Here is a 48068-nt window from a genome sequence, read left to right on the forward strand (position 1 = left end):
AGGATAAGCTCTCTGCCCAATAAAGCTGTAGCCCTCTTCCGCACTGGATACGTCGAGTTGTTCCAGGATTTCGTCAAAAACGAAACAGGCGTGATCCTTCGGCAAAAGATCAAATACGGAACTTGGAAACAATTGCCGTTGGCGAAACTGAGTTGGGTCGTATTTGAAACGAGCCATGACAGATTCCCCCATGCGCGCATGCTAGATTAGGTGTATTCTTATCACAACGGCATGGATATGTCAAATGAATATAGACTTTATAGATCACATGCAAATACAGTTGACATGAATTCTCGGACAAGCTCCTAGCCCCTCCCACCCTGACGGTCCCGCATGATGGATCAGGGAGCACCGACCGCGCGGTCCAAGGCGCGACGGACCGTGCGGGCCATGGCGTGGAACGCCTCCCGGTCGCGGTAGGTGGGATCGCCGAATCCCTTATTTTCCAAGACTTGCACGAAGGTTGCCGGACGCCCAGCCATCACCAGAACCCTGCGGGCCAGGAAGACCGCTTCGTCCACGCTGTGTGTGACCAGGACGTACGGTACGCGGAAGCGGGTCCAGATATCCAACAGATGGTGCTGAAGGCGTTCCCGGGTGATGGCGTCCAGCGAAGAGAAGGGTTCGTCCAGCAACAGGAGCCCCGGTTTTCCCACCAGGGCCCGGGCGATGGCCACCCTCTGTTGCTCGCCGCCGCTCAACTGCGGCGGGTACCGGTCTTCCGTGCCGCCCAGGCCCAGGGCGACCAGGATCTCCCGTGCTCTCCGGGTGCGTTCCCTACGGGAAACCCCGCGGATCTTGAGGCCCAGGGCCACGTTGTCCAGGACCGTCTTCCAGGGAAGCAGTCCGTAGTCCTGGAGCACCACGGCGATCTCCGGATGGGGCCTTCGGACGGGGGTCCCCCGGTAGGTAACCCGGCCCGAATCCGGGCGCAGCAGGCCGCAGAGCAGGTAGAGGAGCGTGCTCTTACCGCAACCCGATGGGCCCACCACCGCGTAGGTGTCGTCACGGCCCACGGCCAGCGACATGCCCTGGAGAACGGGAGGGTCCTGGGGGCGGAAACGCTTCGACAGGTCGGAAGCGCGGAGAAGAGCCGGGGCGTCAGGAAGGCTTTGTGCCGGGGCCGGTTCGCTCATGGTCCCTTTCACCAAGGCTGGCTTGGCCGCTCCATGGGCGGCGGATTTTCAACGATGGCCTTTCGGCGTCCTTGTGGCTTTCCAATGTGGTGCTTGTTGTGTTCTCGGACCGCCTCGTCGGGGCGGGTTCCGCGCCCCACCTGCTGATGGGCCGCACAGGCCCGCCCAGGTGGCCCCAACCTTCCGTTGGCGTAAGAAGGGAGCACGCTGGGCTGTGTGGGGCAATCTCCTGGTCGCATCACCTCCAAACGAGCCGTTCGTAGGGAATCCGCTCCTGGATCAGGCCGTGGTGGAGCATCCAGGCCTGGACCCGTTCCACCCCGGCGGGATCGGGAAGACCGGGTTCCGGAAACGCGGGGACGGGATAGGACTTCTGCAGGGATCCGGGAATGCGGCACGTGCGGGCCATGAGTTCCCGGTACTTTTCGGGATGGTCACTGAGCGCGGAGACCGCCTTAGCATAGGCGGTCAGGAACCTTTCCGCCAGTCCCGGGTCCGCGTCCAGCAGGTCCTGGCGCAACCCGATCACGGTCAGCGGCAGATCCAGGTTTCCATCGGTCCAATAGACCTTGGATCCCTTGGATTCCGCAAGCGTCACCAGCGGTTCCGGAAGGACCGCCAGGTCCAGCTGACCGGTGAGGAGCATCTGGAGCCGCAGGGGGATCTTTTTCACTTCCAGGCGCTTCCATGTTTCGAGCGGGATCCCGGCTTCCTTCTGCAGGGTGTCCAGGAGAAATTCCATGATGGTGGCGTTGGAAAGCCCCACGGTGGCGCCGGTGGGGATTTCCGTGGCGGAGTGGGCCGGCAGGCCGGGGCGTCCCGCCAGGGCAAACATGCGCCGGCCCGGACGGCTGGCGTAGGATACGGTGAGAATCCGTATGGGCAGACCGTTTCGAACGAGCAGAAGTGTGTTGAGAAGGTCTCCGAAATAGCCTTGGAGCTGCCCACCCTGCATGGCCGCATCCCGCTCCAGGGCGCTGTTGAAGGAGACCAGTTCCACGGAAATCTTTGCTTCGTCAAAGAATCCCTCCTGGACGGCCACCTGCAGGGGCAACGTGTCCAGAACGGGCAGGATCCCGATCCTCACGGGCTCGCTGGCCAGGGCCGTGGAGATGAGGGGGGCGGACACAAGGGCCGTCGCCACCAGGAGGGCCCAAAGGGACTTGGTAGAACGGGGTCCAAGGCCGAGCGACTTCCTGCGAGATCGTCTCATTGGGTACTCCTTTTCTGGAAGCAGAGTCCGGGTATCCCGGGTCCGGCCGGGGCGCTTCAAGGGGCGAAGGGCCATTTTTCTTGCATTCCATCCAAAGGTCAAGGATCATTCCCAGGCGGAACGAGCGATGGCGCTTCGTGGCGGCCGCTTCTTGCCTTCTGGTTCCCGGGGAGCCGGTGCGATCATGACCTTTCGTCCTTTGGTGTCTTTCTGACCAGTTGAAATCCCACCGGCCCCGTGGTGCTTTTTGAGTGTCGTAGGGGCCGGTTCAGAACCCCCCTACGGCTGAAAGATCAGGCCGGCAGCGTGGGCGCGTGGTAGCCCCAACCTTCCGTCCACACAAGAAGGGAGGAACCTGGGCGTTCTCAGGCAGCCTCCTGGGAGCTAAAAGTCCCCCCTCTCCTCGTCGGGTTCGGAAGGAAGATGCGAGACGGTGCCGAAAGGGCGGCTCGCCTCATCAGCCCAAGGGGACAGGAAGACTCCATGCCGACAAGAAACGGATTTTGGCAGGAAAAGCTCAAGGCCTACATCCAAGACCGGACGCGGGAACTTGGAGACGGCCACCTGGCGCTCCGTCCCCCAACCCGGCAAGCCCTGGAAAGACTCCTTCAGGATCCCCTTTTCCAAGACCAGGAAGCCGTGCTGGAGGCCGCCTTGACGGATCCCTACTTCCCGCTGGGCCAGATCCCCAGGACGGTTCTGGCCGACGTGGTGGGCATGCGCTTTTTCGTCAGCAAGAGGCGGCCGGAGATCCAGGGATCGTTGACCCGCGCGGTGATCGCCATGGCGCGGCTTTTTCTGCGTGTTCGGGAGGATCTGAAACGGCATGGAAACCCGAACCGGGTCACTGGCATCCCGTTGGACGGTCGCCCCCATCCGCTCTCCCCTTCGGGTTGGTGCCGCCTGTGCGGCACCTGCTGCCAGATCGGCGGGGTTCGGGCCGTGGCCCCCCCGGGCATGACCTACCCTCCCGCATGGGTGCGGATGATCCAGGGAGAGGCCGACCCGGACCAATTCCTCTGCCCGTTTCTCTTCCAGTATTTCGGCCGTGAGATCTATTTTTGCGCCATCCACCGCATCAAGCCCCGGGCCTGCGCGGACTTCGGCCCGGAAGATTGCGCCCGATGCGCCCAGGACATCGCCCTGCACGGCCTGTGAACCCGGAAGGTCCCTTGGGTCCACACGCCCAGGGTCTGTGCGGAGTGCCCCGATGGAGTGCGAACGTCGGGGCAAGGCGATAGGGCAACCGCCCACCGTTCCTTTGGAACGCCCTTCGTTTTGTGTCGTGAGAGGCCTTCTTAACGTCCAGTTATGTGTTGACAATTCCGTCGGTTCTCCGTTAGGGGAAAGGGGTGCGGGCGGACGTTGAGACACGCCCTCGGTTGCCCCATTCTTCCCCAATTGCTTTCACCTCTTGAGATGCCAGGAGGCCCCTGTCCAATGAGGCGATTTCACTGACCCTCCATTCCGCCCCGGGAGTCGGTGGTCCTCACCGATTCCCCCCGTAAGTTTGGATCCCACTGGAGAAAGGAGATACCATGCCGAACGGGAATGAGAGCGGACCCCAGCGCGTGAAAACCGGCGTTGCCGGTCTGGATGAGCTGCTCCGAGGGGGGCTTCCTCCCCGAAAGGCCTATCTGGTGTGCGGAGGCCCAGGCAGCGGTAAGACCACCTTGGGTTTTCATTACGTGACCACCGAAGCCGACGGAAAAGAGCCGGCCCTTTGGATCACGTTGGGCGAGCCGCCGGAACAGCTCCGGGACAACGCCGCCCGGATGGGATTCGATCTTTCCGGCGTGCATTTTCTGGATTTGAGCCCGGGACCGGAATTCTTTGTGGAGTCGGAAAGCTACGACATCTTCTCTCCCGCCGAGGTGGAGCGTGATCCCACGACACGGCGGATCGTGGAGACCGTCGAGGCGGTCCAGCCCCAACGGGTCTTCATCGATTCCATGACCCAATTGCGATATCTCAGCACCGATCCCTTCCAGTTCCGCCGCCAGGCCCTGTCCCTTTTCCGGTACCTGACCAACCAGGGAGCCACGGTGGTCTTCACGTCCGAATCCAGCTCGGAGGCGCCCGATGCGGACCTCCAGTTTCTTTCCGACGGGATCATTGAATTTTCCTTCATGGAAGACACTCGAACCCTTCGGATAAGCAAACTGAGAGGATCCGATTTTTGGGGCGGACACCATGAGATGGCTATCACGGAACGGGGGATCGTGGTCTTCCCGCGCCTGGTGCCGGGCGAAAGGGCCCCTTCCATGTCCTTCGATCTTCTCTCCTCGGGGATTCCCGAGCTGGACGAGCTGCTCCACGGGGGCTTGGAACGAGGAACGACCACCGTCTTCTCCGGCCCCAGCGGTGTGGGAAAGACCACCCTGGGCCTGGTCTTTTTGAAGGAGGCCGCCGGGCGGGGAGAACGCTCTTTTCTTTACACCTTCGAAGAAGACCTGGCCCGGATCGTTACGCGGTCCCGCCATGTGAACATCCCCGTTGAAGACATGTTGCGGAGGAACACGCTGGGGCTGGAGCGTGTGGAGCCTCTGCGTTACAGCGCCGATGCCTTTGCCCGAAAGGTTTTGGAAGAGGTTCAGCAAAACGACACGAAGCTGGTCATGATCGACAGTACCTCCGGCTACGAACTCACGGTTCGGGGCTGCAACCTGGTGGAACGCCTCCACGCCCTGGGGGCGAGCCTGTGCGCTCTGGGGGTGACCGTTTTGCTGGTGGAAGAGGTGCAGGAGGTGACGGGCGAGTTCAAGCCGACCCAGCGCGGTCTCAGCTACCTGGCGGACAACATTGTCTTCATGCGCTACCTGGAACTGGCCGGCCATCTCCGACGAGCCATCGGGGTGCTCAAAAAGCGCCTGGGAAGCTTCGAAGAGACGCTGCGCGAATTCGCCATCACGCGCTACGGCGTCAAGATCGGTGAGCCGCTCACGCAACTGCGGGGCATCCTGCGGGGGATGCCCGAGCTGGAGGAAAAGGCCTCTCGCTGAGACCACCAACAGCCTGCAGAACCCAGGGGGTCGCCATGATCCTGATTGTCATGACCAATGCCGCCAACCGCCGGGTTCTCCGCCAGGTGTTGGAAAAGGAGGGGCTGAACGTGGTGGAGGCCGGCGGCATCGAGGCCCTGGCCGAGGTGATCCGGAACAACGGGAGCCTGCAGGCCGCCTTGATCGACATCACCGGGCTGGAGGCCAGGATTTGGGACCAATGCGGGGAGCTTCACAAGCGCCAGGTGCCCTTCCTGATGCTTTCTTCCAGGCAAAGCCGTGCGTTGGAGGCGGCGTCCGTGGCCCATGGAGCTCGAGGCGTCCTGGTCAAGCCCTTGACGATTCAACACCTGGTGCAGTTGCTGCGCTCGTTATTGGAGAACCCATGAAGGGCGACGCCCTGCAAACCCTTTTGATGGTCATGGGGCACAAGGAGAACCGGAGGCTCCTTGAACAGGAGCTGCGATCCTTTCGGCGCTGCTTTAAGAAGCCTCCGGAGGAGCTGATCGACTTCGGCCGGGAGGATCCCTCGCTGCTCATACTGGAAGGCCTGGAAAACCTGGAGGCGCCGCTGGATCTGATCATGGCGGACGGACCGGGCTTGAAGCGGGGAGCCGAAGAAATCGCCCGGCGGAAGGCCGCCGAAAAGCCCCGGTTTCTTCCCGTCTTGCTCCTCACGTCCAGACAGGATTTGGGGCTTGCCTCTTCCCAGCTGTGGCGGACGGTGGACGAATTGGTGCTCATGCCCGTCCAGAGGACGGAGCTTCGGGCGCGTCTGGCCGTGCTGCTCCGGGCCCGCATTCTTTCCCTGGTCATGGAGCGGAAAAACGAGGACTTCAAGGCCATGGTCTATCTCATGGCCCACGACCTGGCGGCTCCGGTCCGGGCCATCGAGGGCCTGTCGGAGGCCGCCTTGGAGGATTTCGGAGACCGCCTCGCCGGGGGCCCGGACGAATACCTGCAGCGGATCCTCCGAGCGGCCGGATCCATGCGGGATCTCATGGACGCGGTGATGGACTTCGCCCGGTTGGAGGGGCAGGCCTTCGCGCTGGCGCCCGTGGAGCTGAAGGCCGTGGTGGAGGAGGTGATGGAGCGGATGCAGCCGGAGATGGAAGCCGCCACGGCCCAGGTCACCGTTCAGGAAGGACCCTGGCCGCGGGTGCTGGGGGTGCACCCGTGGCTCGTGTCGGTCCTGAAGAACCTTCTGTCCAACGCCCTCAAATTTGTGCCCGCCGGCCGGCCGCCCCGGGTGAGCCTGTCCTGGGAGTCCTCCTCCCTGTGGTGCCGCGTGCGGGTGCGGGACCAGGGGATCGGCATCCCTGCGAAAGATCAGCAACGCATCTTTTCTGCTTTCCATCGGCTCCATGGTGAGGAAGAATACCCGGGCATTGGCCTGGGGCTCACCGCCACCAAGCGCATGATGGAGCTCATGCGCGGGCACATCTCGGTCACGTCCGCGCCGGGGGATGGCTCCGAATTTGTCCTGGAATTCATGAGGTGTGAGGATGTTCCAAGTCCTAGTGGTGGATGACAATCCCAACGACCGCTTTCTGATCCGCCGGCTCATTGTCAAAGAATGGCCCGATGCCCGCATCCGGGAAGTGGGGGGGCGTGCGGATTTTGAAGAAGCCCTGGCGGACTTTTCCTATACCGTGGTGATCACCGACTATCACCTGCACTGGTCGGACGGTCTGCAGGTCCTGAAAGAAGTGCGGCGCCGCGACCGCTGTGTTCCGGTGATCATGCTGACGGGAACGGGAACGGAAGAGGTGGCCGTGCAGGCCTTAAAAAGCGGCTTGAGCGACTACCTGCTCAAAAAACACATGAAGCGCCTGCCGGCCGCCATTCGGGAGAGTCTGGAAAAGAGCCGGCTGACCCGGGAGGTGGCCAGAGCTCGTCGAGAGCTGGAGGCTTCGGAAAAGCGCTACCGCTCCATGGTGGAATCCGCCAGCGACTGGATCTTCACCCTGGATCCGGAGGGACGCTACCTGTCGGTAAACCGAAAGGCCCTGGAGGTGCTGGGGCTCGCTGCCGAAGAGGTGGTGGGAAGGCGGGTGATCGACATCCACGGATCCGAGGAGGCCCAGACCTATCTGGACCGGGTGCGGTACGTGGTGGAAACGGGGCAGTCCATCAGCTTCGAGCACGAGTTCCACTGGAAGGGTCAAAGGCAGTGGCACCGGGACGTCTTGTATCCCATCCTGGGGCCGGACGGTCGCGTGGAGGCGGTGGGCGGCATCTGCGTGGACATCACCGAGACCAAGCGCATGGAGCAGCAGCTCCAGGAGTCCATGGAGCGATACCGCATCCTGGCGGAACACAGCCCCGTGGGGGTGGTCATCACGCAGGACATGCAATTTGTTTATGTCAACCCGGCTGCGGCCCGGCTTTTGGGGAAGACCCCCGATGAAGTGGTGGGAGAGAACATACTTTCCTTCGTACGCGAGGAATATCGTGATCTTCTGCGCCAGGCCCACCTGGACCGGGTGGCGGGAAAAACCGTGCCCATCGCCTACCGACTGGCCCTGGCCGGGGAAGGCAAAGAGCGGTGGGTGGAGGTCCACGGTTCGCAGATCACCCATGCCGGTCGCCCGGCGGCCCTGGGGATCCTGGTGGACATCACGGACCGCATGGAGGCGGAGCGCCGCAATCGGCTGTTCCAGGCCACCGTGGAGCAGGCCTTCGAAGGCATCGTGATTGCGGACGGAGACGGGGTCATCCAGTACGTGAATCCTTCCTTTCTGGCCTCCACGGGATACCGATCGGAGGATTTGGTGGGCCGCTCCATAGCCGTGTTGCAATCGGAGCACCACGATCCGGCCTTCTACGAGACCATGTGGCGGACGGTGAAGGCCGGTCAGGTCTGGCGGGGGCTCGTGACCACCTCCACCTCAGGGGGAGAAACGCGCCAATTCCAGGTGACCGTGAGCCCGGTGCGCGATGAAACGGGGCGAATCGTCAGCCTGGTCTCCGTCAACCGGGACGTGACCCAGGAGCGGGCCCTGGAGGCCCAGCTGCGCCAGGCCCAGAAGATGGAAGCCCTGGGAACCCTTGCCGGCGGTATTGCCCACGATTTCAACAACATCCTGGGCGCCATCGTGGGCTACACGGAACTGGCTCTCATGGCGCTGGAAGGCGATCATCCCGTGCGGAAGCACCTGGACCGCGTGCTGAATGCCGGGCACCGGGCCCGGGACCTGGTCCAGCAGATCCTCACCTTCAGTCGCCAAAAGGAGATGGAAAAGCGGCCGGTCCACTTGCGCTACATCGTGAAAGAGGCCACCAAGCTGCTGCGCGCCTCCCTACCCAGCACCATCGAGATCCGCGAATACGCCCCCAGCGAGGTGCCTCCCGTGCTGGGCGATCCCACCCAGTTGCACCAGGTGATCATGAATCTTTGCACCAACGCCTTCCACGCCATGCGGGAAACGGGCGGGCTTCTGGAGGTGCGGCTGGAGGCGGAACGCCTGGACAAGGAATCCCTGGACCGATTTCCGGAACTGAAGGAAGGCGATCACGTGGTGCTGACGGTCAAGGATACGGGCCACGGGATTGCTCCCGAACTTCTGGATCGCATTTTCGAGCCCTACTTCACCACCAAGGAAGTGGGAGAAGGAACGGGATTGGGCCTGGCGGTGGTACACGGAATCGTGACAGGTCTCAACGGGGCGATCCGCGTCGAAAGCGAGCCGGGCCGAGGCACCACCTTCCGGGTCCACCTTCCGGCTCTCATGGAAGAGGCGCCCGAAAGGCCGGTGGAGGGGCCGCAGATGGAGCTTCCGGGCGGATCGGAGAGGATCCTCCTGGTGGATGACGAACCCGCTCTGGTGGAACTGGCTCAGCAAATCCTTTCCCGCCTCGGGTACCGGGTGACGGCCTTTCACGACCCCCGCGAGGCCCTGGCCCGATTTCGGCAAGAACCGGACGCCTTCGATCTGATCCTTACGGACATGACCATGCCCAAGGTGACCGGAAAGCGACTGGCCCATGAGGTGCGGGCCCTTCGTCCCAACCTTCCGGTGATCCTCACTTCCGGCTACAGCGATTCCATCGGCTCCGAGGAAGCTCGGTTGGCGGGCTTTTCCGCCTTCGTGAAGAAGCCCTACAGGGCCCTGGAGATGGCGCAGACGGTCCGTGAGGTGCTGGACAGGTACCTGGAAAGCGGGCCGAAGACGCGCCGTTGACGGGTGCGGGCGGAGGAAACGCCCAAGGGCGTGTTCCCTCACCGATGCTTCCAGATGGGGGCGCGCTTTTCCACAAAGGCCCGCATGCCTTCCTGCGCATCGTCGGCCAGGCAATTGAAGGCGATGGCTTCCTTGGCAAAGTCGTAGGCCGATCCTTCGTCCAGATCCACCTGGCTGTAGAAGGCTTCCTTTCCAAAGGAGAGGGTGAACCGGCTGAACGAAGCGATGGATTCGGCCAGTTCCATGGTCTCTTCCGAAAGCCGCTCCAAAGGTACCACTCGGTTGACCAGGCCCCAGTCCAGAGCCTCCTGGGCGGAGACGAACCGGCCCGTGACGAGCATCTCCATGGCCCGGCGCCTTCCGATCACGCGGACCAGGGGCACCATGGGCGTGGTGCAAAAGAGTCCGATCTTGACGCCCGGTGTGGCGAACCTGGCCCCGCTTTCGGCCACGGCCAGATCGCAGGCGGCCACCAGCTGGCATCCGGCCGCCGTGGCGATCCCGTGCACCTGGGCGATGACGATCTGGGGCAGGCGGTGCAGTTGCAGCATCATGCGGGAGCAGGTGCTGAAGAGGCGGCGATGGGCGTGGAGGTCCGCCTCCGGGGCGATCATCTCCTTGAGGTTGTGACCGGCACAGAAGGCCGGCCCTTCGCCCCGAAGGATCAGCACGCGCACGGCCGGATCGCGGCCCACCTCGTCCAGGCGGGTCATGATGGCTTCAATGACGGATAGCGACAGGGCGTTTCGGGTCTGGGGATGGTCCAAAACCAGATGGGCGATGGGGCCCATCCTTTCCAGGCGCACTTCCTTCATGAGCGTCACCTCCGTGGGGCATGGGGAAAAGCGGTGGGTGTGGGCCAAGGGATTGGGGAAAAACCGGGTTCCTGCAACTTTTCCTTGCTCCTTCGCCTTTTCGCCATTAGCCTTGCCAGGTTTCACAAGGATGCCTTGACGCATACCATAGCAAGAAGGCGGGCGAAATGGAATTCATCGACCTGAAAGCGCAACAGAGGCGGATCCGCGCCCTGTTGGAAGAGCGCATCGGCGCCGTCCTGGACCACGGCCGCTACGTGCTGGGCCCCGAGGTCTTGGAGCTGGAAGAAGAACTGGCCCGCTACACGGGGGTGCGCCACGCGGTGAGCTGCGCCTCGGGAACGGATGCCCTGCTCATGGTGCTCATGGCCTGGGGGATCGGGCCCGGCCACGTGGTCTTCACCACCCCGTTCACCTTCATCGCCACGGCCGAAGTGGTGGCTCTCCTGGGGGCGGTGCCGGTCTTCGTGGATGTGGATCGGGAAACCTTCAACATGGACCCGGAAAAACTTCGCCTGGCCCTGGAGGCCCTGAAACGGGACGATCCGTCACTGCATCCGCTGCCTGAAGCGGCGCGGGGCTGCCAGGCCAAGGCCGTCATTGCCGTGGACCTTTTCGGTCTTCCCGCCGATTACGCGGAAATCGAGACGATCGCGGCGGAAAGCGGTCTGCTGGTTCTGGAGGATGCGGCCCAATCCTTCGGGGCGTCCCGAAACGGCATCCGGGCGGGACGGTTCGGCCATGCGGCGGCCACGAGTTTCTTTCCGGCCAAGCCCTTGGGAGGCTACGGCGACGGCGGTATGTGCTTTACGGACGACGATGGGCTGGCCCAGCGGCTGCGCTCCATCCGCGTCCACGGCCAGGGAAGCCACCGCTACGACCATGTGCGCCTGGGCCTCAACGGGCGGTTGGACACCTTGCAAGCGGCCGTGCTGCTGGCCAAGATGACCATCTTCGATGATGAGTTGGTGCGGCGCCGGCAGGTGGCGGACCGCTACCGAAGGCTTCTGGAACGCCACCTGGCGGATCTTCGGCCCCAGCACATCCCGCAGGGGTGCACGTCCGCGTGGGCGCAATTTTCCTTGGTGGCCCCCACCGAACGAGACCGGGATGCCCTCAGGGATCGCCTGGACCGGTCCGGAATCCCCACAGCCGTCTACTATCCCGTGCCGCTCCATCTGCAGCCCGCCTTTGCTCCCCTGGGATACGCCGAAGGCCAGTTCCCGGTCAGCGAGGACCTGGCCCGGCGCATCTTCAGCCTGCCCATGCATCCCTACCTGTCGGCGGAAGAGCAGGAAAGGATTGTGTCCGCCATGGCCGGTGATGGACCATGACGCGTTTCCATCACGCGAACCGGAAGGCGGATTCCACCCACGAGCCCATGATTTCCCGGTAGTTGGGGTCGGCGATGCGCACCCGGGGGCGCGGACCCGGCCCGGGCTCTACGTGCACCACACCGTCGGCGATCCAGTTGATCACCTGCGCGTAGATCTTGTACTCCAGATGGAGGCCGCGCTTCTGGACGGTGCTTTCGTCGTCTTGGTCGAAGATGGGATAGACCGCCTGGGCGATCACAGGCCCCGAGTCTTCGCCTTCATCCACGAAGTGCACGGTCACCCCGCCCCATTTGCAGCCGTAGTGGAAGGTGTCCCGGTAGCCGTGCCGGCCGGGAAAGGCCGGCAGGAGCGCCGGGTGGATGTTGATCACCCGGAAGGTGCCGCCCGTGTTGTAGTGGTCCAGAAAGTGGGGGGTGAGAAGCCGCATGAAGCCGGCCAGGCACACCAGGTCCGGTCGGTGGGCGTCCAGGCGGTCCATGAGCTCCCTTTCGGCGCAGATGAGGCCCCAGAGGCGCCGGCGTGCCGCCACCGGATCGGCTCCCTGGGGAAGGATCCGCTGACGGGCCAGGATCTGATCCACCAGGGCGGTGTCCATGGGCGGCAGCCCCCCCTCCCCTCTCCGGTACCGGGAGTAGTCCACCACGAAGGTGGGGATGCGGGCGGTGCGGGCGCGTTCCAGGCCGAAGGCGCCGGGCCGGTCGCTGCCGACGCAGACGATACGGGCCTTCAAGGTGCCCTCGTGCATGCGGTCCATGAGGGCCTGCAGGTTCGTGCCGCCCCCGGAGACGAGAACGGCGATACGTAAACGATTCTTCATGGCACTTCTTTCCTGGATCCGTAGGGAGCGGATGCCGTCGTGGTCCTGCCAAGGGTTGGCGGCTTTCGCCGCTCCTACGAAGTGTTCATCCGTCTTTCAAAAAAAGCTCCCTATGCCGTCCGGATGGCTGTGGGAGCGCCGAAAGGCGCAAGCCCTCCTGCCCGCCCATCCCTGGAGCCCGCAGGGAGCGATGATTGACCTGTCCCTTTCTTCCAGTGGGTGTTGGACCACCTCAAGATGCCCCAAAGCGCCGGGGACACCAAGGGCATCCAATGGGGAACGCATCGGCTAACCTCGGGTTCGCACGTGGTCCACGGCGTTACGGAAGAAGAGCACGCCGGCCCCCTGTTCCGGCAGGGGCTCGCCCGTGCGTTGCCGTCTTTCCTTTTCCAGGGTCCAGTCCGGGTGGTTGGTCCAGTGATTGAACGCCTCAGGGTGCGGCATGAGGCCCAGAATGCGCCCCGTGGGGTCACAAATGCCCGCGATATCGTTGATGGACCCGTTGGGATTGGCGGGGAAAGCGCCTTGAGCCGGGCGGCCGTCCGCCGTGGCGTAGCGCAGCACCACCTGGTTGTTGGCTTCCAGCTTTTGGATCACATCCGCTTCGGCAAAGAATTTGCCTTCTCCATGACGCACCGGCAGGTCCATGGTGTGCAAACCCCGGGTGAAAACGCAGGGCGATTGGTCGTTGAAGACCACATGGACCCATTGATCCCGAAACGTTCCGCAATCGTTGGCCACAAGTGCCGCCTGCCGATCCCATGTGCCCGGCTCAAAACCGGGCAACAACCCCGTGTTGACCAGGACCTGGAACCCGTTGCAAATGCCCAGCACCAGCCCGCCCCGGTCCACGAAGGAAAGGATCTCATCGCGAAGGCGGTGCTTGAGGCGCATGGCCAGGATGACGCCTGCGCCGTGTTCGTCGGCCCAGGAAAATCCGCCTCCAATGACGAAGAGGTGGTAATCGGCCAGGCGCTTGGTCCCCCCGATGATGGCATTCAAATGGACCCGCTCGGGCAAAGCGCCTGCCAGATGAAGGATGTGGGCCGTTTCCCAGTCGCAGTTGAGGCCGAAGCCGGTGAGCACCAAGGCTCGTACGTCCTTCATGGGTCGGTTGTCCTCCAAGGGATCAAAACACATTTTGCTCTGTTACGTCCCCCCTTGGCGGGGGAGGTGCCGTTACGCTCGCCAGGCCAGGTCGCGAGTACAGCCCCCCCTGCCGGTCGTCAACCTTTGGTCCATCGGCGAGGGGGCCATCTGCGCCTCTTTAGACGGGCTCCTGGCTCCAGGTGCCGCTCCAGGCCTTTCGAAGGCTCTCCACAGGCACCTGCACCAGCTCCTTTCCATCGGTCCCACGGATCTGGAAGATCGGCGCCTCGGTCACACGACCGATGCGTGCCGCGGGAAGGCCCTCCATGAGCTCTTGAAAAGCCGCTTCCCGCTGGGGCGGCACCGTGACCAGGAAACGCCCCAGGGATTCACTGAAAAGCAATGCCACATGGGATAGGGATCCTTCGGCCGGAACCCGGGACAGATCCCAGGTCATACCCAGCCGGCCGGCAATGGCGGCCATGGCCCCGTGGACGGCCAGTCCTCCCCTTCCCACCGCGCGGCAGGAAGCGCACAGGCCTTGGGCCACTGCCCTTTCCAAGGCCCGGTAGAGCCTCAAGAAGTCTTCCGAATGGGCCCGGGGAATGTTCAAACCCACGTGGCCCAGGTGCTGGTAGTATTCCGAAGCGCCCAGCTCGTTTCGGGTGATCCCCAGCACGTAGACCAGATCCCCGGGCATCTTCACGTCCATGGTGAGGCACCGGGTCACGTCCGGCACCACCGTGGTGGCGGTGAACTGGAGCGTGGGAAGCCCGGAAACCTTGTGGCGTTCCCCGTAGGCGCCGGGCAGGTGGCCGTCCACATACATGCTGTCCTTGCCGGAAAGAAGGGGGATCTGGTAGGCCAGGCACATATCGCGCAACGCCCAGTTGGCGCGCACCAGCTGGGCCGCCTTGTAGCGACCGTCCGGGTTCCGTTCCGGATCGTATTGGATGTTGGGCCAGCAGAAGTTGTCCACTCCGCCGATTTCGTCCAGCATGCCGCCCACGGAAAGGAGCCGGCGAACACACTCGTCGATGGAGGCTTCCACCATGTGGTAGGTGTCGATCTGGGCATAGGTGGGGTGGAGCGCCTGGGTGACGGCCAGACCCCGGTTGGAGGTGAGCACCGGGCGGATCACCGCCGCATCGTTGGGCACATCCCGGTCACGGCCCACCAGGAACTTGACGGCGCTGGTCCCTTGCACCTCGTGGTCGTACTGGCGCTGGATCCATTCGCGACTGCACAGGTTGGGCGATGCCAGCAGATCGCAGAGCAGGCGCCCCCAGTCTTCCGGTTCGCTCAACACCGGCTCCGTCAGGCCGCGTGAGCGGGGCGAGCGCCATTGGGCCTCAAATTCCCACTGGGGAAAATCCTCCCGGAAGAAGCTCAGATCCAGGTAAGCGCAGGTGCGCCCCTGGTAGGTGAGATGGAGCTTTCCCGAATCTTCGTAGCGCCCGATCACGGTGCATTCCACCTCATGAAGGCGTGCCAACTCCATGAACCGGTCCAGGTTTTCGGGACGCACGGCCACGGTCATGCGCTCCTGGGATTCGGATACCCAGATCTCCCACACGTCCAAGCCTTCGTACTTGAGCGGTACCTTGTCCAATTCCACGAAAGCACCGCCGGCCATCTGGGCCGACTCTCCGATGGACGACGACAGTCCGCCGCCCCCATTGTCGGTGATGAAGGTGATAAGCCCCTCGTCCCGGGCTTCCAGGAGGAAATCGTGCATCTTTTTCTGGGTGTAGGGGTCGCCGATCTGCACATGGCCGGCGGGGGTCTGTTCGCTGTAACTTTCGCTGGAGGCGGTCACCCCGTGGATGCCGTCCTTTCCCACCCGGCCACCGGCCATGATGATGAGATCTCCGGGGTTGGGCTTCTTCTGCTCCGTGGGCTCGCCTTTGACCGTTTGGGGCATGAGTCCGATGGCCCCCACGAAGACGAGGCACTTTCCCAGGTAGGAGGGGTGATAGAGAAGGTTTCCGAAGACCGTGGGTACCCCGTGCTTGTTGCCTCCGTCCCGCACGCCCTCCACCACGCCGTCCAGAAGCCGGCGTGGGTGCAGGTGCGGGCGCAGTGGGCCGGCATAGTCCCGCGGCCCCACGCAGTAGCCGTAAAAGCCGGCGATGAGGCGCGATCCTTTGCCCGTTCCCATGGGATCCCGGTACACCCCCACGATGCCCGTCAGAGCGCCTCCATAGGCCTCCATGTTGGATGGGCTGTTGTGGGTCTCCGCCGTGATAACGTAGTGGTGATCATCATCGAAGCGGGCCACGCCGGCGTTGTCCCACAGGACCGACACCACCCAGTCCTTGCGTCGCTGGATCTCCAGGGTGGGCGCCTCGATGCAGGTCTTGAAAAGGCTGTCCACCACGGATGCATCGCCGGAATCCAGGTCCCGGTAGTAGAATTTCCCCCGAAAGGTATTGTGGTTGCAATGATCGCTTCGCGCCTGGCTGATGGCTTCCAGTTCCACATCGGTGGGAAGATCCAGCCCCACCCGGCGCCGCTCTTCCCGGACGTCCTCCCGGAGGAAGTAGGCTCGGATCACGGGAATGTCCCGCGGATTGAGGGCCAGGTTCCGCTGGTCGCTCAGCTTTTGAAGTTCCTGGTCGCTTCCCACGGCCAGGGTCTGAACGGTGGGCGTGTGGGCCAGTTCCACCTTGGGAAGGATGATTCCAATCCCTTCCCGCGGATCCCAGTCCTGTGGAGCGTAGATGCGCCACTGCTGAATGATGTCGTTGGCCAGCAACTCCCGGGCCACCACGTCCACCTGATGCCGACTGAGCGGGGCATCCCGAAGGAGGAAGAGTTTGGACGTGTAGGCGGCCGCCTTGGGATCCAACGGCCTGCGCAGGTAGTCGGCGATGGCCTCCAGGGCCACGCTTCCCGCCGTATCCCGCACCCCCGGCCGAAATCCCACCCAGACGGCCCAATCGAAGTCCTGGGCCCGTGCCAGCGGCTCGGTGCTGGAAACCTGGGTCACCGGATTGGTGAAAATCTCGGTGCGAACGGCTTTCACTTCCTCTTCGTTCAGACCGGCATCCAGCGTGAGCACCTGGATCACCCGGGCGCTTCCCACGCGCCAGCCGAAGTAGTCATGGATCATTCGGCAAAGCTCGGATCCTTGGGCATCGAAAAGGTGTGGCTTGAGAGCGATTTCCAGTCTGACTGCCATGGGTCTATCCCGTTTGTCCTGACGTTATCCGATGATAAATTTCAAGGCGATGGCCATGAGAAGGACGCCTCCCACCACGCCCATGCGCCGGCCCCACAGGGCGGAAAGCCGGCTGCCGATCCGCATGGCCGCCCAGGTCATGAGACCGGCGGTGACACCGATGCACACGGCGGCCCCCAGAAGGCGCCGGCCCAGAAGCCCGAAGCTGAAGCCGACCCCCAACGCATCCAGGCTGGTGGCGATGGAAAGAACCACCAGGCTCATGCCTCGGGTGGGATCGCTACAGGCCATGTCATCGGCATCCTCCCCGCGCAGGTTTTCGTACGCCATTTTGGATCCGATGAAAAGAAGAATGGCGCAGGCGAGCCAAGGGCCCCAGGTGCGCGCCACTCCCACCAGCGTGGATCCCAAGGCCCAGCCGAGAAGCGGCATGGCGAACTGGAAGAAGCCGAAATGGAAGGAAAGTCGGAAGATGTGACGGGGCGTGCAGAAACGCGTTCCCACGCCCAGGCCCACGGCAAAGGCATCACAACCGAGGGCGACGGCCACCAACAAGGTCTCCCAGGGGGACATGACGCTCCTTCGTTCGACAGCGCGGCGTGCCGCGCAGGATTGTCCGCCGACTCATGAGCCCGGCCTTGCCGGGAAATGAACCGCCCTGGTGGCCCGCCCCCTACTGCGCCATGCGTCCCAAAGGACGATGCTTCGGCCTGGTTCCAGGCGCCTGTCATGCCCCAGCCATCAGGTGTAGAAGATCTCGTATTGGGTTCCGTAGCCCCGATACTGGAGGCTCAAATCCCCCAGAACGCGGGCGATGCTCGGATCCAGCTGGGTGAACTTGATTCCCATACCCCGGGGAGTGGTGGTGTCATCGGTTCCGTACAGATTGGACCAGACCACTTCCCCTTCCACTTCAATGGGGTTTCGAAGGCCGGGAAAGTTCAGGCTCAGACGGATGCGCGTCTGGATGGGGGCCGGTTCCGCACAAAGGACGAGCATGCCCCGCTCGTTGAAGTGCACGGATTTGCCCATGCCCTTCTTTTCCCCGTAGACGAAGGCCACCTGACACGGCTTGGGCCGCTTGTCGGGTCCTTGTCCATCTACGTTGCTTCCGTTCAGCATACGGCCTCTTTCGTGCCACGATTGGTGCAAGTCCTGGGTGATCTACGCACCGCCGCGGACCGAAGCATGTTGGGTGTCCGAGCCCGGTGCGGCCCCAGGCAAGCCCATGGGCCGGGACCGGGAAACCATCGCAACGGAAGGCTCAGCGCAACTGGGCCTGGAAGGCACTCAGCACCTTCTCCGTGATCCGCTGGTGCAGGGCGTTGACCTCCTCGTCGGTCAAGTTCCTGTCCGGTGCTCGGTAAACCAGGCGATATCCCACGCTCTTCCGGCCCTCGCCCAGTTGCTTGCCGCGGTAGAGATCGAACACGTCCACCTGCTCCACCAACGGTTCGTTCAGCGAGCGAATGAAATCCAATGGGGCGGCCACCGGCAGGTCGTCCGTCACGATGAGAGCCATGTCCCGGGCCACGGCGGGGAACTTGGGAAGCGGCGAAAAGCCCGGGTGTGGGCGCTTGAGGCGGAAGAGCTCTTCGAAGTCCAGCTCAAAGTAGTAGGCATCGCGTTTCAGGTCGAAGGCGTCCTGCACATCGGGATCCACCCGCCCAACGGATCCCACCAGGTGGTCTTCCACCAGGACGGCGGCTCCCACGGCCGGATCACAGTAGGGGGGAAGGGGCTCCAGGCTGAAGCGCACGGTGTCGGAGCCCAGGTGGAAGCATTCCAGAACGGCCTCCACGGCTCCCTTGGCGTCCGCGTAATCCACCGTCTCCTCGGATCCATAGAGCAGGTGCGGAACGCGACGTCCGGCCAGCAGTCCCGCCAGGTGATGGTCTTCCTGCGGCAGGCTCTGGTCCGGGCGAGGTAGAAAGACCTTGCTCAGTTCAAACAGGCGCAGATCCAGATTGCCGCGGTCGAAATTGTGACGCGCGGTGGTCAGCATGCCGGGAAGAAGGGAGGTTCGCATCACGGCCTGCTCCTCGCTCAACGGATTGCGCAGGCGCACGGGGCGAAGGCGGGCGTCGCCTTCCGGAAGGCCCAGGTCTTTCACCCCCTTCTCCGAAATGAAGGAATAGGTCACCACCTCATCAAAGCCCAGGGCGGTCAGGGCCTGCTTGACCTGGAGTCGCAAAGACGCATGGGGGTCCGGCGGATCGGCGTAGAGGGGAGCCGCGGCGTGGGTGACGGGCACCTGGTCATAGCCCACCAGGCGCACCACCTCCTCGGCCAGATCCACTTCCCGGGTCACGTCGTGACGGCAGGACGGCGGGGTGACCCTGAGGGTCTCGGAATCGGCCTGTTCCACGTGCATCTCGATGGATTCCAGCACCTTTGCCATGGTGGCCGCATCCAGGTCCAGGCCCAGGAATCGGTTCACCCTGGGAACGCGCAAGGAAATGGTCGGCCGTTCCAGGGGGGACGGGTATTGGTCGATGGCTCCCGTTGCCAGAACCCCCCCGGCCAGCTGGAGCATCAACTGCGCCGCCCGGTCCAGGGCGCGGGGAACTCCCTCCGGATCGATCCCCCGCTCGAAGCGGTAGCTGGACTCCGTTCGAAGCCCCAGTTTGCGGCTGGAACGCCGGATTCTCTCGGGCTGAAAGTAGGCGCTTTCAATAAGAACCTGCGTGGTCCCTTCCGTGATCTCGGAATCCAGGCCCCCCATGATCCCGGCGATGGCCACGGGACCCACGCCGTCGCAGATGAGGAGCGTATCGTCGAACAGGGTCCGCTCCACGCCGTCCAGTGTGGAGAAGCGCTCACCGGCTTGGGCGCGACGCACCACGATCCGCCCTTCCCGCAATCGCTCATAGTCGAAGGCGTGCAGGGGTTGTCCCATCTCCAGCATCACGAAGTTGGTCACATCCACCACGTTGTTGATGGAGCGGATGCCGGCGGCTTCCAGTCGCCGTTGCATCCATCGCGGGGAAGGGCCGATGCGAACGCCTCGGATGAGACGGGCCGCGTACCGAGGACACCCCAAAGGGTCTTCCAGGGTGACGGAAGCGGCTTCGTGGATGGACGGGCCGGTCTCATCCAGAGAGATCTCCGGGTAGCGGACCCGGGTGCCGGAAAGGGCCGCCACTTCCCGAGCCACCCCGATCATGGACAGACAGTCGCCCCGGTTGGGCGTGATGGACACATCCAGGATGGCGTCGTCCAGGTCCAGGGCTTCCAACAGGGTCTTTCCCAGGGGCAGAGCCGGGTCCAGCACCCAAATACCGGACGCATCGTCACCCAGGAGGAGCTCCCGCTGGCTGCAGAGCATGCCTTCGGAGACCTGGCCGCGGATCTTGGCTTTGGCGAGCTTTTGCCCACTGGGAAGGACGGCGCCCGGAAGGGCCAAAGGGACCACCTGTCCCGACGCCACGTTGGGCGCGCCGCAGACCACCTGGCGAACGCGGCTTCCGTCAAAGACCTGGCACAGTCGCAGCTTGTCCGCGTTGGGGTGCGGTTCTACAGCGTCCACTCGAGCCACCACCACCTGCTGGAGGAAGGCGTAGGGGCGTTCCACCGCCTCTACTTCCAGGCCCGCCATGGTGAGGCGATGGGCCAGGGTGTCGGCGTCCATGGTAAAATCCACGTAGTCTTTGAGCCACTGGGTGCTTACGAGCATGGAAGTTCCCTCTCGATGCCTGATAAACGGGGTGGGCCGTTACAACAAAGGGCACGACGGGGTCGTGCCCTTTGGGATAGCGGCATGGTCCACAACAGGGTGCGGTGCGGCGATCACTTCCCCCCGCTAAAATTGCCTCAGGAAGCGCACGTCGTTCTCGAAAAAGAGTCGCAGGTCGTTGATCCCATAACGAAGCATGGCGATGCGCTCAATGCCCATGCCGAAGGCGAAGCCGCTCACCTCATCCGGATCGTAGCCGACCATCTTGAAGACCTCCGGATCCACCATGCCGGATCCCAGGATCTCCAGCCAGCCCGTCTGGGAACAGACCCGGCAGCCGGTCCCGCGGCACATGACGCACTGGATGTCCACTTCCGCGCTGGGTTCCGTGAACGGAAAGAAGCTGGGCCGAAACCGCAGGCCCACATCCGATCCAAACATTTGCTGCACGAAGATGGTCAAAACCCCCTTGAGGTCCCCGAAGGAGATATGGCGGCCCACCATGAGTCCTTCCACCTGGTGGAACATGGGGGTGTGGGTCACGTCGGAATCACACCGATAGGCCTTGCCGGGGGCGATGATCTTGATGGGCGGACGCTTCCTTTCCATGGTACGGATCTGAAGCGGAGAGGTGTGGGTGCGCAAGACCACCTCGTCCGAGACGTAGAAGGTGTCTTGCATGTCCCGGGCCGGATGATCCTTGGGGATGTTGAGCGCCTCGAAATTGTAGTAATCCAGCTCGACTTCCGGCCCCTCCACGGTCTCAAAGCCCAACCGGTTGAAGATGGCGGCGATATCCAGCGCGGTCTGGGTGATGGGATGCAAATGACCGGTCCAGGGGCGCCGGCCGGGAACGGTGACGTCCACCCTGGATTTGGGGCGCCGGGCCTCCTTCTTGGCCCTCTCGATGGCCTCCGCCAGGCGTTGTTCCAACTGGGCTTTGGCCTCATTGAGAATCCGACCGGCTTCCGGCCGGGCTTCCGGTGCCACGGTGCCCAGCTGTTTGAAAAGGGCCGTCAGTCGGCCCTTGCGGCCAAGAAAGCCCACGCGCACGGCGTCCAGGGCCTTCAGGTCCACCCCCGCCGCCTCGATGGCTTCCTGCGCTTCCCGAAGAACGCTTCGAGCTGCCTCTTCCATGGGTTCCTACGCCGCTTCTTTGGCCACGGCCACGAGCTGGGCAAAGGCCTGGGGATCGGAAATGGCCAGGCCGGCCAGAACCTTGCGATCCAGTTCCACGTTGGCCTTCTTCAAGCCGTTCATGAAGGTGGAATAGCTCATTCCGTGCTGGCGCGCCGCCGCGTTGATCCGCATGATCCACAGGCTTCGGAAATTGCGCTTCTTGGCGCGCCGATCCCGGTACGCGTAGACCAGGGAGCGCTGGACGGTTTCCTTGGCGGTGCGCAGCAGCTTGCCGCGGCCGCCGCGATAACCTTTGGCCATCTGCAGGATCTTCTTGCGGCGCCGACGCGATTTGACTGCCTTTTTCACTCGAGGCATCTTTCCACTCCTTGAAAGTCACAGCGGTCGATTGGAGCCGGTCTGGACCGACGGGACCGCCTACAAATAGGGCAACATCTTACGCAGGGCCTGCACGTTGGCGGCATCCACGATGGTGGATTGACGAAGCCCGCGTTTGCGCTTGGGGCTCTTCTTGGTGAGGATGTGGCTCTTATAGGCCTTGGCACGCGCGAAGCGTCCACCGCCGGTCTTGCGAAAGCGCTTCGCAGCTCCACGGTTCGTTTTCATCTTTGGCATGGATTCCTCCGAACAGTCTCGGTTCTCAAGGTCTCGGGCCCTATGGCACAAAAGAGCGCAACGCCGCTCCCGCGCGGTGTTGCGTCCGGCGCGTGAAGGGAGTGCGGCAAGGCGCACCCCTTCCCTCAGCAGATTCGAGGCGTGTAATCTATTGAGAGGCCGTGGCCCTGTCAAGCTTTTTGTGAGAAAGCTTAGGCCTTTGGCGCCAGGATCATGATCATGTTGCGCCCTTCCATCTTGGGCGGCAGCTCCACCACGGCTTCGTCCTGAAGCTCGTCCAGGATCCTCTGAAGGACCATGGCCCCGCGTTCCTTGAAGGCGATCTCCCGCCCGCGGAAGATGACCGTCACCTTGGCCTTGTCCTTCTGGGCCAGAAAGCGGCGGATATGGCGCAGCTTGGTCTGGATGTCGTGTTCGTCCGTCTTGGGGCGGACCTTCACCTCTTTGACTTGAATGACCGTCTGCTTTTTCTTGGCTTCCTGGGATCTCTTGCTCTGCAAGTACTTGAACTTACCGTAGTCCATGATCTTGCAGACGGGAGGATCGGCGTTGGGGGCCACTTCCACCAGGTCCAAGCCTTCCTCTCGGGCCGCCTCCAGAGCCTGTTGAAGGGGCATGATGCCCAGCTGGGTACCGTCGGAACCAACGACGCGCACTTCGCGAGCCCGAATCCTCTCGTTGATGTTACCTTGTTGCTTTTTCAGGGTTTTCTCCTCCTTGATGAAAGTTGTCCATGCGCCCGCTCCCCATCCAGGCAGTCCGCCCGGTGAGCCTTACACGGCGCCGAGACCGATGCGTCCGCCGGAGCCCTCCAGGCATTCTTTTGCCACCAGCTCCACGAACGCCTCCACGGGCATGAGGTCCAACTGGGTGCCGTCGCGGCGCCTGGGGCGCACGCCGCCGGCTTCCACTTCCTTGTCTCCCACCACCAACATGTAAGGGACCTTCTGAAGCTGGGCTTCGCGGATCTTGAACCCCAGCTTCTCGTTTCTTTCATCGATTTCCGCGCGCATTCCCGCATCCAGCAAGCGCCGATGCACCGTGCGGGCAAAATCCAGCTGGTTGTCGGTAACCGTCACCACGATGGCCTGAACCGGAGCGAGCCACGTGGGAAAGGCGCCGGCGTAGTGTTCGATGAGCACGCCCAGGAAGCGTTCGATGGCGCCCAAGATAACGCGGTGGAGCATGACCGGGCGATGGCGGTTGCCGTCCGGGCCCACGTAGGTGAGGTCGAAACGTTCCGGTAGGGTGAAGTCGCACTGGATGGTGGCGCATTGCCACTTTCGCTCCAGGGCGTCTTTGAGCTTCACATCGATCTTGGGTCCGTAGAAGGCGCCCTCCCCTTCACAGATGTGGAAGGGGATGCCCTTGTCCTGAAGGGCGTCCATGAGGGCCTGGGTGGCCCGCTCCCAGTCTTCATCCGTACCGATGGACTTTTCAGGCCGCGTGCTGATCTCCATCTCGTAGTCGAAGCCGAACAGGCCCATGACCTCGATGACAAAGTCCACAATGCCCTGGATTTCCGAATGGAGCTGCTCGGGTGTGCACAGGATGTGGGCATCGTCCTGGGTGAACTGGCGAACCCGGAGCAGACCGTGCAGGACGCCGGACTTTTCATGACGGTGCACGGTGCCCAGCTCGAAAAAGCGCAAGGGCAGATCCCGGTAGCTCCGCACTTTGGATTTGTAGATGAGCATGTGCGCCAGGCAGTTCATGGGCTTGATGCCGTAGGACTGGCCGTCGATCTCCGTAAAGTACATGTTTTCGCGGTAGTTGTCGAAATGGCCGGAGCGTTTCCACAGGTCCGTCTTAAGCAAGGTCGGGCCCATGACGATCTGGTAGCCGCGCCGCAGGTGTTCCTTCTTTTCAAAGGTCTCCAGGATGTGGCGGAGCAGAGCGCCCTTGGGGTGATAGATGACCATCCCCGCGCCCACCTCATCGGAGAAGCTGAAAAGGTCCAGCTCACGGCCCAGCTTGCGATGATCGCGCTTTTGCGCTTCTTCCAAAAACTGCAGGTACTTCTTCAGGGCCTTCTTGTCGGCAAAGGCCGTTCCATAGATGCGCTGCAGCATGGGATTGCGCTCGTCGCCCCGCCAATAGGCGCCGGCCACGGAAAGAAGCTTGCACGCCTTGATGTGGCCGGTGTGGGGGATGTGGGGGCCGCGGCACAGATCCACAAAGTCGCCCTGGCGATAGATGGAGACGGTGGGCTCTTCCAGTTCCTCCAGCAATTCCACCTTGTATTTTTCACCCTTTCGGCGGAAGAGCTCGATGGCCTCCTGGCGCGGCAGTTCCTGACGTTGGAAGGGGATCTTGGATTGGATGATCTGCTGCATCTTGGCCTCTATCTTGGCCAGATCGTCGGGACTGAAGGGGCGGGCCACCTCGAAATCGTAGTAGAAGCCGTTTTCGATGGCCGGTCCGATGGCCACCTTGGCCTCCGGGAAGAGGCTGAGCACGGCCTGGGCCATCACATGGGAGGTGCTGTGACGAAGAATCTCAAGGCCTTCCGGGCTGTCGGCGGCCACAGGTTCCAGTTGGGCGTCGGATTCGATGGGGCGCGTGAGGTCGACGAGCCGCCCGTCGAGCCGGGCCGCGATCCAGTGGTTCCCCTTGACGCCCAGAGCCTCCAGGGCCTCCTGCACGGTCTTCCCCACTTCCACTTGGGCACTCTTCCCGTCGGGCAATGACAATCTGACGTGTTGGGCTTCTGCGTGCATCTTCCTTCTTGTCCCCTTTCCTTGCGCGGCCCCTTCCGGGAGGTTTCCCGGATCCGGCGAAACAAAAAAGCATCAGCCGCCGCAAGACGGTACTGATGCTCTGTGGTCTTCAATCGGCTTGCGCGCTGAGTTGCGATCCGCTGCCTGCTTTGCGCTTCACCCGCTGGCCTTGTGTATCTGTTTGGTGCGGCTATGGGGTTCCTGGCCCTCCGCCCCCTCAAAGGGGTGGTAGGCACGGGCGGGATTGAACCGCCGACTTCTACCGCGTCAAGGTAGCGCTCTCCCACTGAGCTACGTGCCTACGAGGTTGGTCACCCTATAGCGAAAGAGCCCGGCACTGTCAAGGAAAATAGAACCTTCACTGCGCCCTGCCCTCTTCGCCCCCTTCCCAAATGCGAAAGGCGATCAGAATGTAGTGGATGCCGCTGGTGATGGTCAGAAGGCCCGTGAGCACATAGAGGCTTCGGCTGGCCCAGGCGGGAAGGGTGAGAAGCGGCGTGGCCAGGGTGGCCAAGATGGTGATGATCTGAGCCAGGGTCGTGGCTTTGCTGACCCAGCTGGGGCGGATCTCCAGGTGCACCTGGAAGAACATGAGGGTCATGACCCCGATCACGATGAGGGCATCGCGGCTGACGGCGATCACCACCAAGGACGTGGGAAGCAACTTGAGGCGTCCCAGCAGGATGAAGCTACTCACCAGAAGGATCTTGTCCGCCAGGGGATCCAGGTAGGCCCCCAGCCGGCTTTTTTGGTGGAAGACCCGGGCGATGAAACCGTCCAAGCCATCGGTGATCCCGGCCAAAAAGAAGACCATGAGGGCCTCCGTCAGCCGGGATCCAAGCAGAAGCCACACAAGAAGCGGGGTGAGCAAAATCCGGATGAGCGTCAGCAGGTTGGGGATGGTCATGGCCTTTGGGAGTCCTCCAAAGAGGCCGCGTCGGCGGCCGATGGGGGAGCCGGCATCAAAACGAAACGCAGATGTTGCCCGGAGGCGTCGTATTCCTTGAGGCGGAGAATGTGCCCGTCGTCCACGCGCATCCCATCGGCGGCGGCCAGTTGATCGACCATGTGGGGATCCAGGGCGACGGTAATGGACTGCGGTTCCAAGGTGAGGTCGGCGGCCTGCAGTTCGGGGGCCGATTCGGCCAGCAAGGCTTCCAGGTTGAGCCAGGCGGCATAGGGATGCCGGCCGGTGATGGTGATGGTCCATCGCCCGTCTGGGGACGTGCTGTGCGGCGCGGCAGGTGCTTCAGCCGGCATGGTGGACCCAAGGACGCGGTCCAGGGAGGGGACCAGGAGCGCCGCCAGGCGTAAGGCAGCTTCCTGGCGTCCTGCGGCCGCCGGCACCCTTTGTTCCACCGTACCCACACGCACCCCCTCCGGCAGGGCGTAGACGCTACAGCGGGCCACCAGCTCTTGCCCTTCCGTCGTGGCGGTTCCAACGATCACATAGCGCCTTCCCTCCCGGCGTGCCTGATCCAGGACGTGTTGCAGAAGCTGGGGCGAGGAGGGGTCGGTGGCGATGTGGGGATCCAGGGAGGCATATCCCAGGGTCCACAGGTAGTCCGAAGCTTCGTCCTGAATGAGTGGGGCGAGCAGGCCGGGGCTTTTACCCGGCTGTGAAAAGATCCAGGCGCCGTCCCAATTTTCGGCCACCGCCCACACCACGTCCTTGACGGGGGCCGCTGGTGGCGGTTCCGATTGGGTCTGGGCGGAGCCCGCCTCCGAAGCCGTGGAGGCGTTGGTGGCGATGGAAGCCTCCGGAGGCTTGGGCATCCAGGGCTCCAGATCCTTGCTCAGGGCCTTCATGTCCACCAGGACCGATCCCTGCAAACGAAAAAGTTCCTGTTCCGGTGCCTGCGATACGGGCTGATAGCTTTGTACATACCGATCGGGGGAGGCGAGTATCTTCTCTTCCAGCTCGGCGCGGTGGGCCTGGATCTGCGATGGCTGCAATACGGTGCCGATGGCCTGAAAGACCGCTTGCCTCAGCAGATCCTGGATGGCGTTGCGCTGAGACTGGGCGGGGTTGTCCGGGTTGTAGGGGGCGACTCCCTGGGCGTAAAAGGTTTGCACGCCCTCCTGGGAAACGGCCGGCCACACGGGGCCCAAAACCCAGGCCAGGAGAAAGACGGCGAGGCATGTTCTTAGCTGGCGAGCGGAAAAAATCGCAGACATAGAGCACAGACTCCCCTCGGTTCCACGATCCAACTTTTCCTTCTTTTCATGAAAGTCACTTGCTATCATAGAAGACCAACGCAGCTAAAGCCAAAAGTTTCCCTCGTTGCCCCGTGGGGTGGGAATGCACCGAGACCGATGCGCTGTCATTGAGCTGGTATTGAACTCTGCGTCCATTCACCTGCTCACTTCCATCATCGAAGCCTACGATGGGATCGGGACGGTCACGACCCTGGACCGGCGGTTGGCTCGGGTGCGCATTTGCACTCCGTCCGGTTTCGAAGACCTGGTTCGAAAGATTGTGGAAGCCGAAAGGGCTCGGCTCGGCATTCGCTCAGTCCGCCCATCGGAGGCTGGCGCGCCTTGAAAAACCGGGATCGATTGTCTAAGGAGATGGCAAGGAGATGAGCTGGCGTTGGATCCGCGGCGGCGGGGCAGCTCCGGGGCGGTGCAGACCTAGGGCGACCAGGCCCGGGGAGTGCGGCCTGGAGGCGGAATTTTCCAGTGGTCTTTGAGGCCAGTAAGGACGGTGAGATGGAACACGAAAAGGAGCCCGCATACAGCGTGGAGCCCAGGACGTACCAGGAAGGGGAATTGATCCTTTCGGAAAACGATCCCCTGGACGCCTTTTTCGTCATGCTTTCCGGACGGGCCAAGGTCTTTTACAAGGGGCGCAAGGTTCGGGTGCTGGGCGAGCAGGACGTGTTCGGCCTGGAAGGGGCCTTGGGCAAGCGGATCTCAACGTGCGACGTGCGGGCCTCCGAGTCCTGCCGGGTCCTGGCCTACGACTATGAGGCCCTGGATGACTTCTTTGAAAACCACCCGCGCCGCGCCCGAACCCTCATGAATTCCGTGTTGCGACAATTGCTGGAAACCACCGCGGCCGTCCAGGGCGAGGATGTGGTGGTCTTGCCTCACGATGTGGAAATCCACTACTTCGACGACGGACAGACCATTGTTCGAGAAGGCGACCCCAGCACCCAGTTCTACCGCCTGGTCTCCAGCGACGGGGGACTCTTGGTGACTTTCAAGGGCCGCGAGGTGGGCCGCATCGAAGCGCCGGGAGAGTTTTTCGGTGAGATGGCCTGCCTGCTCGGAGGAAAACGGCAGGCCACGGTGACCAGTGTGGGGCGCAGCGTGGTCCAGATGTTCCGGGGCGCCCTGCTGGAACGGATTCTTTCGGAAAATCCCCAACTGGCCTTGAAACTGGTACGAACCCTGGCCCATCGACTGATTCGGGCCAATGTGAAACTGTCGGAAAAGGACCTGAAGACATCCCAATGGAAGGACTTTGTATAGGCAACCATCAGCAGCCTCGGGCACTCTACGTGCACACCTTCGGCTGCCAGATGAACGAATACGATTCCCTGCGTGTCGCGCGTATGCTCGGCCAGGAAGGCTATCGGAGCACCTCCGACCCGGCGTCGGCGGACGTGATCTTCATCAACACGTGTTCCGTGCGGGAGAAGGCGGAGCAGAAGGTCTTTTCCCTGCTGGGACGCCTGAAGCGCCTCAAGAACCGCAATCCGCGGCTGAAGATCGTGGTGGCCGGATGCGTGGCCCAGCAGTTGGGCGAGGATCTCCTGGATCGGTTTCCCCACGTGGATTTGGTTTTGGGAACCCGGGCCATCGGTGCTCTGCCCGGTCTGCTGCACCAAAGCCTGGAGGAGGGGCTGCGCAAGGCCCACTTGCCGGAACATGACGAGGAGGGCTGGAAGGATCTCTTCGGCCAGTCACCAGATTGGGAAAGTCTGGTGGTGGCGCCTGTGACCATCATGCAGGGCTGCGACAATTTTTGCACCTACTGCATTGTGCCATACGTGCGGGGGCGGGAACGGAGCCGACCCGCCGAGGAGATCCTGCGAGAAATCCGCATCCTCACGCGTCAAGGCACGCGGGAGGTGCTGCTCCTGGGCCAGAACGTGAACTCGTACGGTCGGGGGTTGCCCGACGGCATGACCTTTGCCCGGCTGCTTCGCCGTATCGCCCACGAGACGGATGTGGTGCGGATCCGATTCACCACCTCCCATCCCAAGGACCTGAACGACGACCTCATCCAATGCTTTGCGGAGCTGGACAAGCTTTGCCGTCACATTCACCTGCCCTTTCAGGCCGGCTCCGACCGGATTCTGGCCCGCATGAATCGGCGCTATTCGGCGGCCGACTACCTGGAAAAGATCGCCCGGTTGAGGGCCGCGTGCCCCGATATGGGGATTTCCGCCGATGTGATGGTGGGGTTTCCCGGAGAGACGGAAGAGGACTTCGAGGCCACCTTGGACTTGATCCGCACCGTCCGGTTCGACACCCTCTTTTCCTTCCGGTATTCGGATCGCCCCTTCGCCAAGTCCAGCGCCTACGGAGACAAGGTGCCCGAAGACGTCAAGGCGCGTCGCCTGACGCAATTGCAGGCGCTTCAGGCCGGCATCACGCTGGAAAAGCACCGCCAGGAGGTGGGGCGCGTGCGCCACGTGCTGGTGGAATCGGAAAGCAAGGCGGGCAACGGGCAATTGACCGGCCGGACGTCCCAGAATCGCATCGTGAACTTCGAGGGCTCCAAGGATCTGATCGGAAACCTGGTGCCCGTAAGAATTGAAGAAGCCTATTCCCATTCCCTCAAAGGCGTGATTGGGCGGGGGGCGACCCCCTGCTGACGTCTGTGGCCGGTGGGGATGGCGGCCGGGGGCGGGCCCAAAAGGGCGGCCCCCGCATAGAGTTGGGGAACGGACGGCGGAGACGGTCCGCCGACTCCCGCCGGAAGGAGGCTCAATGTATCGACGTATGACAGTGGCCGGTTTGGTCATGGACCCCGAAAGCAACACGCCCATCGTCATCCTCACGGATCCCGAAGGCGACGATCATCTACCCATCTGGATCGGGCTTCTGGAAGCCACTTCCATCGCCATGGAACTGGAAAAGATCAAGTTTCCGCGGCCCATGACCCACGATCTGGTGAAAAATGTTCTGGACCACTTGGACGTGGCGGTGGAAAAGATTGAGGTCTGTGATCTGCGCGACAATACCTATTACGCCCTCATTTACCTGCGCACCGGCTCGGGGGTGAGTGCCATCGATTCCCGGCCCAGTGACGCCATCGCCATCGCCCTGCGCACCGACGCCCCCATCTTCGTCAACGAAGAGGTGCTTCGGAAATCCCAGAAGATACCCGAAGACAAGGACCACCCGGTCTTTCGCCGAGAAGACAAGGAAAACCTGGAAGAGCTGCTGGAAAAGCTGGATCCGGAAGACTTCGGAAAATATAAGATGTGACGGAAACGGTGGACCACTTGTTGGAAATCGCAGCATTGACGGAATGGATCCAGGTGGCGCGCGGGCTGGTGCCTGCCGATCTTTGCCTGAGAAACGCTCGGATCGTCAACGTCTTCACGGGCTCCGTCCAGGAAGGCGATCTGGCAGTCCACGGCGGCCGCTTTGTGGGCTGGGGCCGCTACGACGCCGTCCGCCGGCTGGATCTGAACGGTGCCTACGTGGCGCCCGGATTTATCGACGGTCACCTGCACATGGAAAGCACCCTGTTGGGGCCGTCGGCCTTCTGGCGTGCCGTGCTGCCCAGGGGCACCACGGCGGTGGTGCTGGATCCCCATGAGATTGCCAACGTGCTGGGAGTTGCGGGGATCCGCTACCTTCTTGGAGCGGCAGGGAAGCTTCCCGTGGATCTCTTTTTCATGCTTCCCAGTTGTGTGCCCGCCTCCCCGCTGGAAACGTCCGGGGCCGTGCTGCGGGGTGCGGACCTGCAGACGTTGCGATCCCATCCGCGCGTTCTGGGCTTGGCCGAGGTGATGAACTTTCCCGGCCTGCTGGCGTCGGACCCCCAGGTCCTGGAAAAGGTGGCCCTTTTTCAAGACGGCCCCATGGACGGCCACGCACCTTTTGTGTCCGGCGAAGATCTCAATGCCTATACGGGGGTGGGGATCCGTACGGATCATGAGGCCACCACACTGCAGGAGGCCCAAGAAAAGCTGAGCAAGGGCATGATGCTCATGATCCGGGAAGGAAGCCAGTCCAAGGACTTGGAAGCCTTGCTGCCGGCGGTGACCGACGCCACCTGGCCCCGGTGTATGCTGGTCTGTGACGACCGGCACCCGACCGATCTTCTCCGTGACGGCCACATGGATGCGGTGGTGAACCGGGCCGTCTCCCTGGGTCTGGACCCTGTGCGGGCCATGGCCATGGCCACGATCAATCCGGCGCGCCACTTCGGGCTCAAGGATCGGGGAGCCATCGCGCCTGGATACCGAGCGGATTTTTCCGTGAGCCCCACCCTGCATCCCTGGACGCCGGTGCGCGTCTTCAAAAACGGAGTGGAATGGGTTCGGGACGGGGCCGTGGTGGAAGGGATGGATCAAGTCCCCTGGGAACACGAGGGTCTTCCCGAAAGCCCCATGTGGCTGCCACCCCTTCGGCAGGAAGACCTGCGGGTGCGGGCCGAAGGCGCCCGGCTCCGGGTGATCACAGTGCATGCCGGAAGCCTCATCACCGACCAGGATCTGGTGGAGGTGCGCCCGACCGACGGTTACGTGGCGGCCGATCCGGCTCAGGACCTGCTCAAGGTGGCGGTGTACAATCGCTATGTGCCCACGGATCCGCCCGGGCCGGCGGTGGGATTCGTGAGAGGCTTCGGCCTGCAGCGGGGGGCTGTGGCGAGCACGGTCGCCCACGACTCCCACAACCTGGTGGTGGTGGGAGCGTCCGATTCGGCCATGATTGTGGCGGCCAAAGCCGTGGCCGCCACCGGGGGCGGGCTGGCGGTGGCCGACGATGACCACGTTCTCGCCTCCCTTGCTCTGCCCATCGCCGGACTGATGAGCCCGCGGCCGCTGGAGGAGGTGTGCCGGGAGCTGGATGCACTCAACCGGGCCGCGCGCAGCCTGGGATCCACCCTGCCCCACCCTTTCATGGCCTTGTCGTTTGTGGCACTTCCCGTCATCCCCCGGCTGAAGATCACGGACCGGGGGCTGGTGGATGTGGAAGCGTTTCAGTTGGTACCGCTTTTCGTTCGGGATTGAGAGAGGTTGCCGCGGGCAACGGGGTCTTATGGCGAACCCCGGCGCCTCCGGCAGCCCATGGGGGAACACTGGTCAACGGAGTGGAGAGGAGGGCTGCTTATGTCCACACTGACTTGCCGATCGTTTGATGATGTGGTCAATTTCGCTATCCGAAAAGAAGAACTGGCCATGGACTTTTATCAAAAATGCGCCGATCGCGCCAAAAATCCCGGTATTCGTGATTTCTTCCTGGAGATGGTAGAAGAGGAAAAGAAGCATCGCCAGCTCCTTCAGGATCTGGATCCCGCCGGCCTGAAGGATTTCACACTGGAAAAGGTCGAAGATCTCAAGATCAGCGACTACCTCATGGACGTGCCCTATCGGGAGGACATGACCTATCAGGAGGCCTTGACCCTGGCCATGAAAAAGGAAGAAAAGGCTCACCTCTTCTACTCCGCCTGGAAGGACAAATGCCTGCACGAAAAGACCGCCAAGGTTTTTGAGAGGCTGGCCCAGGAAGAGATGAAGCACAAAAGGAAGATTGAAGAGGTCTACGACGAGGAGGTCTTGAGCTGGGATTGATCTTCCCTCGGGTCCACTGAGGGTGCCGGCGGTCTTGGCATGGACTTCCGCTTCTTGGAGGTTGGGGGGGCGCCCCGCCGGCTACGACCAACGCTGCGCGGAGGGCGCTCTTCTGGGCTTGAGCCATCTTGGAACGGGGCCATCGTTCCAGAACCGTTGGAGGTGAGGGCGTTTGCCACAGCGGAGGTCTTCCGGGCGGCGAAGGAATCTTCTTCGATAGCCGAGGCCATCGGGTAAGGCTTTTCACTTCGTGGGCTTCGCAGAACCTTTCTGCGCGGGGCGCACGCCCCGCCAGCCCGGAGGGAAGAAAGAGGTCGCGGTCGTTGGAGCCGGGGAGCCACGGTGGGACGGGCCCGTGGTGAGCCCGTTTTCTCATGCCCCCCAATGGGCGCTCAACATCTGCCGCCGTTCACAAACGCCGGATTGGGCTTTCGGTGCCGGCCTTTGTGATGGCGCTTTTTTTTGAAGGGAGATCATGAACCGAACCACCCAGGCCTATCTGGCCGTCTCCGGTGCCGTCACCTTCTGGGGGATCTCATTTGTGGCCACCAAGGTGGCCCTTCGGGCATTTCCCCCCCTACAGCATGCTCACCGCGCGCTTTGTCCTGGCGGCCGTCCTGCTGGGTGGCCTGTGGATGGCGCGATCCAGGGAGCGGATCCAGCTTCGGGACGCGGGACTTTTCGTGCTTCTGGGCATCATGCAGCCCGGACTCTATTTCGTGTGCGAAACGGAGGGCCTGCTGCGCACCAGCGCCTCCGTGGCATCGCTTATCATCGCCAGTATCCCCGTCTTTGTGGCGGTTCTGGCCTCCATCTTCCTCCGAGAACGCATCTCGACCCGTGGAGCGGTGGGGATCGGGCTCACTCTTGTGGGAGTGGCCCTGCTGGTCAAAAACGGTTCCGAGGCCCCTGGGGCGGTTGTCTCCTCATTGGCAGGAAACCTTTTGGTCCTGGGCGCCGCCCTGTGCGCCTCCATCTACACCATCGTCAGCCGCTCCTTGGGTGCGCGCTACGGGTCGCTGACCGTGACCACCCTCCAGGCCTTCTGCGCCCTTCTCTTTTTCCTTCCCTTCGCGGTCGCGGAATGGGACGGCCGGTGGATAAAAGGTGTTTCCACGGAAGCCCTGGCGGCTGTGATCTTCTTGGGGCTTTTTGCCAGCCTTCTCGCTTTTCTCCTCTACAACCAAGGGCTTCGCTCCCTTCCGGCGTCCACCGTGTCCGTCTTCATCAATCTCATCCCGGTGGTGACCGTTCTGACCGCCTTCGTCGTGCTGGGAGAGCGGCTGTCGGTGGGGCAGATCGGCGGAGGATGCCTGGTGGTTGCCGGTGTCGTGTTGAGCTCACGGGGTCGCCAAACCGCCACCGGCCGGGGACGGGCGAAGGAGTGGCTGAAGGCCGTGTCAAAGCGCGGGACTGCGTACAGGGGCCTTGCCCTGGGTGCTGCGGAGCAGCACATAGAAGGCGCCGCCGCCCCCGTCCCAGGTGCGGGCGGTGGCAAAGGCGAGCACGAGCCGCTTTAGGGGCGCTTGGGTGAACCATTGAACCAGAACCCGCTTGAGAACGGGTTCCTTGCCCTTGGAATTCAGCCCCCGGCCGCAGATCAGCAAAACACAGCGCAATCCCCGCATGTGACTTTCCTGAATGAAACGGATGACGCCGTCCCGGGCTTCGTGGCGGTTCAATCCATGGAGATCCAGGTGGTCCTGGTAGCTGAAGTCCCCGTTTCGGAGTCGGTTGAGGACGGCGGGCGGCAGCCCCACCACGGCGCCGTCCAGGTACTCGTCGGATAAGGTGAGTTCAAAACGGCATTGGCCGCGGACCAGTTCGCCCAGGTGCCGGAGGACCTCCTCGTCTTCCGCCTCCGCAAAGCGGGGGAAACTCGACGGCCCGCGCGTTCGGGGCACGCGGCGGCGCTCTTGAGGATCCAGGGGCACCACGTCGGACATTTCATTGAGGAAGACTTCCTCCTCGGATAAGCTGTTGGATGTCCCATCAAGGGCTTTCAGCGGTTCCGGGGTAAGAAGGGATCGGCGCCGGGCTTTCTTCCGTTCCTTTCGGGCCCTGGCAATCTGTTGATCCAACTCGTGGAAAGGGGTATAGAAGCCCCTGGTTTGTGATCCGGAGGAAGGATGGGACCGGGGGGTGCGTCCGGGCGATGACACCTTTTTTCTTTTTCCCATGGTTTCGCTCCATTTTCGATCTTGTGATAACACAGCCTCCAATGACAGGAAACCGCTCATGCGACCGTACATACTGATCGATTCCGACGACCAGCTTCAAAGCCTCATCCCGGACCTGCACCGTCACAGGCATGTGGCCGTGGATACGGAATCCAACGGCTACTACGCCTATTACGAAAGGGTCTGCCTGATCCAAATCTCCACATCGGACGACGACTATATTCTGGATACCCTGGCACTGCGATCCACGCACCTTCTGGGCGAAATCTTCCGGTCCCCCTCGGTGGAAAAGATTCTGCACGCCGCCGCCAATGACATCGGGTCCCTGAAACGGGACTATTCCTTTGAGTTCCAAAATGTCTTCGATACGGCTTTGGCTTGTAAGATATTGGGAGAAAAGCGGCTGGGGCTTGCGGGTATTCTGGCGGATCGCTTCCAGGTGCAACTGGAGAAAAAATGGCAGCGCTGCGACTGGGGCAAACGACCGCTCAAACCGGAGCAACTCCATTACGCGCGCCTGGACACGCACTTTCTCATTGCCCTGCGCCACCAACTCCACGAAGAACTGGTGGCCAAGGGGCTTGCGGAAGCGGCGCAGGAAGCCTTCCGGCGCGTCTGTCTGCAGGCCCCTCCCCGGGAACGCTTCCCGGAAGACGGATACCGACGGATCCGTGGCGTGCAGAGCCTCTCGCGGGAGGCCCTGCAGGTGCTGCAGGAGCTCTATGCCTTCCGGGACCGGGAAGCCCGGCGGCTGGATCGAGCCCCTTTTCGCGTCTTGTCCAATGAAGCGCTCCTTCGGCTGGCCAAGGCCATGCCCACCACCCAGGCCCAGTTGAACGAGATCAAAGCACTCTCCCGAAACTATCGCTCCGGCCGACCGGCGCGGCGCCTGCTTCAAGCCGTCCGCCGCGCCCTGGACTCCCCGCCCGCAACCCAGCATGCGGAGCGGGCTCTGCCCTGAGCCGGGACATACTCTACTGGAAAAGTAGGTAATGAACGACTAGATTGCAGGGCCTGAAAGCGGCGCAGGTGCGAAGCCGTAACGGTCCGTTATTGTGGAAGAAAGGAATGTTATGGTTCCAGATGCCAGGATTCACATTCAAGACAGTTTCAAGTCCTTTCGTCACGATCAGGAAAAAACGAGGCGGCCTGAGGAAACGGTTCAATGGGTTCGGGAGCGCTTGAAGTCCCTGAACATCCGCATTCTCGCCAAGACCATGAGGATCGATACGGGCCGGTTGGACATTCCCGTTTACATCAGCCTATGTGGTGAGGACGCCACGGCCTATACGGGAACCAAGAAGCAGATGGGAAAAGGCGCCACGGCGGCCCAGTCGGAGGCCAGCGCCGTCATGGAGCTCATGGAGCGGTTCAGCTTCTTTTCCTTCATCCACGGGGCGGACTTTCTGGAGGCACGGGCCTCGGATCTGGGCGCACACGCCGTGGACGCCTCCGTGCTCATGCGTTCCGTCTTCGACCGGCATACACCGGAGGAGAAGGCGCAGCGCTTTTTGGACCAATGTCCGCTCCGATGGGTTCCCGTGCGGAACCTGACGCGCGGTGTGGACCAGTGGGCTCCCATCGACTGGTTCTACCTCATCAACGAATACAACGGACCGGCGGCCGGAAACACGCTGGAAGAGGCGATTTTGCAGGCTTTGTGCGAGGTGGTGGAGCGCCATGTGGGCTCGATCATTTCCCACGACGAACGGGTGACACCCGCCATCGATCCCGAGAGTCTGACGGATCCGGCTTCCCGGGAGTTGGTGGACAAATTTCGCAAAAACGGAATCGAACTTTATCTGCGGGATTTTTCCCTGGATACGGGAATCCCCACCGTGGGGGTACTGGCCTACGACCCGGCCACCTTTCCGGAAAAGAGCGAGATCGTCTTCACGGCCGGAACCACCTCTCACCCGGAAAAGTCCCTGTGCCGGGCGTTGACGGAAGTGGCCCAGCTGGCAGGTGATTTCGAAAATCGAACCACCTATCGTCCCACGCTCCCCAAATACCCGGACCTGGAGGCGGCGGCCTACCTGCGGCGAAACGACGGCGTGATCCCCATCGGAGCGCTGCCCGACATCAGCCACGACAACATGAAGGTGGAAATCGAGCGGGCTGTGGCCGCCCTTTCGCGAATCGGTTTGGAAGTGCTGGTGGTTAACGTCTCCCACCCCCAGCTGCAGGTGCCGGCCGTTTACGTGATGATCCCGGGGGCCCACTTCCTGGAACACACGCGCAACACGGACTTTCCGCAACACATGGCGCGCACGGTCCTTCGCGCCCTGGACGCTGCCCAGGCCTCCCGTCAGTTGGAGATCCTGGATGAGGTGTTCGGACCCCGGTTTGATCTCACCTTCTTTCGGGCACACAGCCTGGAAGCTCTGGGAAACCCGCACGAAGCGCTGAAGCTCTTTTCTCGCTCCCTGGAACAGGATCCCGATCCATCGGAACTGGCCAGCATCTATGTGCACATCGGTTCCTGTTACAAGGACCTGGGAGATTACCAACAGGCACTGGAGGCCCTGGAGAAGGCCGAATCCCACAACGGCCAGCTGAAAGAGATCTACAACCTGCGCGGATTCTGCTTCTATCAGCTCAAAGAGCATCATCGGGCCATCGAGGCCTTCGAACGGGCCATCGAGCTGGATCCCGGATCGGCCATCGACTATGCCAACATCGGTTCCAACTTGCGGGAACTGGGCCACATCCGCGAGGCCGTTCGCCTCTACAAGATGGCACTGGAGCTGGATCCAACCATTGATTTTGCCCGGCAGAACGTGGAACGCCTGGAACTGCAATTGGCTCAAGAGGCCTCCGGCAGCTAGGAGGCCGACGCCGAGGTTTTCTTCGCTTCAGGGCGTCTGGGCTTCCAGTCGTCGCCTCAGAGGCAGACAGAAAACCTTGGGGATGCATACATGGGTCCTGTCCAGAAGGGGCGCGTCGTGCATAACGTCCCTGCCGAAGTGATGATGATCATGGCAGGGACACGGCGTGGTTGAGACTCCGCCTGTTTTAGGTCTTACCTGAATCCGTGAGGCCCTTTGGGCCGTTTTGAGCGGTCCAACACTGGTCGGAAGAAAAGGGTCAACTCCATCCCAATTCCGTGCAGGCTCGTTGGATGGGCGGATGGGATGGATCGCGCCTTTCGGCGCTCCTACAAGCGTCCGCACGGTGCATGGACCTTTTGCAGGAACGGCGAAAGCCGCGACAAGGTCATCTCGGAAGGCGGATTCGCCGGACCTATCGGACAAGATGCGCGCCTTGGATGGCGAAGGTTTGCTGATTTTGGGAAGGCAACCCAGACAGGGATGCGGGTACATCGGCGTCTGAAAACGTTCTCTGTCAGGCGGTACAACCCAACGCCGATGTGACATGGCGCCCATTCAAAGCTTGCTTCCCCCAATGGGGTGTTGCCATCTTCTATCCCATCGGTTGGGAAAAAAGGGGGGCAGGTCCATCTAGCTTCCGTGGCCGGATGAAGGCCCAATCTTTTCGCAAGTGAACGGTGGGAGCCCTTTCACGGCTCACGGCCGATGCTTGGGCCGGGGGGTGTCCAGGGGTAAGGCTCCCGCCGGATTGCGCGGAATGGTTCGCACGATCAAGCGCCCCGAAAAGAGCTCCTTGGCAAGGCGTCGAACCTCCTGGGCCGTCACCTTTCGGACCCTTTCTGGATACCGCTGGTCGTAGTCGAATCCCAACCCCAGCACCTCGTTGACAGCGGCGCTCTGTGCCCTGGACGGCAGACCCTCCAGGTCCAAGGCGTGCATGGTGATCACCATATCCTTGGCCCGCTCCAGCTCCTCCGGGCTGATCTCCTCTCGGGTGACCTTTTCCAGGTTGGTGAGCACGATCTGCTCCACTCGCGGCGCGTTGTCCAGGGTGGTTTGCGTGATCACACCGAAGAACCCTCCGTTCAGCCCGTAGAATGGGAAGCCGTGAACCACGTAGACCAGGTTGTTGGTGCCCCCCCTCAGGGCCTGGTGAAGGCGCCCGCCGGGATAGCCGATGCCGGAAAGCACAGCGTCCAGCACATCCAAGACGGGACGTCGCGGGTCGCGTAGGTCGAGGCCGTTGGTGCCCACGAAAAGCCCCACGGAGGTCTTGTCCGTCTGCTTTTCCAATGGGCGGGATGTTTGTAGCGGGTGGGTTTCCAGGGGCAGTTTCCGTGCCGGCGGCGTGGGCGCCGTCCAGGATCCCAAGACCTTTCGGATGCGTTTCAAGAGCCTTTCGGAGTCAAAATCTCCGTAGACCGCCAGCACGGCGGTTTGGGGCGTGACCATCTTGCGGTAGAAGGCCAGCACATCTTGGCGGGTGAAGGCCGACACGCTGTCCACGGTCCCCAATCGATCGTGGCCGTAGGGATGTTTGGAAAAGTAGGCTTTCTTGAAAAGGCGCACCAGTTCCATCTGCCAGTCTTCGTCCTGGCGTTGGATGGCCTGGAGGGTTTCGTGTTTTTTCTTTCGGATCTCTTCCCGGGGAAACGTGGGGTGGGTGATGACGTCGGCCAGGATGTCCAAGGCCAGGTTCACATCGGAGCTGAGAACCTGTGAGGTGACAAAATAGGTGTTGTTTTGCGATCCGGAGGCGATGTGTCCTCCCACCGCCTCCAGGGCCTGGGCGATTTCCAGCTTGTTGCGCTTCTTGGTCCCGGCGGTGAGAAGAGACGCCGTCAAGGCCGCCAGGCCTTCCTGACCCGGTTCTTCCAGCAGCAGGCCGCCGAGGCCGTAAAGCTGCAGGGTCGCCGTGGGCAGCCGGTGATCTTCCTGGAGCAGTACCCGCAGTCCGTTGGGAAGGCGGATGAGAGAGGGGCCCTTGGCCTGGCGGGCGGGGGGTGGCGGCGCCACCGCCGCGGATGCCTGGGGAGGCGAAGCCGGCACGATGGCGGCCACGGTCATGGCCTCTTCGGTGAGGTAACGGCGCGCCACTCGAAGGATGTCTTCACGGGTTACTTGGCGGATCCCATCCACGTAGTCTTCGTCGAAGTAAGGGTCGCCCGTGTCGAAATAGGAAGAGGCCAGCGAGGAGGCCATCTCCTCCGCCGTTTCCTTGGCGAAGACATGGTCGGCGATCACCTTCTTCTTGGCCTTTTCCAGTTCCTTCCGGGAAACCTTGTGCGATCGGACTGCTTCCAATTCTTCGTCAAGGCTCTGGAATACGCGCGGCCAATTGTCCGGCGGCAGGGTGAGAGAAACCACCCACTGGCCGGGAACGTACGCGGGTGTCCAATTGAAGGCCCCCACGGACAAAACCAGGTTGTCCTTTTCCTTGAGCCGCTGATAGAGCCGGCTGGTTCGGCCGTCGCCCATGAGGATCGACAGCACGTCCAGAGCGTACAGATCTTCATGGGCCAGGGGCACAGAGCGGAAGCCCACCATGGCGTGGACCATGCGCGCCGACGGCATGGGCTTTTCCACCCAGCGCCGCCCCAGGGGCCTGGGTTCGGGGGGGAGCACCACCGGAGGGGCCTGGGCGCGGGGCACCTGGCCGATCTTATCGGCCACAAAGGCGATCACCTGGTCCGGATCCACGGGGCCCGCCACCGCCACCACCATGTTCTGGGGTTGGTAGCGAGCCTGATAATAGGCTTGCAGTTGCTTGCGATTCACGCGGGCGAAAACATCTTCGTATCCAATGACCGGGTGGCGAACGGGATGGACCCGGTAGGCCGTCTTCATGAAGAGCTTCCACAGCTCCCGCCCCGGCTCATTTTGCCCCATGCGGATTTCTTGCAAAATGACTGCCTTTTCCCGGGCCACTTCCTTGGGCGCCAGGGCACACTCGCTCACGTAGGACAAGAGAAGATCCAGGCTTTCCTTCCAGTGGGAAGCCGTGGTGGTGATGTAATAGACCGTACGATCATGACTGGTGTACGCGTTGGAGGCTCCGCCCAGGCGTTCCAGGCGCTGGCGCGCTTGCTCTTCACTGAAGGATCGAGTGGTCCCACCCGCCACCACGTGCTCCAGGTAGTGGGACAGCCCCGCCCCCATCTGAGCGCCTTCGTAGATGGAACCCGCCCTGACGTAGACGCGGGAGGAAACCACCTGGGTGCCCGGAAGGGAACGCACCAACAAGGTGAGCCCGTTGGTGAAGACGGCAAAGGTGTCTCCGGGCTTGCTGTCCAGGAAACGTTCCACCAAAGGATGGCTGGTTCGGTCGGGGGGATCGGGAGGCCTGTGGGCCTGGCAAGGAAGGGTGCCGAGCAGCAAAACGGCGAAGAAAAAGAAGATCGCCAAGGGGAGAGCTGATCGTAAACGCATGGGGTTTCACCTCGTGCCGGTACCGCGCCGGGGCATGACAAACCGGCCATGACGCGCCGCGCTTGGAAGAGCATTGGATGAAAGGGCCAGACCGCTTGGACCATGGCTCGCGGCTGCCATCACTCGGTTCTCACGGCTCATGACGGGTTCCACAACCCCGGCTCGCCAGATCCAGCTGGGAGAGAAAAGATACGGACCGCGGAAAGAAAAGGCCCGGGCCGGGACGAGAGAGCACCGGGAAAAAGGGGCCAAGGCGGGTCAACGGGGCTCGTCTTGCATGGCCGCCAGCTCATCCAGGATCCACTGGATTTTGTCCTTGTCTTGCAAATCTTCGGGCTTTTCCTGTTCCACCCTCAGCAGGTCTTCCAATTCCAGACGGCGGCGGTCGCGAAATCCGCCCACGTCTTTGCGGAAGTGGCGTTGGGCCATGTAGTGGGACTTTTCGTATTCCTTTTCCAACTCGTCGCTCATGGATCCGCGCTCCTTTTTCGCCCGGCACGGAACGCGTGTGTGGGCGTCCCGTGCGGCCAGGTCTCTATGCATGTGTGTTCCATCGTATTGAAGTCAGAACTGTAGGGATGCGGCCCGTTCCTGTCAAGCTCCCATTGCCCCGCCCGGTGGGGCTCGCCCCCCTGTGCTCCCTGGGAGCCTGTCTGACAATGGCCCCTTGGCCTTTTGGGCCTTTCTGACAAATCCGATTCAAGTGTGGCATGTGATGTTTCTTGCGCTTTGTGGGGGGCGGCCTGCCCTGGCCGCACGGGTTCGCAGGGGGCAGCCTGGGCGTTCTCGGACAAGCTCCTGGGCCTTGGACCGTCACACAAGTCCGCGCTCCACCAGGTCTGCGATGATCTGGAAGCGGCGGCAGACCCCCTGGCCGTGGCGCCATCGGGAAGGCGGTCTCTTCAATGCATCAAACAGCCATTGATCGCCCGTCCACACCCACCGCACCAAGGCCTCCGACACCCGCACCTCGTGAAACCATCTCTGGGTGGCCTGGACGGCTTGCCGGACGGAAACGGTGCGCTCCCCGGCCAGGTGTCCCTCGGGATCAAGGAGCCGCCAGGCCACGGCAACGTCTTGGACGCAGAAGACCTCCAGCGCGGCTTTGGCCTGGACGGGCCTCCACACCATGAGGGGGTTGTGCGTGCGGCAGGCCTGTTCCCATTGTTCCAGTCGGTCCACGGTGAGCACGGGATCCCGGGGGCAGCGCGGCCCGGCCGCCCGCAGGGGAAGGCCCCATCGTGCCAGCACATCCTGCTTGGCCCGGTCTCCATGGCAGATCCTGTGCCAGGGAAGCGGAACCTGGGCGTAGGCGGCGGTGCGCCATTGCAGGGTGCGATCTTTCCAGAGGCTATAGGTAAAGGCGGAAGGAAAACAGCGGCATCCGGCGGCCTCCAAGACGGTGGCGAAACGCGGCGTGGGGTACAGCACCCGGTCTGCTCCCAACAAAGCCCTTCGCTCCTCCCGCGTGTAATCCGCCATGCGGGGACGGATTCCCAGGGTTCGCACTGCGCGAACGTGGGACAAAAAGGGGGCCAGAGCCACCAGGCGCCCGGGACGGGCGGGGGCAGCTCCGGCCTTGGATTCCAGGCGATCGCCCCGCTGCACGTTTTGCCCATCAATTGGGCTGGAGCAGAACGTCTGGGTGCACTCCGTAGTTGTAACTGCGCATGCGGAAGTAGTTTTCCAAGAGTCCCACCTTCTGATCCACGTAGTCGTAGATCTTGAGTCGGCGTCCGTTGTTTCCGTTGCCATTGCCGTTTCCGGCCTCCACGGTGCCGTTCTTGTCAAGGCTTCGGATCGCGTGGGCCAGGCCCTTTTGGAAAAACAAGGGGACCGCCAGAAAGAGCACGTGGGCGGTCACGTGCCTGTGACAGTGGAGCAGGGTCTTGGGGGTCAGCAGGACGACGGAAGGCCCCTCTTGGGGCAGGTTCCGGCAGCATTCCGACGCCGCTGCATCCGCTTCGGCGTCTTCCACTTCGCTTTCAAGGGCTTCCTGGCCGGCGGCCGGGACATGGACCGGTATGCCGCGGCGTTCCAGCTCCCGCCCCAGAACCGTTTGCTGCTCCTCACCGCCGCAAATCACCACCAACGGTGAGGATACCGATCCCAGCTCCTCTTGGATATCGTCGGCGATCAGGTGCGTGCGTTGCGCATCGGTCATGAGCGCCTGGAGCATGGGCGAGTAGTCCTCGTCACCGGCATAGGGATACTCGAACTCCGTGGGACGGGCCACCACATGGGCTCGGATAATCCCTTTGCCCTCCCGCGCGTCCTTTTCGTTGATGCTGTAGACCACATCGCCCAGATAGAAATAGACCAACCGGTTCAGGCTGTCACGCCGTTGATCGGTGTTGGCCAGGCCCAGGAGATAGCGGCTGTCAAAATTGGGGAGGAGCTGATGGAGCACCTTGGCGGGACACCGCTGGCATTCGTCCAACAACACAAAGCCCACCTGCTCCTTCACGTCCTTCCACACGCGCATCATCTCCGCCGTGTGCGCCACGGTGATCCGATCGCCCAGCTTGTGGTGGCCGCGGACAAAGACGCCGATCTGTTCCAGGGGCACCTGGAGGAAATTGACGATCTTGGTGATCCAACCCTCCAAGAGGTCCATGCGGGGAATGAGCACCAAGGTGGGCTGTTTGCGCTGGGCGATGACATAGAGAGCGGTCACCGTCTTGCCGCTCTTGTAGCCGCCGATGAGCGTGGCCGCCTGTCGCTCCAGAATCTCCTGGGCCGCTTGGAGCTGATAGTCCTTGAGTCGGCCGTGAAATGCCAGCTCCACCGGCTCCAGGGTTCGGCGGCGGTCGATCAGCTTGTAGGGCTGATGGTGCTTGTTGCACAGATCCAGAAGCTGATCCAGAAATCCGCGGGGCAGCAGGTAGTTGCGGCCCGCCTTGCGGATGCAGTTGATCTGAGGCGGGATGCCGCCGATCCACTCTCCCCGCAGATGCCGCTGTTCGTATTCCGGGTTGGTAAAGACCAAACGTTCCTGGATCTTTCGCATGACAGGGGGGCTGACGTCACCGTAAGGAATCTGGATGCGTTCTGCCACCGTGATTTTGAGAGTCTTCGCGCGCATTGGATTCGAACCACCTTTGATGAGAATTCAAGCTCAAAACAAACTTTTTTGAGCTCGTTGAACATATCATACAAAAAAAGTATGGATTGATAAAGCCCGTTTCCCAACCGATGATCCGACTGGTCCCGCCGGAACCGTTTCGCCGTTGCCATCAATTGATGAATAAGGTAGTCACTGTGGCGGGCCCTGTCAGGACAAGGCCGGGTGCTCTTACCATCGGCCAGAACCGGGGGCCGCAACTGGATGGATCCGTCACGTCTTGATTCGAGAGGAGACCGTCATGTCCCAACCTCCAGAGGAGGCCTTGCAACGGCTGCTGGATCTGGCCAAGGAGTACCAGTCGAAACAAAAAGAGTTGGACCAATGGGCATCCCAGGCGAGCCCGGAGGAGCTGCGTCCTGGTCTCATGGCCTTTGGTGAACGGGCGACCGATCGGTTTCGGGCCGCGCAACAGGTTCTTCTGTTCCATCTCTACTCCGATGAAGCCGCACCCAGCGAAGAGGTTCGAGAGGCGGCCGCCGCCATGTGCCGCTGCTTCGACGAGATGCTCCTACTTTTCCATCGACTGCTGGACGAGGGGGCTTCCCGGGCATGAAGCCCGTCTTGGGGATCCCCACCCTTAATGGGGCTCATCGGCCGGTGGGCCCATTTTCTTGAGCACAATATAGAGGGTGGCGGGATGCTTGAGGCGTCCGGCCACGGCCTCGGCTTTCGGGCCGGTGCCGCAGTAGAGGTCCAGGCGATGGGGACCTCGGATGGCGCCGCCGCTGTCCTGATGAACCACCCAACGCTGAAAAGGTCGGGTTCGCGGACTCCCATCCCCCAGGGGGATGCGCCCCAGGAGCAGGCCCGGGACCGCATCGGGAAAATAGGTGCTGTCGGCCGCCACGGAGCGCCCCGGGGTCAGGGGCACGTGGAGGCTGCCCAGGGGGCCTTCGTCCACCCAGCGGAAGAAGATGTAACTGGGGTTGTGAAAGAGGATCTCATGGAGCCGTTCCGGATGGTCCCGGAGGAAACGGCGTAGGCTCGAAAGGCTCATCTGGTCCCGTGGGATCCATCCCTGGGCGATGACGTAGGCTCCAATGCTTCGGTAGGGATGGCCGTTGGTGCCCGCATAGCCGATCCGGCGCGTGGTGCCGTCGGCTAGCTTAAGAACTCCCGATCCCTGCACGTGGAGGATGAATGCGTCCACGGGATCCTTCAACCAGGCCAGCTCCAGGCCGCGTCCCTTCAGCGCTCCCTGCCCGTCGATCTGCCTGCGGTCGAAGTACGGGACCAATCGGTTTCCCTGGATGCGGCCGAGCAGGCGGCGCGGTCCGCTTGATGGCGGCTGCAGCCAGGGAAAACGCTCCATGGCCACCTGGACCAGGTCGGAAGGAGGTCCGTAGAGGGGGTAGCGAAAGACGGGATCGGGTTGCAGGCGTGCCTCCAGAACCGGTTCGTAGTAGCCGGTGAGCAGCACGTTGTGGCGCGGCTGGGCCGGGTCTTGGTAGGCGTAGAGCTGGAAATCGCGCGAGAGTGCATCAGGGCTCAGCTCATCTTCTCGAAGCCGCTTCAAAAGGAGCCGGACCGTCTGTTCCATGTGTTCGAGGGAGACGGTGTGGCCGTCCACCTGGAAGGAAGTGGCCCTGGGGTTGCTGCGCTCACAGTAGCGCAGCGATTGGACCAGGGCGTGCTCCAGGCCCTTCAGATTCATGTCGTCTTGAAAACCGCCCAGAGACTCCCACGACACGGAAACGATGCGGGCGGTGGGCTGGGAGGGAGGCGAAACCCTGGGTGTGCAGGCCGCCAAAAGGATCAAGACGGCCGGAAGCCACATCCATTGCGCCCCGGGTGGGGTGTGTCGGCGTGGGCGAAAAAGACGGAGCCTTGCGGGTTGTGTGGTCATGGCGACAGGGATTTCCGAAAGGTAAACGAGCCGGGGCACGCCCTGGCGGCGTGCCCCGGCCGGCAGTCGAGATGGGCGAGAAGACGTCTTGAGTCGCTAGGTCCCCATTTCCCAGGAATTCAAATACTTTTCCTGTTCCGGGGTGAGCGCGTCGATGGCCACGCCCATGCTGGCCAGCTTCAGACGGGCGATTTCCTTGTCGATCGCTTCGGGCACCCCGTAGACCTTCTTCTCGAGATGCGAGGCGTGGTTTTTCATGTATTCGGCGCACAGGGCCTGGTTGGCGAAGCTCATGTCCATCACGCTGGACGGATGGCCTTCGGCCGCCGCCAGGTTCACCAGGCGACCTTCCCCAAGCACGTAGATGCAGCGCCCGTCTTCCAGCCGGTATTCCACCACGAAGTCACGCACCGTGCGCTTGGAAACGGCCATGGCCTCCAGACCCTCCAGGTCCAGCTCCACGTTGAAGTGGCCGGAATTGCACACGATGGCCCCATCCTTCATGGCCTGGAAATGCTCGCGGCGGATCACGTGGATATCGCCGGTGAGCGTGCAGAAGAAGTCGCCCAGGGGGGCGGCATGGGCCATGGGCATCACCTGGTAGCCGTCCATGACGGCCTCCAACGCCCGCAAGGGATCCACTTCGGTGATCACCACCTTGGCACCCATGCCGGCCGCACGCATGGCCACGCCCCGGCCGCACCAGCCGTAACCGCAGACCACAAAGGTGGATCCGGCCAGCAGACGGTTGGTGGCCCGGATGATGCCGTCGATGGTGCTCTGACCCGTTCCGTAGCGATTGTCGAACAGGTGCTTGGTGTCGGCGTCGTTGACGGCGATGATGGGATAGCGCAGCACCCCGCCTTCCGCCATGCTCCGCAACCGGATCACTCCGGTGGTGGTCTCCTCGGTGCCTCCCACGATGTGGGCCAGCAAGTCCTGGCGTTCGGAATGAAGGGTGCTCACCAGGTCCGCCCCGTCGTCCATGGTGATGTGGGGCCGATGGGCCAGGGCGGCATGGATGTGCTTGTAATAGGTCTCCTTGTCTTCTCCCTTGATGGCGAAGACGGGAATGCGGTCATGAACCACCAGGGAAGCCGCCACGTCGTCCTGGGTGCTCAAGGGATTGGAGGCGCACACGCGCACCTCGGCCCCGCCGGCCTGTAGGGTCTGGGCCAGGGCGGCCGTTTCCGTGGTCACGTGCAGGCAGGCGGCGATGCGAACGCCGGCCAGCGGTTTTTCTTTCTCGAAGCGTTCCTTGATCGATCGCAAAACGGGCATGGACTTGGCCGCCCACTCGATTCGCAGCCGGCCCTTTTCGGCCAAGGCCTCGTCCTTGATGTGAAATTCCATCCGACTCTTCTCCTCTGTTGCTGTTCCCTTGGGCCTACGCGGGCCCTTGTCTTAACGGGAAGGCTTGGGCTTTTGGCAAGGCTGCCCCACACGGGCCTTTAACCTTTTGTGGGATTCCTAACAGGTTGAAAATCCAAGCGGCGCTGTGGCCCTTGGGGAGCCGTGTGGGGGCGGGTTCGGAACCCGCCCCACATTCTTTAAGGCCAGACCGGCAGTGCGGGCGCTCCTGGTAGCCCCAACCTTCCGTCCACACAAGAAGGGAAAAACCTGGGCGTTTTCAGTCAGCCTCCTAGGAGCTTGTCCGACAATGCGGATTAAAATTTGAGTCCTGCATCGTTCATGAGCAAACATCGCGGGTGAAAGTGCTGTGACTGCAGAGACGTTGCTCGTCGACGCAAGATATCGGGCATCAGCAGGTATCAAAGAGCCATTCAAAAAGGAGCAAACTGCCCCTTTAGGCAGCCTGTGCCCTGATCGCTCTTTGATCTATATTGATGATGCCCTCAGCTACGGCCTTTACAATCTTAAGAAGGTTATGGGCAGCGCACATCAGGGCAAATTCGCCCCTGACCTTTTCCAGCCCCCGCAGGCGAAAACCTCGAAACCCAAGA

The 48068-nt window shown here is 62.4% G+C and carries 40 protein-coding genes and 1 tRNA gene; 16 read left to right on the top strand and 25 right to left on the bottom strand.

Going from position 1 to position 48068, the window contains the following annotated elements; genetic code table 11:
- Positions 1–341: 341 nt before the first annotated feature.
- Together B9A12_RS14810 and B9A12_RS14815 are read right to left on the bottom strand one after the other, a co-directional pair.
- Entirely contained in the window at positions 342–1136 is a 795-nt protein-coding gene (locus B9A12_RS14810) for an ABC transporter ATP-binding protein (RefSeq protein WP_084058883.1), read from the bottom strand.
- Between the two features lie 238 nt (positions 1137–1374).
- A complete protein-coding gene (locus B9A12_RS14815; protein WP_084058884.1) occupies positions 1375–2349 on the bottom strand; it encodes an ABC transporter substrate-binding protein in 975 nt (324 codons plus the stop codon).
- Between the two features lie 483 nt (positions 2350–2832).
- On the opposite strand from B9A12_RS14815, the gene B9A12_RS14820 reads away from it, so the two are divergent.
- The 5 genes from B9A12_RS14820 to B9A12_RS14840 all read left to right on the top strand — a co-directional run bounded on the left by B9A12_RS14820 (position 2833) and on the right by B9A12_RS14840 (position 9535).
- On the top strand, positions 2833–3507 hold the full coding sequence (locus tag B9A12_RS14820) for a hypothetical protein (protein ID WP_139796667.1): 675 nt from the start codon (positions 2833–2835) through the stop codon (positions 3505–3507).
- Between the two features lie 380 nt (positions 3508–3887).
- Positions 3888–5351: an ATPase domain-containing protein gene (locus tag B9A12_RS14825; RefSeq protein ID WP_084058886.1), complete on the top strand. Its 1464-nt coding sequence runs from the start codon at positions 3888–3890 to the stop codon at positions 5349–5351.
- A gap of 35 nt (positions 5352–5386) precedes the next feature.
- A complete protein-coding gene (locus B9A12_RS14830) occupies positions 5387–5740 on the top strand; it encodes a response regulator (RefSeq protein WP_084058887.1) in 354 nt (117 codons plus the stop codon).
- Entirely contained in the window at positions 5737–6882 is a 1146-nt protein-coding gene (locus B9A12_RS14835) for a sensor histidine kinase (RefSeq protein ID WP_084058888.1), read from the top strand. The genes B9A12_RS14830 and B9A12_RS14835 overlap by 4 nt, the downstream gene beginning before the upstream one ends.
- Positions 6857–9535, top strand: a complete 2679-nt coding sequence (locus B9A12_RS14840; protein ID WP_084058889.1) for a hybrid sensor histidine kinase/response regulator — start codon at positions 6857–6859, stop codon at positions 9533–9535. Before B9A12_RS14835 ends, B9A12_RS14840 begins: the two co-directional genes overlap by 26 nt.
- Before the next feature lie 38 nt (positions 9536–9573).
- Here the strand turns inward: B9A12_RS14840 and B9A12_RS14845 are convergent, their stop codons facing one another.
- Positions 9574–10350, bottom strand: coding sequence for an enoyl-CoA hydratase (locus B9A12_RS14845; RefSeq protein ID WP_084058917.1), 777 nt, complete (start codon positions 10348–10350; stop codon positions 9574–9576).
- Positions 10351–10517: 167 nt separating this feature from the next.
- On the opposite strand from B9A12_RS14845, the gene B9A12_RS14850 reads away from it, so the two are divergent.
- On the top strand, positions 10518–11684 hold the full coding sequence (locus tag B9A12_RS14850) for a DegT/DnrJ/EryC1/StrS family aminotransferase (protein ID WP_084058890.1): 1167 nt from the start codon (positions 10518–10520) through the stop codon (positions 11682–11684).
- 10 nt (positions 11685–11694) lie between these two features.
- Here the strand turns inward: B9A12_RS14850 and purN are convergent, their stop codons facing one another.
- The 14 genes from purN to B9A12_RS17085 all read right to left on the bottom strand — a co-directional run bounded on the left by purN (position 11695) and on the right by B9A12_RS17085 (position 27106).
- Entirely contained in the window at positions 11695–12504 is an 810-nt protein-coding gene (gene purN, locus B9A12_RS14855) for a phosphoribosylglycinamide formyltransferase (RefSeq protein WP_084058891.1), read from the bottom strand.
- Positions 12505–12792: 288 nt separating this feature from the next.
- Positions 12793–13611, bottom strand: a complete 819-nt coding sequence (locus B9A12_RS14860) for a phosphoribosylformylglycinamidine synthase subunit PurQ (RefSeq protein ID WP_084058918.1) — start codon at positions 13609–13611, stop codon at positions 12793–12795.
- 160 nt (positions 13612–13771) lie between these two features.
- Entirely contained in the window at positions 13772–16777 is a 3006-nt protein-coding gene (locus B9A12_RS14865; RefSeq protein ID WP_084058892.1) for an AIR synthase-related protein, read from the bottom strand.
- A 24-nt stretch (positions 16778–16801) separates the two neighbouring features.
- The gene (locus B9A12_RS14870) at positions 16802–17350 is read right to left on the bottom strand and encodes a manganese efflux pump MntP (RefSeq protein ID WP_084058893.1); all 549 of its coding nucleotides are present in this window, start codon (positions 17348–17350) and stop codon (positions 16802–16804) included.
- A gap of 168 nt (positions 17351–17518) precedes the next feature.
- Positions 17519–17899 (bottom strand): PilZ domain-containing protein, encoded by a 381-nt coding sequence (locus tag B9A12_RS14875; protein ID WP_084058894.1) that lies wholly within the window; start codon positions 17897–17899, stop codon positions 17519–17521.
- Positions 17900–18041: 142 nt separating this feature from the next.
- Positions 18042–20453: a phenylalanine--tRNA ligase subunit beta gene (gene pheT, locus B9A12_RS14880; protein ID WP_084058895.1), complete on the bottom strand. Its 2412-nt coding sequence runs from the start codon at positions 20451–20453 to the stop codon at positions 18042–18044.
- Positions 20454–20579: 126 nt separating this feature from the next.
- Positions 20580–21590 (bottom strand): phenylalanine--tRNA ligase subunit alpha, encoded by a 1011-nt coding sequence (gene pheS / locus B9A12_RS14885; RefSeq protein ID WP_084058896.1) that lies wholly within the window; start codon positions 21588–21590, stop codon positions 20580–20582.
- 6 nt (positions 21591–21596) lie between these two features.
- The gene (rplT, locus tag B9A12_RS14890) at positions 21597–21950 is read right to left on the bottom strand and encodes a 50S ribosomal protein L20 (RefSeq protein ID WP_084058897.1); all 354 of its coding nucleotides are present in this window, start codon (positions 21948–21950) and stop codon (positions 21597–21599) included.
- A gap of 60 nt (positions 21951–22010) precedes the next feature.
- Positions 22011–22208 (bottom strand): 50S ribosomal protein L35, encoded by a 198-nt coding sequence (rpmI, locus tag B9A12_RS14895; protein WP_084058898.1) that lies wholly within the window; start codon positions 22206–22208, stop codon positions 22011–22013.
- 191 nt (positions 22209–22399) lie between these two features.
- On the bottom strand, positions 22400–22912 hold the full coding sequence (infC, locus tag B9A12_RS14900) for a translation initiation factor IF-3 (RefSeq protein ID WP_084058899.1): 513 nt from the start codon (positions 22910–22912) through the stop codon (positions 22400–22402).
- A gap of 69 nt (positions 22913–22981) precedes the next feature.
- Positions 22982–24928, bottom strand: a complete 1947-nt coding sequence (gene thrS / locus B9A12_RS14905; RefSeq protein WP_084058900.1) for a threonine--tRNA ligase — start codon at positions 24926–24928, stop codon at positions 22982–22984.
- A 226-nt stretch (positions 24929–25154) separates the two neighbouring features.
- Positions 25155–25229, bottom strand: a tRNA-Val gene (locus tag B9A12_RS14910).
- A 57-nt stretch (positions 25230–25286) separates the two neighbouring features.
- Positions 25287–25835 (bottom strand): CDP-alcohol phosphatidyltransferase family protein, encoded by a 549-nt coding sequence (locus tag B9A12_RS17080; protein WP_170920644.1) that lies wholly within the window; start codon positions 25833–25835, stop codon positions 25287–25289.
- Positions 25832–27106, bottom strand: coding sequence for a hypothetical protein (locus B9A12_RS17085; RefSeq protein WP_170920645.1), 1275 nt, complete (start codon positions 27104–27106; stop codon positions 25832–25834). Before B9A12_RS17085 ends, B9A12_RS17080 begins: the two co-directional genes overlap by 4 nt.
- 124 nt (positions 27107–27230) lie before the next feature.
- Between B9A12_RS17085 and B9A12_RS14920 the strand changes: the two genes are divergently transcribed.
- From B9A12_RS14920 to B9A12_RS14950, 7 genes are all read left to right on the top strand, one after another.
- Positions 27231–27473 (top strand): DUF4911 domain-containing protein, encoded by a 243-nt coding sequence (locus B9A12_RS14920; RefSeq protein WP_084058902.1) that lies wholly within the window; start codon positions 27231–27233, stop codon positions 27471–27473.
- A gap of 167 nt (positions 27474–27640) precedes the next feature.
- Positions 27641–28405 carry a Crp/Fnr family transcriptional regulator gene (locus B9A12_RS14925; protein WP_084058903.1) on the top strand — a complete coding sequence of 255 codons (765 nt, stop codon included), beginning with the start codon at positions 27641–27643 and terminating at the stop codon, positions 28403–28405.
- Positions 28387–29757: a tRNA (N6-isopentenyl adenosine(37)-C2)-methylthiotransferase MiaB gene (miaB, locus tag B9A12_RS14930; protein WP_084058904.1), complete on the top strand. Its 1371-nt coding sequence runs from the start codon at positions 28387–28389 to the stop codon at positions 29755–29757. Before B9A12_RS14925 ends, miaB begins: the two co-directional genes overlap by 19 nt.
- Before the next feature lie 115 nt (positions 29758–29872).
- On the top strand, positions 29873–30373 hold the full coding sequence (locus B9A12_RS14935; RefSeq protein ID WP_084058905.1) for a bifunctional nuclease family protein: 501 nt from the start codon (positions 29873–29875) through the stop codon (positions 30371–30373).
- A complete protein-coding gene (gene ade / locus B9A12_RS14940; RefSeq protein ID WP_212636969.1) occupies positions 30370–32130 on the top strand; it encodes an adenine deaminase in 1761 nt (586 codons plus the stop codon). Before B9A12_RS14935 ends, ade begins: the two co-directional genes overlap by 4 nt.
- 99 nt (positions 32131–32229) lie before the next feature.
- Positions 32230–32691, top strand: a complete 462-nt coding sequence (locus B9A12_RS14945) for a ferritin family protein (RefSeq protein ID WP_170920646.1) — start codon at positions 32230–32232, stop codon at positions 32689–32691.
- Positions 32692–33203: 512 nt separating this feature from the next.
- The gene (locus B9A12_RS14950; RefSeq protein ID WP_281247919.1) at positions 33204–34211 is read left to right on the top strand and encodes a DMT family transporter; all 1008 of its coding nucleotides are present in this window, start codon (positions 33204–33206) and stop codon (positions 34209–34211) included.
- On the opposite strand, the gene B9A12_RS14955 is transcribed toward B9A12_RS14950, so the two are convergent.
- Positions 34092–34871 (bottom strand): Smr/MutS family protein, encoded by a 780-nt coding sequence (locus tag B9A12_RS14955; RefSeq protein ID WP_170920647.1) that lies wholly within the window; start codon positions 34869–34871, stop codon positions 34092–34094. The two genes, B9A12_RS14950 and B9A12_RS14955, sit on opposite strands and share 120 nt — an antisense overlap.
- Before the next feature lie 58 nt (positions 34872–34929).
- Between B9A12_RS14955 and B9A12_RS14960 the strand changes: the two genes are divergently transcribed.
- Entirely contained in the window at positions 34930–35832 is a 903-nt protein-coding gene (locus B9A12_RS14960; RefSeq protein ID WP_170920648.1) for a ribonuclease D, read from the top strand.
- 112 nt (positions 35833–35944) lie between these two features.
- Positions 35945–37699 (top strand): YcaO-like family protein, encoded by a 1755-nt coding sequence (locus B9A12_RS14965; protein WP_084058909.1) that lies wholly within the window; start codon positions 35945–35947, stop codon positions 37697–37699.
- Between the two features lie 699 nt (positions 37700–38398).
- Here B9A12_RS14965 and B9A12_RS14970 read toward each other — a convergent pair.
- From B9A12_RS14970 to B9A12_RS14985, 4 genes are all read right to left on the bottom strand, one after another.
- Positions 38399–41131: a M16 family metallopeptidase gene (locus B9A12_RS14970; RefSeq protein ID WP_084058910.1), complete on the bottom strand. Its 2733-nt coding sequence runs from the start codon at positions 41129–41131 to the stop codon at positions 38399–38401.
- Positions 41132–41389: 258 nt separating this feature from the next.
- Positions 41390–41674 carry a hypothetical protein gene (locus tag B9A12_RS14975; protein ID WP_139796670.1) on the bottom strand — a complete coding sequence of 95 codons (285 nt, stop codon included), beginning with the start codon at positions 41672–41674 and terminating at the stop codon, positions 41390–41392.
- A 270-nt stretch (positions 41675–41944) separates the two neighbouring features.
- Positions 41945–42739 carry a hypothetical protein gene (locus tag B9A12_RS14980; protein WP_084058912.1) on the bottom strand — a complete coding sequence of 265 codons (795 nt, stop codon included), beginning with the start codon at positions 42737–42739 and terminating at the stop codon, positions 41945–41947.
- A gap of 10 nt (positions 42740–42749) precedes the next feature.
- Positions 42750–44216: a DEAD/DEAH box helicase family protein gene (locus B9A12_RS14985; RefSeq protein WP_084058913.1), complete on the bottom strand. Its 1467-nt coding sequence runs from the start codon at positions 44214–44216 to the stop codon at positions 42750–42752.
- Between the two features lie 280 nt (positions 44217–44496).
- Here B9A12_RS14985 and B9A12_RS14990 point away from each other — a divergent pair, with 280 nt between their 5' ends.
- A complete protein-coding gene (locus B9A12_RS14990; protein WP_084058914.1) occupies positions 44497–44811 on the top strand; it encodes a hypothetical protein in 315 nt (104 codons plus the stop codon).
- A 24-nt stretch (positions 44812–44835) separates the two neighbouring features.
- Here the strand turns inward: B9A12_RS14990 and mltA are convergent, their stop codons facing one another.
- The 3 genes from mltA to B9A12_RS16765 all read right to left on the bottom strand — a co-directional run.
- On the bottom strand, positions 44836–46035 hold the full coding sequence (gene mltA, locus B9A12_RS14995; RefSeq protein WP_170920649.1) for a murein transglycosylase A: 1200 nt from the start codon (positions 46033–46035) through the stop codon (positions 44836–44838).
- Positions 46036–46200: 165 nt separating this feature from the next.
- Positions 46201–47457 carry an adenosylhomocysteinase gene (gene ahcY, locus B9A12_RS15000; RefSeq protein ID WP_084058916.1) on the bottom strand — a complete coding sequence of 419 codons (1257 nt, stop codon included), beginning with the start codon at positions 47455–47457 and terminating at the stop codon, positions 46201–46203.
- A 454-nt stretch (positions 47458–47911) separates the two neighbouring features.
- A partial coding sequence (locus B9A12_RS16765) for a transposase (protein WP_139796671.1) occupies positions 47912–48068 on the bottom strand: 157 nt, incomplete at its 5' end.

This window comes from Desulfacinum hydrothermale DSM 13146 (genome assembly GCF_900176285.1).
Lineage (GTDB): Bacteria > Desulfobacterota > Syntrophobacteria > Syntrophobacterales > DSM-9756 > Desulfacinum > Desulfacinum hydrothermale.

What these genes read in the sequence shown, in the direction of transcription:
- B9A12_RS14820 (WP_139796667.1), top strand. Translation starts at nt 2,833, where the DNA reads ATGCCGACAAGAAACGGATTTTGGCAGGAAAAGCTCAAGGCCTACATC.
- B9A12_RS14945 (WP_170920646.1), top strand. Translation starts at nt 32,230, where the DNA reads ATGTCCACACTGACTTGCCGATCGTTTGATGATGTGGTCAATTTCGCT.
- pheS (WP_084058896.1), bottom strand. Translation starts at nt 21,590, where the DNA reads ATGGAAGAGGCAGCTCGAAGCGTTCTTCGGGAAGCGCAGGAAGCCATC.
- miaB (WP_084058904.1), top strand. Translation starts at nt 28,387, where the DNA reads ATGGAAGGACTTTGTATAGGCAACCATCAGCAGCCTCGGGCACTCTAC.
- ahcY (WP_084058916.1), bottom strand. Translation starts at nt 47,457, where the DNA reads ATGGAATTTCACATCAAGGACGAGGCCTTGGCCGAAAAGGGCCGGCTG.
- B9A12_RS14845 (WP_084058917.1), bottom strand. Translation starts at nt 10,350, where the DNA reads ATGAAGGAAGTGCGCCTGGAAAGGATGGGCCCCATCGCCCATCTGGTT.
- B9A12_RS17085 (WP_170920645.1), bottom strand. Translation starts at nt 27,106, where the DNA reads ATGTCTGCGATTTTTTCCGCTCGCCAGCTAAGAACATGCCTCGCCGTC.
- B9A12_RS14985 (WP_084058913.1), bottom strand. Translation starts at nt 44,216, where the DNA reads ATGCGCGCGAAGACTCTCAAAATCACGGTGGCAGAACGCATCCAGATT.
- B9A12_RS14830 (WP_084058887.1), top strand. Translation starts at nt 5,387, where the DNA reads ATGATCCTGATTGTCATGACCAATGCCGCCAACCGCCGGGTTCTCCGC.
- B9A12_RS14955 (WP_170920647.1), bottom strand. Translation starts at nt 34,871, where the DNA reads ATGGGAAAAAGAAAAAAGGTGTCATCGCCCGGACGCACCCCCCGGTCC.
- pheT (WP_084058895.1), bottom strand. Translation starts at nt 20,453, where the DNA reads ATGCTCGTAAGCACCCAGTGGCTCAAAGACTACGTGGATTTTACCATG.
- B9A12_RS14865 (WP_084058892.1), bottom strand. Translation starts at nt 16,777, where the DNA reads ATGGCAGTCAGACTGGAAATCGCTCTCAAGCCACACCTTTTCGATGCC.
- B9A12_RS14870 (WP_084058893.1), bottom strand. Translation starts at nt 17,350, where the DNA reads ATGTCCCCCTGGGAGACCTTGTTGGTGGCCGTCGCCCTCGGTTGTGAT.
- B9A12_RS14840 (WP_084058889.1), top strand. Translation starts at nt 6,857, where the DNA reads ATGTTCCAAGTCCTAGTGGTGGATGACAATCCCAACGACCGCTTTCTG.
- B9A12_RS14990 (WP_084058914.1), top strand. Translation starts at nt 44,497, where the DNA reads ATGTCCCAACCTCCAGAGGAGGCCTTGCAACGGCTGCTGGATCTGGCC.
- mltA (WP_170920649.1), bottom strand. Translation starts at nt 46,035, where the DNA reads ATGTGGCTTCCGGCCGTCTTGATCCTTTTGGCGGCCTGCACACCCAGG.
- B9A12_RS14860 (WP_084058918.1), bottom strand. Translation starts at nt 13,611, where the DNA reads ATGAAGGACGTACGAGCCTTGGTGCTCACCGGCTTCGGCCTCAACTGC.
- purN (WP_084058891.1), bottom strand. Translation starts at nt 12,504, where the DNA reads ATGAAGAATCGTTTACGTATCGCCGTTCTCGTCTCCGGGGGCGGCACG.
- B9A12_RS14965 (WP_084058909.1), top strand. Translation starts at nt 35,945, where the DNA reads ATGGTTCCAGATGCCAGGATTCACATTCAAGACAGTTTCAAGTCCTTT.
- B9A12_RS14875 (WP_084058894.1), bottom strand. Translation starts at nt 17,899, where the DNA reads ATGCTGAACGGAAGCAACGTAGATGGACAAGGACCCGACAAGCGGCCC.
- B9A12_RS14935 (WP_084058905.1), top strand. Translation starts at nt 29,873, where the DNA reads ATGTATCGACGTATGACAGTGGCCGGTTTGGTCATGGACCCCGAAAGC.
- thrS (WP_084058900.1), bottom strand. Translation starts at nt 24,928, where the DNA reads ATGCACGCAGAAGCCCAACACGTCAGATTGTCATTGCCCGACGGGAAG.
- B9A12_RS14925 (WP_084058903.1), top strand. Translation starts at nt 27,641, where the DNA reads ATGGAACACGAAAAGGAGCCCGCATACAGCGTGGAGCCCAGGACGTAC.
- B9A12_RS14810 (WP_084058883.1), bottom strand. Translation starts at nt 1,136, where the DNA reads ATGAGCGAACCGGCCCCGGCACAAAGCCTTCCTGACGCCCCGGCTCTT.
- B9A12_RS14975 (WP_139796670.1), bottom strand. Translation starts at nt 41,674, where the DNA reads ATGCATAGAGACCTGGCCGCACGGGACGCCCACACACGCGTTCCGTGC.
- B9A12_RS14920 (WP_084058902.1), top strand. Translation starts at nt 27,231, where the DNA reads ATGCACCGAGACCGATGCGCTGTCATTGAGCTGGTATTGAACTCTGCG.
- B9A12_RS14835 (WP_084058888.1), top strand. Translation starts at nt 5,737, where the DNA reads ATGAAGGGCGACGCCCTGCAAACCCTTTTGATGGTCATGGGGCACAAG.
- rpmI (WP_084058898.1), bottom strand. Translation starts at nt 22,208, where the DNA reads ATGCCAAAGATGAAAACGAACCGTGGAGCTGCGAAGCGCTTTCGCAAG.
- B9A12_RS14825 (WP_084058886.1), top strand. Translation starts at nt 3,888, where the DNA reads ATGCCGAACGGGAATGAGAGCGGACCCCAGCGCGTGAAAACCGGCGTT.
- rplT (WP_084058897.1), bottom strand. Translation starts at nt 21,950, where the DNA reads ATGCCTCGAGTGAAAAAGGCAGTCAAATCGCGTCGGCGCCGCAAGAAG.
- B9A12_RS14815 (WP_084058884.1), bottom strand. Translation starts at nt 2,349, where the DNA reads ATGAGACGATCTCGCAGGAAGTCGCTCGGCCTTGGACCCCGTTCTACC.
- B9A12_RS14970 (WP_084058910.1), bottom strand. Translation starts at nt 41,131, where the DNA reads ATGCGTTTACGATCAGCTCTCCCCTTGGCGATCTTCTTTTTCTTCGCC.
- B9A12_RS17080 (WP_170920644.1), bottom strand. Translation starts at nt 25,835, where the DNA reads ATGACCATCCCCAACCTGCTGACGCTCATCCGGATTTTGCTCACCCCG.
- B9A12_RS14850 (WP_084058890.1), top strand. Translation starts at nt 10,518, where the DNA reads ATGGAATTCATCGACCTGAAAGCGCAACAGAGGCGGATCCGCGCCCTG.
- B9A12_RS14960 (WP_170920648.1), top strand. Translation starts at nt 34,930, where the DNA reads ATGCGACCGTACATACTGATCGATTCCGACGACCAGCTTCAAAGCCTC.